General features: G+C 64.0%; 52 protein-coding genes (2 of these 52 cut by a window edge). 30 read left to right on the forward strand and 22 right to left on the reverse strand.

The features are described from left to right. The 4 genes from MKD49_RS07355 to MKD49_RS07370 all read left to right on the forward strand — a co-directional run. Positions 1-273: the end of an enoyl-CoA hydratase gene (locus MKD49_RS07355; RefSeq protein ID WP_039787174.1), read on the forward strand. 510 nt of this gene lie to the left of the window's left edge; the window shows 273 of its 783 coding nt (coding positions 511-783); its start codon lies beyond the left edge, outside the window; the stop codon is at positions 271-273. A 166-nt stretch (positions 274-439) separates the two neighbouring features. Then, on the forward strand, positions 440-1018 hold the full coding sequence (locus MKD49_RS07360) for a histidine phosphatase family protein (protein WP_252695917.1): 579 nt from the start codon (positions 440-442) through the stop codon (positions 1016-1018). A gap of 101 nt (positions 1019-1119) precedes the next feature. Continuing rightward, entirely contained in the window at positions 1120-1533 is a 414-nt protein-coding gene (locus MKD49_RS07365; RefSeq protein ID WP_121045651.1) for a GNAT family N-acetyltransferase, read from the forward strand. A gap of 28 nt (positions 1534-1561) precedes the next feature. After that, positions 1562-2044, forward strand: coding sequence for a GNAT family N-acetyltransferase (locus tag MKD49_RS07370; protein WP_252695918.1), 483 nt, complete (start codon positions 1562-1564; stop codon positions 2042-2044). 13 nt (positions 2045-2057) lie between these two features. On the opposite strand, the gene MKD49_RS07375 is transcribed toward MKD49_RS07370, so the two are convergent. The 3 genes from MKD49_RS07375 to zigA all read right to left on the reverse strand — a co-directional run bounded on the left by MKD49_RS07375 (position 2058) and on the right by zigA (position 5249). Beyond that, positions 2058-3026 (reverse strand): succinylglutamate desuccinylase/aspartoacylase family protein, encoded by a 969-nt coding sequence (locus MKD49_RS07375; protein ID WP_252695919.1) that lies wholly within the window; start codon positions 3024-3026, stop codon positions 2058-2060. 76 nt (positions 3027-3102) lie between these two features. Continuing rightward, on the reverse strand, positions 3103-4029 hold the full coding sequence (gene folE2, locus MKD49_RS07380; protein ID WP_252695920.1) for a GTP cyclohydrolase FolE2: 927 nt from the start codon (positions 4027-4029) through the stop codon (positions 3103-3105). Positions 4030-4034: 5 nt separating this feature from the next. Next, a complete protein-coding gene (zigA, locus tag MKD49_RS07385) occupies positions 4035-5249 on the reverse strand; it encodes a zinc metallochaperone GTPase ZigA (RefSeq protein ID WP_252695921.1) in 1215 nt (404 codons plus the stop codon). A 244-nt stretch (positions 5250-5493) separates the two neighbouring features. On the opposite strand from zigA, the gene MKD49_RS07390 reads away from it, so the two are divergent. Both MKD49_RS07390 and MKD49_RS07395 read left to right on the forward strand, forming a co-directional pair. Next, positions 5494-5718: a hypothetical protein gene (locus MKD49_RS07390; RefSeq protein WP_034331366.1), complete on the forward strand. Its 225-nt coding sequence runs from the start codon at positions 5494-5496 to the stop codon at positions 5716-5718. A gap of 176 nt (positions 5719-5894) precedes the next feature. Next, the gene (locus tag MKD49_RS07395; protein ID WP_134136481.1) at positions 5895-7319 is read left to right on the forward strand and encodes a PepSY domain-containing protein; all 1425 of its coding nucleotides are present in this window, start codon (positions 5895-5897) and stop codon (positions 7317-7319) included. Here the strand turns inward: MKD49_RS07395 and MKD49_RS07400 are convergent, their stop codons facing one another. The 5 genes from MKD49_RS07400 to MKD49_RS07420 all read right to left on the reverse strand — a co-directional run bounded on the left by MKD49_RS07400 (position 7320) and on the right by MKD49_RS07420 (position 11546). Further along, on the reverse strand, positions 7320-8153 hold the full coding sequence (locus MKD49_RS07400) for a metallophosphoesterase (protein WP_252695922.1): 834 nt from the start codon (positions 8151-8153) through the stop codon (positions 7320-7322). Next, complete coding sequence (locus tag MKD49_RS07405; protein ID WP_371925445.1) at positions 8153-9148, reverse strand: diacylglycerol kinase family protein; 996 nt, start codon at positions 9146-9148, stop codon at positions 8153-8155. The genes MKD49_RS07400 and MKD49_RS07405 overlap by 1 nt, the downstream gene beginning before the upstream one ends. A 39-nt stretch (positions 9149-9187) precedes the next feature. Next, positions 9188-9958 carry a phosphatase PAP2 family protein gene (locus tag MKD49_RS07410; RefSeq protein WP_121045644.1) on the reverse strand — a complete coding sequence of 257 codons (771 nt, stop codon included), beginning with the start codon at positions 9956-9958 and terminating at the stop codon, positions 9188-9190. Between the two features lie 60 nt (positions 9959-10018). Next, a complete protein-coding gene (gene fnr, locus MKD49_RS07415) occupies positions 10019-10786 on the reverse strand; it encodes a fumarate/nitrate reduction transcriptional regulator Fnr (protein ID WP_121045643.1) in 768 nt (255 codons plus the stop codon). A gap of 229 nt (positions 10787-11015) precedes the next feature. Then, positions 11016-11546 carry an isochorismatase family protein gene (locus MKD49_RS07420; protein WP_209581767.1) on the reverse strand — a complete coding sequence of 177 codons (531 nt, stop codon included), beginning with the start codon at positions 11544-11546 and terminating at the stop codon, positions 11016-11018. A gap of 108 nt (positions 11547-11654) precedes the next feature. On the opposite strand from MKD49_RS07420, the gene MKD49_RS07425 reads away from it, so the two are divergent. Further along, positions 11655-12896, forward strand: coding sequence for an MFS transporter (locus MKD49_RS07425; protein ID WP_204726482.1), 1242 nt, complete (start codon positions 11655-11657; stop codon positions 12894-12896). Between the two features lie 18 nt (positions 12897-12914). After that, positions 12915-13919, forward strand: coding sequence for a GlxA family transcriptional regulator (locus MKD49_RS07430; protein WP_252695924.1), 1005 nt, complete (start codon positions 12915-12917; stop codon positions 13917-13919). 1 nt (position 13920) lies between these two features. Here MKD49_RS07430 and MKD49_RS07435 read toward each other — a convergent pair whose 3' ends face one another. From MKD49_RS07435 to MKD49_RS07445, 3 genes are all read right to left on the reverse strand, one after another. Next, entirely contained in the window at positions 13921-15225 is a 1305-nt protein-coding gene (locus MKD49_RS07435; protein ID WP_252695925.1) for a HipA domain-containing protein, read from the reverse strand. Next, complete coding sequence (locus MKD49_RS07440; protein WP_121045638.1) at positions 15225-15521, reverse strand: helix-turn-helix transcriptional regulator; 297 nt, start codon at positions 15519-15521, stop codon at positions 15225-15227. Before MKD49_RS07440 ends, MKD49_RS07435 begins: the two co-directional genes overlap by 1 nt. A 179-nt stretch (positions 15522-15700) precedes the next feature. Further along, on the reverse strand, positions 15701-16636 hold the full coding sequence (locus MKD49_RS07445) for a LysR family transcriptional regulator (RefSeq protein ID WP_121045637.1): 936 nt from the start codon (positions 16634-16636) through the stop codon (positions 15701-15703). A gap of 255 nt (positions 16637-16891) precedes the next feature. Here MKD49_RS07445 and MKD49_RS07450 point away from each other — a divergent pair, with 255 nt between their 5' ends. The 3 genes from MKD49_RS07450 (at position 16892) to MKD49_RS07460 (ending at position 19176) form a co-directional block, all read left to right on the forward strand. Beyond that, positions 16892-17287: a DoxX family protein gene (locus MKD49_RS07450; protein WP_121045636.1), complete on the forward strand. Its 396-nt coding sequence runs from the start codon at positions 16892-16894 to the stop codon at positions 17285-17287. A gap of 84 nt (positions 17288-17371) precedes the next feature. After that, a complete protein-coding gene (locus MKD49_RS07455) occupies positions 17372-18232 on the forward strand; it encodes a pirin family protein (RefSeq protein ID WP_134136477.1) in 861 nt (286 codons plus the stop codon). 65 nt (positions 18233-18297) lie between these two features. Next, entirely contained in the window at positions 18298-19176 is an 879-nt protein-coding gene (locus MKD49_RS07460; protein WP_252695926.1) for a pirin family protein, read from the forward strand. Positions 19177-19271: 95 nt separating this feature from the next. Here the strand turns inward: MKD49_RS07460 and MKD49_RS07465 are convergent, their stop codons facing one another. Continuing rightward, positions 19272-19559 carry a hypothetical protein gene (locus MKD49_RS07465; RefSeq protein ID WP_034335895.1) on the reverse strand — a complete coding sequence of 96 codons (288 nt, stop codon included), beginning with the start codon at positions 19557-19559 and terminating at the stop codon, positions 19272-19274. Positions 19560-19775: 216 nt separating this feature from the next. On the opposite strand from MKD49_RS07465, the gene MKD49_RS07470 reads away from it, so the two are divergent. Together MKD49_RS07470 and MKD49_RS07475 are read left to right on the forward strand one after the other, a co-directional pair. Further along, the gene (locus MKD49_RS07470; RefSeq protein ID WP_252695927.1) at positions 19776-20948 is read left to right on the forward strand and encodes a class I SAM-dependent methyltransferase; all 1173 of its coding nucleotides are present in this window, start codon (positions 19776-19778) and stop codon (positions 20946-20948) included. Positions 20949-20980: 32 nt separating this feature from the next. Then, the gene (locus MKD49_RS07475) at positions 20981-21421 is read left to right on the forward strand and encodes a hypothetical protein (RefSeq protein ID WP_034335881.1); all 441 of its coding nucleotides are present in this window, start codon (positions 20981-20983) and stop codon (positions 21419-21421) included. Between the two features lie 23 nt (positions 21422-21444). Here the strand turns inward: MKD49_RS07475 and MKD49_RS07480 are convergent, their stop codons facing one another. Together MKD49_RS07480 and MKD49_RS07485 are read right to left on the reverse strand one after the other, a co-directional pair. After that, a complete protein-coding gene (locus MKD49_RS07480; protein ID WP_121045628.1) occupies positions 21445-22842 on the reverse strand; it encodes a sensor histidine kinase in 1398 nt (465 codons plus the stop codon). Continuing rightward, positions 22842-23555, reverse strand: a complete 714-nt coding sequence (locus tag MKD49_RS07485) for a response regulator transcription factor (RefSeq protein WP_134136473.1) — start codon at positions 23553-23555, stop codon at positions 22842-22844. The genes MKD49_RS07480 and MKD49_RS07485 overlap by 1 nt, the downstream gene beginning before the upstream one ends. Positions 23556-23735: 180 nt before the next feature. Here MKD49_RS07485 and MKD49_RS07490 point away from each other — a divergent pair, with 180 nt between their 5' ends. From MKD49_RS07490 to MKD49_RS07505, 4 genes are all read left to right on the forward strand, one after another. Continuing rightward, the gene (locus MKD49_RS07490) at positions 23736-24527 is read left to right on the forward strand and encodes an ABC transporter ATP-binding protein (protein WP_134136471.1); all 792 of its coding nucleotides are present in this window, start codon (positions 23736-23738) and stop codon (positions 24525-24527) included. Positions 24528-24547: 20 nt separating this feature from the next. Beyond that, the gene (locus tag MKD49_RS07495) at positions 24548-25417 is read left to right on the forward strand and encodes an ABC transporter permease (RefSeq protein ID WP_034335868.1); all 870 of its coding nucleotides are present in this window, start codon (positions 24548-24550) and stop codon (positions 25415-25417) included. A gap of 107 nt (positions 25418-25524) precedes the next feature. Further along, complete coding sequence (locus MKD49_RS07500) at positions 25525-26541, forward strand: ABC transporter substrate-binding protein (RefSeq protein ID WP_252695928.1); 1017 nt, start codon at positions 25525-25527, stop codon at positions 26539-26541. A 74-nt stretch (positions 26542-26615) separates the two neighbouring features. Next, complete coding sequence (locus MKD49_RS07505; RefSeq protein WP_252695929.1) at positions 26616-27056, forward strand: YkgJ family cysteine cluster protein; 441 nt, start codon at positions 26616-26618, stop codon at positions 27054-27056. Positions 27057-27059: 3 nt separating this feature from the next. On the opposite strand, the gene MKD49_RS07510 is transcribed toward MKD49_RS07505, so the two are convergent. From MKD49_RS07510 to MKD49_RS07520, 3 genes are all read right to left on the reverse strand, one after another. Continuing rightward, entirely contained in the window at positions 27060-28928 is a 1869-nt protein-coding gene (locus MKD49_RS07510; RefSeq protein WP_252695930.1) for a peptide transporter, read from the reverse strand. A gap of 114 nt (positions 28929-29042) precedes the next feature. Continuing rightward, positions 29043-30110: an alpha/beta fold hydrolase gene (locus tag MKD49_RS07515; protein WP_252695931.1), complete on the reverse strand. Its 1068-nt coding sequence runs from the start codon at positions 30108-30110 to the stop codon at positions 29043-29045. Between the two features lie 117 nt (positions 30111-30227). Beyond that, a complete protein-coding gene (locus MKD49_RS07520; protein ID WP_252695932.1) occupies positions 30228-31238 on the reverse strand; it encodes a helix-turn-helix domain-containing protein in 1011 nt (336 codons plus the stop codon). 199 nt (positions 31239-31437) lie between these two features. Here MKD49_RS07520 and eat point away from each other — a divergent pair, with 199 nt between their 5' ends. The 4 genes from eat (at position 31438) to eutC (ending at position 36542) form a co-directional block, all read left to right on the forward strand. Next, complete coding sequence (gene eat, locus MKD49_RS07525; protein WP_209581808.1) at positions 31438-32820, forward strand: ethanolamine permease; 1383 nt, start codon at positions 31438-31440, stop codon at positions 32818-32820. Positions 32821-32875: 55 nt separating this feature from the next. Beyond that, positions 32876-34198, forward strand: a complete 1323-nt coding sequence (locus MKD49_RS07530) for an HAD family hydrolase (protein ID WP_121045619.1) — start codon at positions 32876-32878, stop codon at positions 34196-34198. A gap of 68 nt (positions 34199-34266) precedes the next feature. After that, positions 34267-35673 (forward strand): ethanolamine ammonia-lyase subunit EutB, encoded by a 1407-nt coding sequence (locus MKD49_RS07535; RefSeq protein ID WP_252695933.1) that lies wholly within the window; start codon positions 34267-34269, stop codon positions 35671-35673. Then, on the forward strand, positions 35670-36542 hold the full coding sequence (eutC, locus tag MKD49_RS07540; RefSeq protein ID WP_252695934.1) for an ethanolamine ammonia-lyase subunit EutC: 873 nt from the start codon (positions 35670-35672) through the stop codon (positions 36540-36542). The genes MKD49_RS07535 and eutC overlap by 4 nt, the downstream gene beginning before the upstream one ends. 130 nt (positions 36543-36672) lie before the next feature. On the opposite strand, the gene MKD49_RS07545 is transcribed toward eutC, so the two are convergent. Next, positions 36673-38901: an NADP-dependent isocitrate dehydrogenase gene (locus tag MKD49_RS07545; protein ID WP_252695935.1), complete on the reverse strand. Its 2229-nt coding sequence runs from the start codon at positions 38899-38901 to the stop codon at positions 36673-36675. Positions 38902-39267: 366 nt separating this feature from the next. Between MKD49_RS07545 and MKD49_RS07550 the strand changes: the two genes are divergently transcribed. Together MKD49_RS07550 and MKD49_RS07555 are read left to right on the forward strand one after the other, a co-directional pair. Further along, positions 39268-39552 (forward strand): DUF1778 domain-containing protein, encoded by a 285-nt coding sequence (locus MKD49_RS07550; RefSeq protein WP_134222527.1) that lies wholly within the window; start codon positions 39268-39270, stop codon positions 39550-39552. After that, positions 39549-40043, forward strand: a complete 495-nt coding sequence (locus MKD49_RS07555; protein WP_252695936.1) for a GNAT family N-acetyltransferase — start codon at positions 39549-39551, stop codon at positions 40041-40043. Before MKD49_RS07550 ends, MKD49_RS07555 begins: the two co-directional genes overlap by 4 nt. Positions 40044-40125: 82 nt before the next feature. On the opposite strand, the gene MKD49_RS07560 is transcribed toward MKD49_RS07555, so the two are convergent. Then, on the reverse strand, positions 40126-41412 hold the full coding sequence (locus MKD49_RS07560) for an MFS transporter (RefSeq protein ID WP_121045611.1): 1287 nt from the start codon (positions 41410-41412) through the stop codon (positions 40126-40128). 341 nt (positions 41413-41753) lie between these two features. Here MKD49_RS07560 and MKD49_RS07565 point away from each other — a divergent pair, with 341 nt between their 5' ends. Next, positions 41754-42752, forward strand: a complete 999-nt coding sequence (locus MKD49_RS07565) for a 2-hydroxyacid dehydrogenase (protein ID WP_209581828.1) — start codon at positions 41754-41756, stop codon at positions 42750-42752. Here the strand turns inward: MKD49_RS07565 and MKD49_RS07570 are convergent, their stop codons facing one another. After that, a complete protein-coding gene (locus tag MKD49_RS07570) occupies positions 42753-43109 on the reverse strand; it encodes a hypothetical protein (protein WP_039787111.1) in 357 nt (118 codons plus the stop codon). 215 nt (positions 43110-43324) lie between these two features. Then, positions 43325-44518: an NO-inducible flavohemoprotein gene (gene hmpA / locus MKD49_RS07575; RefSeq protein WP_252695937.1), complete on the reverse strand. Its 1194-nt coding sequence runs from the start codon at positions 44516-44518 to the stop codon at positions 43325-43327. Between the two features lie 172 nt (positions 44519-44690). Here hmpA and norR point away from each other — a divergent pair, with 172 nt between their 5' ends. Continuing rightward, a complete protein-coding gene (gene norR / locus MKD49_RS07580; protein WP_252695938.1) occupies positions 44691-46268 on the forward strand; it encodes a nitric oxide reductase transcriptional regulator NorR in 1578 nt (525 codons plus the stop codon). Between the two features lie 140 nt (positions 46269-46408). Here norR and MKD49_RS07585 read toward each other — a convergent pair whose 3' ends face one another. Continuing rightward, positions 46409-46591: a hypothetical protein gene (locus MKD49_RS07585; RefSeq protein ID WP_034330630.1), complete on the reverse strand. Its 183-nt coding sequence runs from the start codon at positions 46589-46591 to the stop codon at positions 46409-46411. Positions 46592-47020: 429 nt separating this feature from the next. Here MKD49_RS07585 and MKD49_RS07590 point away from each other — a divergent pair, with 429 nt between their 5' ends. From MKD49_RS07590 to treZ, 5 genes are all read left to right on the forward strand, one after another. Then, complete coding sequence (locus MKD49_RS07590) at positions 47021-47248, forward strand: dodecin (protein ID WP_034330632.1); 228 nt, start codon at positions 47021-47023, stop codon at positions 47246-47248. Between the two features lie 567 nt (positions 47249-47815). Beyond that, entirely contained in the window at positions 47816-49417 is a 1602-nt protein-coding gene (gene glgA / locus MKD49_RS07595) for a glycogen synthase GlgA (RefSeq protein WP_252695939.1), read from the forward strand. 199 nt (positions 49418-49616) lie between these two features. Next, a complete protein-coding gene (glgB, locus tag MKD49_RS07600) occupies positions 49617-52055 on the forward strand; it encodes a 1,4-alpha-glucan branching protein GlgB (RefSeq protein ID WP_252695940.1) in 2439 nt (812 codons plus the stop codon). Between the two features lie 2 nt (positions 52056-52057). Next, on the forward strand, positions 52058-54325 hold the full coding sequence (glgX, locus tag MKD49_RS07605; protein WP_252695941.1) for a glycogen debranching protein GlgX: 2268 nt from the start codon (positions 52058-52060) through the stop codon (positions 54323-54325). Beyond that, positions 54322-56151, forward strand: partial view of a malto-oligosyltrehalose trehalohydrolase gene (treZ, locus tag MKD49_RS07610; protein WP_252695942.1) — the 5' portion only. It continues 69 nt past the right edge of the window; 1830 of the gene's 1899 nt are visible here — the first part of the coding sequence; it begins with the start codon at positions 54322-54324; its stop codon lies off the right edge, out of view. Before glgX ends, treZ begins: the two co-directional genes overlap by 4 nt.

A 56151-nucleotide genomic window follows, 5' to 3' on the forward strand; every position in this document is an offset into this window, starting at 1 on the left:
GAGACCGCGCTGCGTATCGGCCTGGTGGAGGAAGTGGTCCCCAAGGGCCAAGCGCGCGAACGTGCGCTGGCGCTGGCCTTGCAGGCCGAAAAGCAGAGCCCGTCTTCTGTTGCGGCCAGCAAGCAGCTGATCCAGGGGGCGCGCCACAATCCGCTGGGCACCATTCTGCAGACCGAACGCGAACTTTTCGTCGATCTCTTCGATACCCAGGACCAGAAGGAGGGCGTCAACGCCTTCCTCGAAAAGCGCGCGCCGAGCTGGAAAAACGCCTGAACGTTTCGGCACAGGGCCTGACGTTTTCTGCACCATGAACTGTTTTTGACGCGGCAAATGCGGCGTTGAAGCGGGCGTGGTGCGATGGCCTTGGGCTAGACTGGCAGCCTTGATCCACGTGATCCACGTGATCCATTTGATCCATCCGATCCCGTCGAGGCTTTCCATGTCATCACGTATTGCCGCGTTTCTGTTCTCCCTGCTGACGTTGTCCTGCCTGCCCGTTGCGGCGGGGGCTTCCGAACTGTCGGACAAATTGTCCCAGCCCGATCATGTCCTGATCATGCGCCACGCGCGTGCGCCGGGCATTGGCGATCCTGCAGGATTCACGCTCAATGACTGTGCCACGCAACGCAATCTCAACGATGACGGCCGCGAACAGGCGCGCAAGATCGGCAACTGGCTGCGTCAGCAAGGCGTAAGCCGCGCCATCGTCGCCAGCAGCCCCTGGTGCCGCACCAAGGAGACCGCCAGCTTGCTGGGTTTCGGTACGCCCGAGGTGCAGGATGGCCTGGCCTCCTTCTTCAACGATGCGGCCCAGGGCGAGACCGCCAACCAGCGACTGGAGCAGTACCTGCGCACGGCTTTGCCGGGCAAGGGCAGCCGGGCGCTGATCCTGGTCACGCATGACGTGAACATCGGCCGCTGGACCGGAGAAAGTGTGGCCTCGGGAGAAATGGTGCTGGTGCGGGTCGATGCCAGCGGCAAGCCCGTATCGCACAAGGTCTACGCGCGGCCCGACTGATCCGCCGGTCTTCGCGAAGCACAACGGACGCCGCAGCGCTGCATGCCCTGCGGCGTTTTGTGTTAACGTGACCGGCTTCGTCGTCACGTCCGCCTGCGCCCATGTCCATCGTCTACCGTACCGACCTTCGCCTGACCGCCGATCAGTTCATCGACATTCTTTCCCGTACTTCGCTGGGCCCGCGCCGTCCGCTCGAGGACCGCGAATGCATGGAGGCCATGGTCACCCATGCCAGCCTGACCGCGACCGCCTGGGATGGCGAATTGCTGGTCGGTGTGGCGCGCTGCGTCACCGATTTCGTCTACGCCTGCTATATGTCGGAGCTGGCCGTCGATGAGCAGTACCAGCGCCGGGGCATCGGCAAGGAATTGATCCGCGCCGCCCGCAGCCGCCTCGGTCCGCGCTGCCGCCTGCGGTTGCTGGCCGCCCCCGATGCCACCGACTACTACAGCCATATCGGTTTCGCCCACAGCCCCCGCTGCTGGGAGCTGACGCCCGGAAATGAACTTAAATAACGTTTTAAATCATTTATAAAGAATTGCCATGATCGAGATTCAAGTCTATCGCCCGGAACACGCACAGGGCGTGGTCGAGGTCATCCTGCCCATCCAGCAGGAAGAGTTCGGTATTCCCATCACGCTGGAAGGGCAGCCCGACCTGAAGGATATTGCCGGTTTCTACCAGAAGGGCCCCGGCAATTTCTGGGTGGCGGTTGATGGCGGCAAGGTGGTCGGCACCATTTCCCTGCTCGATATCGGCAACGCCCAGGTCGCGCTGCGCAAGATGTTCGTGGCGGCCAGCCATCGCGGCAAGGAGCACGGCACCGCCGCGCGCCTGCTGGAAGGGGCCATCGCCTGGGCGCGTGCGCAGGGCGTGCGCCAGATCTTCCTGGGTACCACGGACAAGTTCCTGGCGGCGCATCGCTTCTACGAGAAAAACGGTTTCCGGCTCATCGAGAAGAGCACGCTGCCGCCCGCTTTCCCGGTGATGGTGGTCGATACCCGCTTCTACGCGCTGGATTGCTGAAGCGCTTGCGGCGTCACAGCCGACGCTGGCTGTCGACCCCGAAATAGAACCATTCATTGCCCGGCAAGGCGCGCGGATTGGGGAAGACGATGTAGCCGTCGCCCGGTGCCAGTACCGCCTGGCCGTCGTGCCGATGGCCGATCACCTGGCCCTGCTGCACGCGGTCGAAGCTGGACCATTCACCGGTGAAGCGGTCCTCGGCATGTTCCATGTCGATCACGTCGACCAGGCGGATCAGCTGGATCTCCGCCACCGGCGGGTGCGGGGGCGCATCGATCATGCCGTGCAGTGCCAGCGTCTGAAGGATGGCGCGATAGGCGACTTCCGGCGCTTGCGGATCATCATGCTGGCCGCATTCAAGGGTCACGCCGTATAAGCCCTTGCTGCGCGCGTATTCGGTGGTGCCCACGCCATACTGGCGGTCCAGCAGGTCGGGCGAGACCGCATGGCCTTGCTGGCGGCGGCGTTCGACCCCGCGCACATAGGCCCCCATCCATCCTTCCACCACGCGCTGGCAGCCCAGGTGCGCGACCATGCGCGCTTCAGCGGCGGCATGCGCGAAGGGTTCGACCTCGCCGTCATTGTCTTCCGGGCCGAGCATGGCGAAGGGCATGCCGCCGGTATGGAAGGAATGCAGGTCGAGCAGGATCTCGTGTTCATCAATCCACGGACACAGCACGTTGCAGAGCTGGTCCTCGAAGTTGGCGGGGGCCGGATGCGGGCGCAGGTTGCGGTTCAAATTGCGGTCACCCTGGCGTTGATGTTTTTCATAGGCCAGCGGATTGGTCACCGGCACCAGCGTCAGCAGGCCGCGCTGCAGGCGCAGTTGCCCGCTGTCGAGTTCACGCCGCAGACGGGTGATGGCCTGGGTGCCGCAGGTTTCATTGCCGTGCACGGCACCGAGGATCAGCAGGCGCGGGCCGGGCGTGAAGGCCGCATATTGCAGCCTGCGCAGGGAAGAAGGAAGGGAATCGGACGTCATCGGGTGGCATGCACAGGAAGCAGAAAAGGCAACGATACCCCGGTTCGGGCGGCGCTGCCAGTCGCCGCCGCCGGGATCAGCGCAGCAGCTCCTGCCAGCCGGGTGTCACGGCAGTCGCCACGGCGTCGTGCGCATGCAGGCTTTCGAAGTGCGACACGCGGACGGAGCAGGCAGCAAAGCGCGCTTCCAGTGCTTGCCGCAGTCGGCGCGCAGCATCTTCCACATACATCAGGTTGGCCCCATTGGCCAGCGCAAAGGCCTGCTCATCCGCGCGCCGCACGGCTGTCTGCACGGCCGTGCCCAGTGCGGCTTCGGCGGTATCGATCAATTCCAGCAGCGGAAACTGTGCGGCATCGCCGCTGACTGCGATATTCAGTTCGGCTTCACTACGCTGGCTGTGCGGCGTGGCCAGACTGGCGTGGCGCGCGAGCCAGCCCAGCGCGGCATCGCGGCCGATGGCCTGCTGCTGCGCGAAGTCGGCGGCAAAGACTTCCTGCAAAGCCTGACGCGAGAGTGCCGCCGAGCAGGGGCAGGTGGAGGAATAGGCGATGCGCACCTGCAAGCGGAGCGCCAGCGTGGTATCGCGCAATTGCGCCGTCAGCGTGACCGGATAGCTCTTCCATCCAGCCAGCTCCGGCGTGACCAGCGCGGCCCGCTGCTGCAGCAAGGCGAAGTCCAGCCGCAGCAAGGCGGCGCGCGACTGGCAATCGGCGTGGCTCTCGCGCATCTGGCGCAGCAGTTCATGCACAGCGGCCGGCGTCAGGCGCGATCGAGCGGCGAAGGCGTCCAGCAGCAGGTACAAGCGCGACATGTGGATGCCCTTGGCCTGCGGATCGGGCAGGTCCACCGCCACTTCGGCGCTGGCCGGTAGGGGCGTGCCGTCGGCCAGCCGCAGCGGCAGGGCGATGCCGCACATGCCTACCCATTGCAGGGGCAGCGCGATGCTGGCGGGTTCATCGCGGGCGACGTCGGGCAGGGAATTGCGCTTGCTGATGAGGGTCATGCAGATCACTCCCAGCCGGGGAAGGGATCGGCCATGCGCGCCCAGCCCATCGGACCTTGCGCCATCTCGGCATCGCTCAGCAGGCAGGCTTCCAGCCTGGCCGTCAATGCGGCCTGATCCATGTCCATGCCGATGAGCACCAGTTCCTGGCGGGCATCGCCGACGTTGTCATCCCATTGTTCGAGGATGAAGTCGATGGACTCCTGATCATGCGGCCACTTCTCGCGCGGCACGGCGGCCCACCATTTGCCGGCCAGCCCGTGGCGGCAGACGGCACCGGCCTGCGACCATGAACCCGCATGGGCCGGGCGGGTGGCGAGCCAGAAGAAACCCTTGGAGCGCACCACGCCCGGCCATTCGCTGTTGACCAGATCGTGGAAGCGCTGCGGATGCATGGGCCGGCGCGCGCGCCAGGCGAAGCTGGTGATGCCGTACTGTTCGGTCTCCGGGACGTGCTCGCCACGCAGTTCCTGCAGCCAGCCGGGGGCCTGGCTGGCTTGTTCGAAATCGAACAGGCCGGTGTTGAGGACCTGGTCCAGCGCGACCTTTCCAAACTCCGATGTGACGATGCGCGCACGCGGATTGAGCTTGTGCAGGATGGCGTGCAGGCGCTCCAGATCAAGCGGCGAGACCAGGTCCAGCTTGTTGAGCACGATCACGTCGCAGAACTCGATCTGCTCGATCAGCAGGTCGACCACGGTACGGCTGTCTTCCTCGCCCATGGATTCGCCGCGTTCCTGCAGGCTGTCCTGGGAGCTGTAGTCCTTGAGGAAATTGAAGGCGTCCACCACCGTGACCATGGTGTCCAGCCGCGCCACATCGGCCAGGCTGGCCCCCTCTTCATCGGTAAAAGTAAACGTCTCGGCCACCGGCAACGGTTCGGAAATGCCGGTCGATTCGATCACCAGCTGGTCGAAACGGCGCTCGCGGGCCAGCTTGCGCACTTCCATCAACAGGTCTTCGCGCAGGGTGCAGCAGATGCAGCCATTGCTCATTTCCACCAGTTTTTCTTCCGTGCGCGACAGGTCCGCACCGCCATCACGCACCAGCGCGGCATCGATGTTGACTTCCGACATGTCATTGACGATCACCGCTACGCGCCGGCCTTCGCGGTTGTGCAGGATGTGGTTGAGCAGGGTGGTCTTGCCGGCACCGAGGAAACCGGAGAGCACCGTCACGGGAAGCCGGCGGTCGCCGGGCTGGCGTTGGAGGGAGGTCATGGCGAGTGTGAAATCAGCGTAAGAGTGGAGGAGCAATCGATGCCATCAGCGAAACTGATGACAGATTTTTCGAGATAAATGCAACTGAGTTGCGAATATCTCATAAATGCAACCATGTTGCAAATAGTGGGTGCGGTGTCCACGCTTGTCACGCTTCTGAAAGAGGGGTTGCCAGTAGCCGTCCACGGGTAGGAAAGTCCGGCTTGTGCTAGCATGGCGCCTCGCAACAAGGAGGTTTCATCACATGTCCCAGATCTTCCCGTACAAGGGAAACGCCGTCATCCCGGAGATCAAGAAGCTCGACAACGGCAAATTCATGGCTTGCTTCGTGATTCACGAAGGCAAGGATGGCAGCGGCAAGCTGCGCTACCAGCGCAAGGCGCCCACCAATGAGTTCGATACCGAAGACGAGGCGATCGCCTACATCCTCGATTTTTCGGGCGACTGGATCGACGAAAATCCCATGTGACCCTGCCGTGCGCCGTTACCACGGTGCCGCAGGTCACAGGCAGGAAGAGCCGCACGGAGATTGATCCGTCGGCTCTTTTTCATTGGGGCTGCGACAAATTGCCACATTCGCAGGGACCGTCGTACGGCCTACAATCGCGAGCCTGTTCCCGTTTTCGGCGCTCCCCGCCCGCCTTCATGACCACCTCCTTCCAGCCCGCCGGCGATGGCACCGCCAACGCCGCCAGCGCGACCGCTCGTACTGGCGATGCCCATCGCTCCGCCTTGCATGCGGTGCTGCTGCGCCTGCATTTCTACATCGGCCTGTTCGTCGGCCCCTTCATCCTGGTGGCGGCGCTGACCGGTACGCTGTACGTGCTCACCCCGCAGATCGAATCGCATCTCTACGCCTCGCAGCTTTACAACCAGAGCCGGGGCGAGGCCCGGCCGCTGGCCGAACAGGTGAAGGCCGCGCAGGCCTTCCTGGGGCCGCAGGCGCGCCTGTTCGCGGTGCGCCCGGCCAAGGCGCAGGGATGGAATACTCGCGTGATGTTCACCCAGCCCGGCCTGGGCGACTCGGAAAGCCGGGCCATCTTCGTCGATCCGGTCAGCCTGCAGGTCAAGGGCGACCTGATCGTCTATGGCACCAGCGGCGTGCTGCCTTTGCGCACTACGCTGGATTACCTGCACCGCAACCTGATGCTGGGCGACTTCGGCCGCAACTACAGCGAGCTGGCCGCTTCATGGCTGTGGCTGGGTGCGTTGGGCGGAGTGTGGCTGTGGTGGCGAGGTCGCCAGCGCCGCGCTGGCAGTACGGTGCGCGCGCCGCGTCCCATGAACGCGCGCCGGCTGCATGCCCTCGTAGGGCTGTGGATCGTGTTGGGGCTGGTGTTTTTCTCGGCTACCGGCCTGACCTGGTCACGCTGGGCCGGTGAGCGCGTGAGCCAGATGCGCACGCAGCTGGGCTGGATCACGCCCTCGGTCTCGACGCAATTGCAGGCCGGTGCCCCGGCCATGTCCATGGGCGAACACGCCGATCACATGGGCGCACATGGCATGCAGATGCCCATGCCGGAGGCCAGCGATCCGGCCCGTTTCGACATGGTGCAGCAGATCGCCCGCGCGGGTGGCATCGACTCCTCCGAGATCGAAATCCGCCCACCGCGCTCGGCCCAGCAGGCTTGGGTGGTGCGGGAGGTGGATCGCTCCTGGCCGACCCAGGTCGATACGGTGGCTATCGATGCCGACCGCATGGTCATTACCAGCCGGGCCGATTTCGCTGATTTTCCATTGATCGCCAAGCTGATCCGCTGGGGTGTGGATGCGCACATGGGGGTGCTGTTCGGCGTGGCGAACCAGATCCTGATGGCCCTCTTCGGCGTGGCCCTGACCGGGCTCATCGTGCTGGGCTACGTGATGTGGTGGCGGCGCCGCCCGGCGGCGGGTGCCAGCCTGGCTCCGTTGACGCAGGCGGTGATGCGCCTGGCGCCCCTGCAACGCCTGACGCTGGCTGTGCTGGCCCTGCTGCTGGGCTGGAGCCTGCCGTTGATGGGGGCCAGTTTGTTGCTGTTCCTGCTGGTGGATGTGATCCGTTATTCCCGCGCACGCCGCGCGACGGTCTGATCATTCACTGAGCAGGCCATCGGCGATCTGCTCGAACCACTCGCTGCCGCGTTGCACGAAGGTCTGCGACGCGGCCAGCGCAAAACTCTTCACATCGGGCTTCCAGCCCAGCCGATGCACCACGATCTGGTGTGCTTCCACCTGCAAGACGTTGAAGGAATTGCTTTCGCCGCGCCCACGGGTGGAGGTGGCCGTACCCGCCTGCACCACCAGCGCCGAATAGCCGGGAATGTGATAGCGCCCGGCGCTGCTCACGGCCGAACTGGTATGCACGTGACCTGCCAGCAGCAGGTCGGCGCCGCACAGCGCGAAGGCACGCATGGCCGGTACCGCCTGGCCGACCAAGCCGTGATGCTGCGGGCCGGGCGGCAGGTCGAAGGGATGATGGGTGACGATGATCTTGACCAGGTGATCGCCCACGCCAGCCAGTTCGCGCCGCGCGTGTTCGATCTGTCTGTCGTTCACGCGGCCATCCTGGATGGTCAGGGAACGTGCGGTATTGATGCCGACCACGGCGATTTCCTCGTCCACGTAGCGCGGCTGCAGATCGGCCGTGATGTGGCGCTTGTACTTGCGCAGCGGCTGCAGCAGGCGCGCCGCCACGTTGAAGAGCGGAACGTCATGATTGCCCGGCACCACCAGCTGGGGCTGCGGCAGCGCATTGAGAAACTCCCTGGCCTGCTTGAACTGGATGCTGCGCGCGCGTTGGGTAAGGTCGCCCGAAACGACGACCAGGTCCGGCTTGAGCTCGTGGATCTGGGCGATCAACGGTTCGAGGATCTCCGGATCGGTGCGCCCGAAATGCAGGTCCGACAGATGAATGAGCGTACGCATCAGTTCTCCCCCAGCAGTTTGTCGAGCAGGCCGGGTTCGCGGGGGGCGGCCGCTTGCGGGGCGGCGAGCTGCGGCACGATCACGGTCAAGGAGGCCTGACGGATGCGGTAGTGCAACGGTGTCTGCATCAGGTTGACTTCGCCATCGGTGGCCACGCGCATGCGTTTCTTGTGCGTCTCGATATGGATCTCGCTGCAGGTCAGTACATCGAAGTCATGCGCTTCACGCAGGCGGCCGAACAGTGCATGCAGGGCCAGTCGCAGCAGGCCCAGGCGGCCGGTGCGGTGGCACACGTACAGACTCAGCTGGCCGTCGGTGAGGGTGGAGCGCTTGCCGATGTCCAGGCCGCTCATGAGGTACTCGTTGTTGCCGATGAAGACGAAGGGCGTGCGCCGCCAGTGTTCCTTGCCGTCGATGGACAGCCGCACGCGCAGGAAGGGATAGCGCCGCAGCGCGCCCATGGCGGCCCAGGTGAAGGCCAGCCATTTGCCACGGCCCAGGCGAGCCTGCTGCTTTTCACGTTCGCGCACGATGTCGGGATAGAGACCCAGGCTGGAATTGTTGATGAAGGGCGCGCCATTGACCTCACCGCTGTCGACCCGCAGCTTGCGCCCGGTGGCGATGTTGGCGATGGCCTCGTCCAGCGTCAGCGGGATGTTGAGGTCTTTGGCAAAGTGATTCAGCGTGCCCAGCGGCAACACGCCCAGCGCGCTCTCGCAGTGTGGATCGGCCAGCAGGGTCGAGGCCACGGCATTGACGCTGCCATCGCCGCCGCCCACGGCGACCACCGCGATCTTGTTGCGCACGGCATCGCGGGCAGCCTCCAGCATGTCTTCGCCGCTGCGCGCCAGATGCACCACGGCGTGCAGGCCGTGACGGGCGAACTCTTCGGTGATGTGCGCGGCCAGTTCCTCGGCGTGGCCGCCACCGGCACGGGCGTTGATGGCGGCCACCACGTCGGGGCGGCCCTGGCTGGCGGGCAATTCCTGGGTCATGTCTTGTTCTGTCATCCGCAGGCGAGTAGGAAGGTGGTTTCAGAGCCCGTTGGAGCGCGGCTGCGCGTAATAGTGCCGCTGCCAGGTGAAAACCACGGTCGTCCACAGCGCGAACCAGGCCGTGCCCAGCAGCATCGCACCCAGTACGTCGCTCAGGAAATGCGCGCCCAGGTAGACCCGGCTGAAAGCGGTCAGCGCCACCAGCAGCAGGGCGGCGCCGATGACGGCGGCCTGCACGCCGCGCTCGCCGGTCTTCAGGCGCGCACCGATGGCGGCCGTCACGCCCGGCTGGTTGAGCAGGTAGGCGGCCAGCATGGCGTAGAGCAGGGTGGCGCCGATGGTGTGTCCGCTGGGGAAGCTGTAGCTGTGCAGTACCAGGATGGGATCCTCAAAGCTGGGACGCAGGCGCGCGAAGATGTGCTTGAGCGTGAAATTGCACAGCATGCCGCCGGGCAGCACCAGCAGCAGGTCGGTGACCCAGGCCCAGCGCTGCTTGCGGACCATGTGCCACAGCAGCAGTGCGCCCATGGCCAGCACGCCGATGGTGCCATGCAGATGCGTATAGCCGAGGACCAGTTCGGTCAGGGGCGAGAAGGCATGCTGGTTGAACCAGTCCGCCAGTTGCTGATCCAGTCGCGTGAGCGCACCCTTGCTGCTGACTTCGTAGGCGATCAGCGCGAACAGCATCACCGTGGCCAGCGCGGCCATCAGGCCCGTGGTGAGCGGCAGTCCGAGATGGTGGTCGCGCGCCATGCGGGCGCGCAGGAAACGCTGGAGGGAGGGAGAGGGAGAAGAGTGTCGTTCTGTCATCCGGCCATTCTAACCTCAGCCCCCCGTGCCCCGGCAAGGGGCTGGAGGGTGCCGGTATGGTCAGGCGCAGGGGTCGTTGCCCAGCGCGATGGCACGCAGGGCAGGCAGGTCGCACAGTTCGACGTCGCGATGGTTGACTTCGATGACGCCGGTTTTCTTGAAATTGGTCAGCAGTCGGCTCACGGATTCCACGGCCAGGCCCAGGTAGTTGCCGATTTCCTCGCGCGTCATGCGCAGCTGGAAACGGGTCGAGGAATAGCCACGGCTGGCGTAGCGCGAGGACAGGTTGAGCATGAAGGCCGCCATCTTCTGCTGCGCGGTCATGCTGCCCAGGGTCAGCATGACGCGTTGCTCGCGCGAAATCTCCAGGCTCATCATGCGATGGAACTGGCGCAGCAGCGTGGGCATGTCGCGGAACAATTCTTCCAGGCGCGTAAACGGAATCTCGCAGACTTCGCTGTCTTCCAGTGCCACGGCTTCGCACAGATGGTGCCCGGCGCCGATGGCATCCATGCCCAGCAATTCGCCGGCCATCTGGAAACCGGTGATCTGCTGGCCGCCATTGGTATTGCCCTGGAAGGTCTTGAAATGGCCCAGGCGGATGGCGTAGAGCATGTCGAACTTGTCGTTGAGGCGGTACAGGCTTTCATCGCGCTTGACCTTGCGGCGGCGGTTGATGACCTGTTCCAGCCGCTGCATGTCGCCCTGGTCCAGCCCCATCGGCAGGCACAGCTGGTGCATGCTGCAGGCCGAGCAGCTGGCGCGCAGGGCGTGCAGGGTGAGCGGAGGCGGCGAATGAATGGGCGTGTGAGCAGGTAAGCTGGACATAAGCGTTGGGTTTTCCTCTATGTTGTGGCGGCGTCGGCTGGCCAGGTCTTGGCGTGATGATTTGTGATGCGCCACATTGTCATGCAGCTGCGCAGCTATTTTTCCCGTACTTTTACCACAGTTCTTGCCTGCAAAACGCATACGCAGGGGGAGCAATCAAAACTTTCATCGGAGCAAGGGAAAACTTGCTTTTCGGTTACGTCACCCTGTTTGCGCTTGGCGGGCCCGGTTATTTCACCAGTTTCAGGACCGCCCGGAACTGCGGATGCGCGCTGTGCCGCAGCCATTCGTAGGCGACCATCTCCAGTGTGACCGGGATGGCACCGGCGGCGCGCATGCGCTCGAAGGCGGCGTCGCGGTCCAGCGGACGGCGCGAGCCGCAGGCCTCCAGCAGGGGCAGCACCGTGTAGCCCTGTTGCAGCAGGGAAAGCGCAGTCTGCAGCACGCAGATGTGGGCTTCGCAACCGGCGACGATGAGCTGCCGTACGGCCGGTGGTATGACCGGCAGCAGGCCGTCCGCGCAGGCATCGAAATGCTGCTTGGAGAGCGTCTTGTCGCACAGGCGGGCAATATCCGGATGGTTGTGGCCGAGCTTGTCCGGCATTTGTTCGGTGGCGATGACCGGCACCCCGAGCAGGCCGGCAATGGCGGCCATGCGCACGGTCTGCGCCAGCACGGCCTGGCCCTCGTGGATGGCGGGCAAGAGTTTTTCCTGGGGATCGATCACCAGCAGGGCGGATTGATGAGCCTGGATCAGCATGGAAGTCCTGTCATGTGGGCTTGGCAGAAATTGAAGGTCTTGTGTCATTGACGCCAAGCGGGTGGGAATCCGACAATTTTTCCATCATTGACCCTTCGGAGCAAATCCATGCGCGCCTCCTTGTCCGCCGATTCCCATGGCGGTAGCCGCAATGCCGCCATCCTGGCTTTGTGCCAGGGCCTGTTCACCTGCGCCATCTCGATCGACCTGACCCTGACCGCGCTGACCGGCTGGCAACTCGCTCCGGACAAGGCGCTGGCAACCTTGCCGTTCGCCCTCATCACGGTGGCCGGTGCCGTGGTGACCTGGTTTGCGGCGTTCTTGATCCAGCGCCTGGGTCGCCGCTGGTCCTTCGTGCTGGGAGCGGCCAGTTGCTGTGTCGGCGGGCTGATCTCGGTGTGGTCGGTCTGGCATGGGCAGTTCTGGTTCTTCTGCGTCGGCACGGCGCTGGTCGGTGTATTTCAGGCGTTTGCGCAGTATTACCGGCTGGCTGCCGCCGATGCGGTCGCCGAAGCGGCCAAGAGCCGTGCCATTTCCACCGTGCTGGCCGGGGGCGTCATCGCGGCCCTGGTCGGCCCGGCCCTGGCGGCCTGGAGCAAGGATTGGTTCCCGACGGCATTGTTTGCCGGGGCCTATCTGGTGGTGGCGCTCATGGGGCTGTTGTCGGTGCTGGTACTGGTGCTGTTCTATCGGGATCAGGCCGAACCGGCGGCCGTTGCGCAGTCGCAATCTGACCTCGCCCCCGCGCGCCCGCTATCGGCCATTGCACGTACGCCGGTCTTCATGGCCTCGGTTGCCAACAACGTGGCCGGCTCCATGGTGATGATGTTCATCATGACGGCCGCACCCCTGGCGGCGGTGGCCTGCCATCACGGCATCGATGATGGTGCGGCCATCATCCAGTGGCACCTGATGGGCATGTACGCTCCCTCCTTCTTTGCCGGACGCCTGATCCAGCGCTTCGGCCTGGGACCGGTGCTGCTGGCAGGGCTGGGCATGAACCTCGGCTGCGCCGTCATCGCCATGCTCTCGACCACGCTGCCCGCTTTCTACGTTGCCTTGCTGCTGCTGGGCGTGGGCTGGAATTTCATGTTCGTCGGTGGCACTACCTTGCTGGCACAGTCCTATACCCCATCGGAACGCGCCAAGACCCAGGGGCTGGCCGAGTTGATGCGCTATGCCGCGACGGCGCTGGCCACGCTGGGTGCCGGTCCCTTGCTGGCCCGCTTCGGCTGGGAAACGCTCAATGCGGCCATCCTGCCGGTGCTGCTGGTGTCGGCGCTGGTCACGCTGCGCTGGATGTGGGCCCAGCGTACTGCGCGCACGGCGCTGGTGACGGGCCTGCGCTAACATCGGAGCATGATTCCAATGAACCCCGTCCTTTCCGCGCAGGCCGCACAGGCCCCGCGCAATGTGGTGCTGCTGGCTTATGGCGGCATGAACCTGCTGGATCTTGCCGGCCCGATGCAGGTGCTGGCGACCACCAACCGCCTGCAAGGCCGTGAAGTCTATCGCCTGCATGTGGCCTCGGCAGAGGGCGGCGCGGTGACCACCAGCGCCGGCCTGCCGGTGTTGACGCAAGCGCTGTCTGCGCTGGACGCGCTGCTGCGCGCTGAGGAACTGCACACCTTGATTTCGCCCGGCGGCAGCGTGGGGGACAGCTTCCGCATCGATCCCGCCCTGGTCGCGTGGATCCGCGCGGCCGCGCCGCTGGCCCGGCGCGTCTGTTCGGTCTGCACCGGTGCTTTCCATCTGGCGGAGGCGGGCGTGCTGGACGGCTTGCGGGTGACGACGCACTGGGATTCGGCCGAAGATTTGCAGCAGCGTTATCCCGCACTGGACGTGGATGGCGAGCCCATCTACATCCGCCAGGGCCGCATCTGGACCTCGGCGGGTGTCACCGCCGGTATCGACCTGACACTGGCGCTGGTGGAACAGGATCTGGGGCACGCCGCTGCGATTGCGACGGCCCGCCAGCTGGTGATGTTCATCAAGCGTCCGGGCGGACAATCGCAATTCAGCACGCCGCTGGCTTCACAGGCCACCGGGGCGGGCCGGTTTGCCGAGCTGCATGCCTGGATCGCCGGCAATCTGGAAGCGGATCTGCGGGTGGAGAACCTGGCCCGCCAGGCCAACATGAGTCCGCGTACCTTCGCGCGGCTGTATGTGGCCGAGACCGGCCGCACGCCGGCGCGCACGGTCGAGCTGATGCGGCTGGAGGCGGCGCGCCGGGCGCTGGAAGAAACCCGGCTGCCGCTCAAGCGCATTGCCAGCCAGTCCGGCTACGGGGAAGAACAGAACCTGCGGCGGGTCTTCCTGCGCCAGCTGGGGGTGAGCCCGGGGCAATACCGCGAGCGCTTCGCGGCCCAGTGATCTACTGCCCCACACCGCGCAGGAAACGTTCCTGGTGGTGTCGGACTCCCTCGCGGATGCGCTCCCAGGTGCGTGCAGGGAAGTCGTCCGGCAGTTCGCCTTCGGCCACCGCCAGGGCATGCTCGGCGCCTTGCACCAGCGCCAGCATCGCCTGCCACACTGGTTCACCGCCGTGCTGCAAGGCCAGCTGCCGCCAGTGGCGGGCTTCGATGGTATGGAAGTGGCGATGCGGATTGCGTCCGCGCAGCAGCATGGCAGGACCGGCCTGCCGGGCGCGGAACTGGTTCGGCCCTTTGCCGAAGTAGGGCCACATCGACAGCACGTCGTACAGCGGCGTCATCTCGTAACGGCCGCCCGCATGCAGGTGCAGCGAGAAATTCTTGGCATGGCCGTCGGTGGCCGCCAGCAGGAAGAAGGCCAGTTGCGCCAGCAGGAAATACGTCTTGTCGCCGCCCTGGCTGCTGGCATTGAGCAGGCCCAGGCACTGGTTCAGGCCGGGACCGCCCTGGCTTTCATACTTCATCGTCGGTGGCAGGCCGAAGGCCTGGCAGAAATCCTCCTGCGGCAGGCGGGCGATCCAGCCCTCCTTCATCCTGAGGCGGTCGAAACGCTCCACCGCCAGCACCGTATGACGCCCGAAATGTTCCACCCGCGCCGGGGCCACCGGCAGACCCATCGCTGCCAGGATGCGGGAGCACAGCCATTCGTTGTAGACCGAGTCGCCCGCATCGACCCGCTGCATCACGCCGCCGATCAGGCCCAGCGGCAGCTTGATGATGTGGGTGGTCGGCGTGGCACCGAGAGGACGGCACCACTTGCCGCGATGCCAGGTCAGAGCGGTCTTTTCCTGTGCACCTGCGATCGAGATGCGCAGCGCATCTTCCTGGGCGCTGGCCGGGGGGGAAGACAAGGGCAGGGCATACAGCAGTTGTTCGAGCATCGCCTCATCCAGACGCTCGCAGTGGATGCTGCGCCAGCCTTGCGGTTCCTGGTCCGGTGGCAGCAGTTGCAGCGCGCCGACGCAGTCGCGTCCCAGGGCCTGCAAGAGGTCGAAGACTTCGGTGGAGGGCAGGCGATAGCGTTGCCGCAGCCGTTCGCGAATATCGGCGTTGTCCGGGAGCAGGTTGTCGAAATAGTTGCGCACGCTGTCGCCGCGCAGCTCGCCCGAGGCGGTCAGCGGCAGGGACAGCGACAATGGACGGAAATGCGACGAGCGCACCCACGTGGGCGCGTAGCGGAAGCGATGCACCTGGCGTTCCACGCTCCAGGTACCGACCAGCTCACCGTTCATCCAGGCATGCAGCATTACCAGGAGCCCTGTTTGCGTGAGGGGATGTAGACAGCTCCATCTTCCCCGACCGCATGGACCGGCTTGTCTGCCGCGTGAACATGCAGCTTGAGACCGGCCCCCAGTGTCGACAGGAGCAACAGCATCTGCTCCACGCTCACGGCACCCGGATTGGCTTCGATCTCGGCAATGCGCGCCTGGCTGATGCCGATGCGCTCGCCCAGTTGCGCCTGGGTCATGTGCCGCTGCTTGCGCAAGGCACGCAGATGCTCGCGCAACTGGATGGAGAGGCTGATGGGAAAATCGTTGGCCATGGAGCTTTCTTCAAGACAAGGAATGCAGCCGCAACGGTGCGCATGGCGGATGGCCAGGCTGCGCGGCTGTTGAGGAAAATATAGGGCAAAAACGATAAAATTACAATATAAGAAATGTCTTGTATTTAGTATTTATCGTTTAAATACGATAAACCAACATTATCAGCTTTGGCTTGTAATCATGGCTGTGTCGGGTCGTCTGGCGACAGCGCCGTCAATGCAGTCAATGCTGCCAGCGAATCCAGCCACCACGACAGGGCCGGGCCAGCCGGATGGTCCGGTTTGTAAACACACTGGATCGGCAGTTCCGCTCCTTGCGGCGGATGGTGGATGGTGCTGATGCTGACCAGCCGGCCGCGGTCCAGGTCATTCTTGACCACGTGCAGCGGCATGTTGCCCCAGCCCATGCCGGCACGCAGCAGGGCGTGCTTGGTGCCGAGATCACTCATGCGCCAGGTCAGCCGCGAGTGCACCGAGAAATCCTGACGCGCAGTGAGTTCGCTGCGGTCGGACAGCACCAGCTGGGTTTGCTGCTGCAGGAGCTTTTCGGAAATCCTTCCCTTTACCTTGGCCAGCGGATGGTCCGGTGATACCACCGCCACCAGTTGCACGCTGGGCAGCGTGATGCGCAGCAGGTTGGGCGGCGTGGTCGGCAGTGTCCCCAGGATGCCCAGCATGGAGCGTCCGTCAATGACGCGCTCGGCCACCGCCCCCAGTGCTTCCACCTCCAGTCGTACGGTCACCGCCGGGAAGGCCACGCGAAAGCGCTGCAGGAGGTCCACCAGACAATCGGTAGGAAAGAACACATCCACCGCCAGCGAGACTTCCAGCTCCTGCCCGCGCGCATAGGAATTGGCCCGCACCTGCAGCGAATCCACGTGATCCAGCACCTGGCGGGCATCAGCCAGCAGGGCCACGCCGGGACTGGTCAGCTGTGGCCGGTAGCCGCTGCGGTCGAACAGCAGCACGCCCAGCTGGTCTTCCAGCGTGGCGATGGCATAGCTGACGGCCGACTGCGCCCGCGACAGCTTGCGCGCGGCGGCCAGGAAGCTGCCGCTGTCGGCCACCTGCACGAAAACCCGCAACTGATCCAGCGACAGACGCTCAATATTCATAAGGCCCTCAAGCTACGATGAAATAAGAAAGTGCCAACTATATCTAAAATTTAGATCATGATTATAAAAAGATAATCAGTTTTAGCCGAAGGCGAACTTGCCTATTCTGTCGTCACTGGCTGCAGCGAATGCCTCACCGGGCAGACCACAGCGCGAGAGCCGGTCAGAGATTGGCGTCAGGCAACAACAAGATTCAAGGCAACACGGCATCACAATTCAAACATCGTCGTTCACCCAACATCAGAGAGGCTTACCATGATTACCAACTTCACCACTTTCCGTATTGGCCGCGTCCTGCTGGCTTCCTTGTTCGTCATTTCGGGCATTTTCAAGATCGTCGGCTTTGCCGGCACGGTCGGCTACTTCGGCAGCCTGGGCCTGCCGGTACCGACCCTGGCCGTGCTGGTCACCATCCTGGTCGAAGTCGGCGGCGGCTTGCTGCTGATGACCGGCCGCGGCGTGCGTCCGGTGTCGCTGGTGATTGCGCTCTTCACCGTCGGCGCAACCCTGTCGGCCCATCATTTCTGGACGCTCGAAGGCGCTGCCGCCCAAGGCCAGATGATTCACTTCCTCAAGAACGTGGCCCTGATCGGTGCACTGTTGCTGGTGTCCTCGATCGACCCGCAAGCCCAGCCGGAAGAAAGCCGTTGAGCCTGATGGCCGCCCGTTCCAACCATCGACCATGATTCACCGGCCCGCGCCCACGACGTGCGGGCCTCTTCAGGAGAGACAAGCATGAGCACCCCCTACACCCGTCAAATCGAACGCCTGGTCAACGGCATCCCTACCCAGGATGGCGCCGGCGTGAGCCTCACCCGCGTGCTGACCCACGACCTGCAGCGCCGCCTGGACCCGTTCCTGATGCTGGATGCCTTCCACTCGGACGAGCCCAGCGATTACCTGGCCGGTTTCCCCGACCACCCGCACCGCGGCTTCGAAACCGTGACCTACATGCTGGCCGGCCGCATGCGCCACCGCGACAATGCCGGTAACGAAGGCTTGCTGGAACCGGGCGGCATGCAATGGATGACGGCCGGCCGTGGCCTGGTGCACTCGGAGTTGCCGGAACAGGAAAACGGCCTCATGAGCGGCTTCCAGCTGTGGGTGAACCTGGCGGGCAAGGACAAGATGACCGATCCCGGCTACCAGGATATCCCCTCGGCAGGTATCCCCGAGACCGAGCCGCAAGCGGGCGTGAAGGTCCGCGTCTTGGCCGGGACCGCCTTTGGCGTGGCTGGCGCCATCAGCCGCGAGACCACCGAGCCGCTGTATCTGGACCTGAAGCTGGAATCCGGCGTGACGCTGGATCTGCCGATCCCGGCCACGCACAATGCTTTCCTCTACGTCTATGAAGGCAAGCTGGCCGTGGGTGCGGCAGGCAGCGAGACCCGTGCCGCCGAGGCTGGTCGCATGGCCGTGCTGTCCAACGTGGCGGGTGCCGCCGGTGTGACGGTGCGGGCCGAGCAGGCCAGCCGCTTCCTGCTGATTGCCGGCAAGCCCTTGAATGAACCGATTGCCCAGTGGGGCCCGTTCGTGATGAATACCCGCGAACAGGTGGAAGCCGCCATCGACGATTTCCGCGCCGGTCGTTTCTGAACCCTTGATTCATCCGAACCCCAGCGGCGGGCAGCCAAGTGCGCCCGCCGCCACAGGAGAGCACCATGAGCAACATTCTTCACCAGATCCACGGCCTGACTCGCGACATCGGTTTTCCGGTGCGGCGACTGCTGCCGGCGGCGGCTGCACGCACGGTCGGTCCCTTCGTCTTTTTCGATCATATGGGGCCGGTGGAATTCGATGCCGGCACCACCGAAGGCGATGTCCGTCCGCATCCCCACATCGGCCTGGCCACCGTGACTTACCTGTTTTCGGGGGCCATGATGCATCGGGACAGCCTGGGCGTGGTCCAGCGTATCACCCCGGGGGCGGTCAACTGGATGGCTTCGGGACGCGGCATCGTCCACTCGGAGCGTATCCCCGACGATATCCGCGAGCAGAAAGTGCCTGTGCATGGCCTCCAGATGTGGGTGGCCCTGCCGGCCGAGCAGGAAGACAGCGACCCGCTGTTCCGTCATTACGCCTCGGAAGACATGCCTGAGGCGCAAATCGGCGGTGCGCGTCTGCACGTGCTGGCGGGGTCGGCTTTCGGCGTGAGCTCGCCGGTGGCCACGGCCAGCCCGACGCTGTATGTGGCGGGCAGCACCACGCAAGGGGCCGAGCTGGAGATTGCCGCCGACGTACAGGAACGCGCGGTCTACGTGGTCCGTGGTGACGTGACGCTGGACGGCGAGCGCATGGAGCCGGGTACCCTGGCCATTCTGGCACCGGGTGCGGCAGTGGCGCTCAAGGCCGTGGGAGAAACGGTGTTCATGATCCTGGGCGGCGCACCGCTGGATGGTCCGCGCTTCGTGTGGTGGAATTTCGTGGCGACCTCGCGCGAGAAGATCGAAGCGGCCAAGCTGGCGTGGAATAGCCGTGACAAGAACGTGTTCCCGGATATTCCCGGTGAGACTGAATGGATTCCGCTGCCGGCGCATTGATCAGCGCCTGAAGCTCGACAACCAAAAACCGCCTGCGGCATTGCTGCGACAGGCGGTTTTTTATCGGCCGTTGCAGCCGTTCATGCGCAGGCCAATCAGATCAGCCCGATGATGCGCCCCATCTCGGTGATGTAGGGGCTGTCTTTGAGCACCTGGTTTTCCAGGCTGTCGGCGGCGCGGCGCAGGGAGTGCCAGGTATCGCCGACTTGGCCCGCATGCGGCTGCGGTTCGCTCAGGTGCTGGCGCAGACGGGCGATGTCTTCGCGCAGCTGGTCGGCTTCGGTGCTGCCAGCGGGCAGTTTCTGCAATTCCGCCTCGAATTGGCCGACCATGTCCAGCAGGCGCTGGTGGTCAAACGCTGGGGTTTGCATGGGCTCGCTCATGGATTCTCCTTCGGTGATGGACCGGCTCCATCATAGGCGCATCGCGCCCGGGCCGGCAAAAAAAGGCGCCGGGGTTTGCCCGGCATCAAGTTCTTCTGTTTGGGTACGGTTGCCAGGCACAAGTTCCGGCAGCGCCGAGTACAGGCCATGCTTTGTTACACTGGCGGCTGTTTTTGCGCGGCGCTTCCTGTGCCGCGCTCGCTGATCCCCTGATTCATGACCTCACACGACGACATTCCCGCTTTCATCACCTGGACCACCGGTGCCACTTCACAGCAACTGCGCTGGCATTCCGAGGCCGGCAATCCGCCCCCCAAGCGCGTCGTCGAGGCGGACGACCAGATGGCCGCCGATGCCGCCTACAAGCTGGCCTGTGAGGGTACCGGCCTGCTCTGGCGCGGCGACTTCCAGAATGCACGCCAGCTGCTGCAAGCCCTGGGCCGACGTGTGGACCGCGCCCGCGAGCGCGCCCAGGCCAAGAGCAAATTCAAAGCGGCCACCGCCGAGAGCCCGGCGCAAGCCTTCCATCATCATCGCCAGATGCAGGCGCAGCGCGCGCGCATTCTGGGCATGCTGCTCATTCCGGTCGATCCGGGCTTCGTGGTGCCGCTGCGCCGAGCGCCCGACGTGCAGGCCGCCTGCCGCGAAGCCTATGCGCCGACGCTGCAGGGCACATCCTTTGCGGTCTCGCTGCGCGAGCTGCAGGGCCTGATCGGTGCGCATGAGTGGCGCAAGAAGGGCGTCGAGATCGGCGCACTGGATAGCCGCATCCATCCGTGGTATGGCGTCTTCTCGCCGGTGCGTGGCGAGTACGTGGACCTGGTGGCCAAGGCCCCGCTGCCCTCGACCGAACTGGCCTTCGATATCGGCGTGGGCAGCGGCGTGCTCTCGGCCGTGCTGGCCCGGCGCGGCGTGCGCAAGATCATCGCCACCGACATGGACCCGCGCGCGCTGGCCTGCGCACGCGAGAACCTGCAAGGGCTGGGGGTCTTGCCGCAGGTCGAATTGCAGGAGGCCGACCTGTTCCCCTCAGGCCGCGCACCGCTGATCGTCTGCAATCCGCCCTGGCTGCCGGCGCGTCCCAGTTCACCGATTGAACACGCGGTCTACGATCCGGACAGCCGCATGCTGCTGGGCTTCCTGAAGGGACTGTCCGATCACCTGACCCCGCAGGGCGAAGGCTGGCTGATTCTCTCCGACTTCGCTGAACACCTGGGTTTGCGCGCACCCGGCATGCTGGCCGAGGCGATTGCCCAGGCGGGTCTGGAAGTGGTGGCACGGCACGACATCAAGCCGCGCCATGGCAAGGCAATTGATCGCGATGATCCGCTGCATGCCGCGCGCAGCAAGGAAACCACCAGCCTGTATCGCCTGCGCGCCCGCGCCTGAACCGACCCGATACCAGCAAGGAGAGACCGCCCATGAACATGATCCGATGCCTGCCGCTGCTGTTGGGCGTGCTGCTCCTGCCGGCCACGGCCCAGGTCACCACCCGCGATCTGGGTGGCCATTACGGTCCGCAGCAGGGGGTGCCCGTTCCGGTACCGGTCCCTGTCCCGGTGCCGGATGCGCTGAATCGCAACCCGCAGCTGAGCGAACCCATCACCACCTCCGGCAACAGCTGCGCCTGCCAGGTAGCCGAGACCAGTGGCAGCGCTTGCATGATCTTCCTGCGCACCAATGCGGCTGACTGGATTGCCCGCAATGCGCCGCAGACGCCGTTGCGCTCGTCGGCCAGCGGACGTTACTACGATGCCTCCTTCGCGCTCGCGGCCAGCGCCTGCGCGGCACGCAAGGTGACACCCGGCAGTGTGAAGGTACATTGGCTGGATCGCCGCAATGCGATCCTGGAATGGAAATAGGGCGCTGATTCGCGCTCAGCGCCTCAGGCCGGCTCCTGCCAGGCCGGGAAATCCAGCAGGACCGCAAAATGCCCGTCGGGCAGGTAAGCAAAGCGCATCTCGCCCGCATGCGCGCGCATGACTTCTTCCACGATGGACAAGCCCAGGCTCGCCCCCATGCGGTTCTCTCCGCGCGGGGCGAAGGGCTTGCGCAATCTCTCCCAATCCTCGGCCGCAATCCCTGGTCCGTCATCGATGAAGCTGAGGCGATGGCGCTGGCCATCGCTGTCCAGCCGCACGTGCAACAGCCCCGGCGCGCCGTATTGCAGGGCGTTGTCGAGGATGTTCTTGATGGCCTCGCCCAGCGCAATCGGATCGCCCTGGATCAAACAGGGCAGGGGCGGCACATCCAGCGCCAGGTCGTGCGGCGTGCGCGCGCGATTGGACAGCACTTCCGTCATCTGCGAGCGCACCAGGTCGGCCAGATCGATGCGTTCCTGCAGGCGGCTGTCATTGCGATGCTGGACCATGGCGTGATTGATGAGCTGGTTCACCAGCGCGCCCAGGTGGCGCGTGCGCTCGCGCAGCAGCGCCAAGTGGCGTTGGCGCTTCTCCTCGCTGGGCTCGGTGGCCAGCAGTTCCATCTGCGCCACCAGGGCGGTGACGGGCGTACGCAATTGATGCGCGGCATCGCCGATCACGCGGCGCATGGTGGCGCGGTGGACCACCAGCCTCTCCATGAAGGCATTGATGGCCGACACCAGCGCATGCGTCTCGGCAGGCACGGTTAACGACAGGGGTGAAAGATCGTTCAGGTCCCGTTCACGGATGGCCGCCTCGATGCGCTTGAGCGGTGCCAGTGCCTGGTACAGGGTGAACATCGCTGCCAAAATCGTCAGGGCGCTCATGGCCACGATCACCACCAGCGCCTTGCCGCCCAGGCTTTGCGCAAAGGACATGCGCGCGTTGTTGGTCTGTGCCAGCACGATCACGGCCCAAGGATGGGCGCTGTCGACCGGCATGCGCCGCCCGATGATGGCCATGCGCACCGGCGTGCCCAGATAATCGCCGTCGCGCAACAGCGGGCCTTGTTCCAGCTCGTTCCAGGGAATCTCCGGACGGAATTCGGCATCGCCTGCGATCACCCGGCCACGCGGATCGAAGACCGCATAGATCGCATGGTCCCCGGTGCCCAGCATCGACAGCGCCGCCAGCGGCACATCGACATTGACCTCGCCATGGTCGTACCAGGTGTTTTCGGCGATCTGCAAGGCACTGCCGGCCAGGATGCGGTCATAGGCCTGGCGCGCGGCCAGCTGGGTCGAGATCCAGATGGCGATGAGCAGCACGGCGGCGCTCACCAGCAGCACCGCGCCTACGCGCACCACCAGCCGCGTGTAGAGCGAGCGTCCGGCGACGACGTGCGGCGAACGGCCCAGCATCAGTGCAGGGCAGCGGCAGGAGTGGACGCGGAAGCTTCACCGGCCGCCGGGGCGTGCAACACCAGCTGATAACCGAGGCCGCGCAGGGTGCGGATTTCGAAGGCGGCAGCGGCCAGTTTCTTGCGCAGGCGCGCCACGTATTGCTCGACCGTGTTGGCGTTGGGCGTGTCGTCGACCGTGAAGAGGCGATCCATCAACTCATCCTTGTTGAAGATGCGCCCCGGCCTTGCCGCAATGATTTCCAGCAGCGTCACCTCGCGCCGGGTCAGCTCGATGGGCTGGCCGTCCAGCGTGGCGGTGCGGCTCTTGCGGTCGATGCACAGGTTGGCACAGTGCAGCAGGTTGGTCGATTCGCCGCCGCTCCGGCGCAGGAGCACGCGGATGCGCGCCTCCAGTTCGCGGAAGTCGAAGGGCTTGACCAGGTAATCGTCCGCGCCCAGGTCGAGTGCGCGCACGCGCTCTTCGATTTCGCCGCAGGCGGTGAGCATGAGCACCGGCGTGTGCTGGCCGCGCGCGCGCAATTGCTCCAGCAGGGCGAAGCCATCGGTCTGCGGCAGCATCACGTCCAGGATCAGCAGGTCGAAGGCCTCGCCCAGGCGGCGCGCGGCGTGGCCGCCGTGGCTTTCCCATTCGACGGTGTGGCCGATGCGGGCCAGGTGGGAAACGATGGCCTCGGCCACGTCAGCAGTGTCTTCGACCAGCAGGATGCGCATGGGATCTCCAGTGTTGTTTTTCGATGCCGCAGCTGTTGGACGCTGCTTGGGCAGGTCGTCATTGTATGTCCGAACCACTCACGAAAAGAAGACGTCAGGATTTAGTCAGATTCGTTACAGCTTGGCGGCCTAGCATCCGTTCCAACATCAATAATTCTTATAAATCATTTGGAGACTGGCATGAGCGACCCTGCCCAAGCTGCGGCTATCCTCGACCCATCGCGTCCGCTGTTGGAAATCGACCGCGTCACCCTGCAATACAAGACCACCGATTCACTGGTCACCGCTACCCAGAACGTCAGTTTCAACGTCCATCCGGGCGACCGCTACATCCTGCTGGGCCCCTCTGGCTGCGGCAAGTCCACGCTGCTGAAGGCCATCGGCGGCTACCTGCAGCCGACCTCGGGGGCGATCCGTCTCAAGGGGCGGGAAGTGCATGAGCCCGGTCCGGACCGCATGATGGTGTTCCAGGAATTCGACCAGCTGCTGCCCTGGAAGACGGTGCGCCAGAACGTGGAGTTCGCGCTGCACGCCAGTGGCCGCCTGCAAGGGAAGGCCGCCGCCGAGCGCGCCGAGTACTACATCGGCAAGGTCGGCCTGGCCAAGTTCATCGACAGCTATCCGCACATGCTCTCCGGCGGCATGAAACAGCGCGTCTCGATTGCCCGTGGCATGGCCATGGAGCCGGATGTGCTGTTGATGGACGAACCCTTCGCCGCGCTGGATGCACTGACCCGCCGCAAGATGCAGGATGAACTGCTGCGCCTTTGGGACGACACCCAGTTCACGGTGCTCTTCGTGACGCACTCGATCGAAGAAGCGATCCGCGTGGGCACCCGCATCCTGCTGCTGACACCGCACCCGGGCCAGGTCCGCGCCGAACTCAACAGCATCGATCCCGGCCAGCTGGGCACCGCTGCCCAGGCCGAACTGGAAACCCGCATCAACGACATGCTGTTCGCCCATCACTGAGCCGCGCCGGAGACTTCATCATGCAAACCAATCTGCCCTTCGTCCGCCCGGAAATCCTGGTGGACCCCAATCCCCATGCCACTGCCGAAGTGCAGCGGCCGCTGTCGGCCTTCGAGTCCCTGTACCGCATGGGCTGGCTGCGCAAGACCGTGATCCTGCTGGTGCTGGCCCTGATCTGGGAAGTCTACGGCCGCTGGCTGGACAATGCCTTGCTCTTCCCCAGCTTCAGCGAGACGGTGCAAGCCTTCCTCTCCGGCATCGGCAGCGGCGTGCTGCTGCAGCGCGCGGCGGTATCGATGCAGACGCTGCTGGTCGGCTATGGCCTGGGCATCCTGCTGGCCGGGCTGCTGACGACGGTGGCCATCAGCTCGCGCATCGGCAATGACCTGCTGGAGACGCTGACCTCGATGTTCAATCCGCTGCCGGCCATTGCGCTGCTGCCGCTGGCGCTGATCTGGTTCGGTCTCGGTACCGGCAGCATCATCTTCGTGCTGGTGCACTCGGTGCTGTGGGCGGTGGCGCTCAATACCCATGGCGGCTTCCGGGCGGTGTCCAACACGCTGCGCATGGTCGGCCAGAACTATGGATTGCGCCGCTTCTCGCTGGTGAAATCGATCCTGATCCCGGCCGCTTTCCCCAGCATCCTGACCGGCCTCAAGGTGGGCTGGGCCTTCGCCTGGCGTACGCTGATCGCGGCCGAGCTGGTCTTTGGCGTGTCCTCGGGTGCGGGCGGCCTGGGCTGGTACATCTTCGAAAACCGCAACCAGCTGGAAACGGCCAATGTCTTCTCGGGCCTGTTCTTCGTGATCATCATCGGCCTCGTGGTGGAGAACCTGATCTTCGCCCAGATCGAGAAGCGCACCATCCGCCGCTGGGGCATGCAGCACTGAGCTGCCGGGCTGCGGACCTTGCCTCCATACAAGGTCCGCGCAAGCCGTACATCAACACGCAACGATCCATACAAGACCGATAAACTGACGACCTTCAGGAGACAAGCATGCAACGACGTACCTTCACCAGCCTCATGATCGCCAGCGCCCTGGCGCTGTCCGCCGTATCCGGCACGGCCCGCGCCGAAGCGCAGGAAGTGCGCATCTCGCACGGCTATGGCCTGCTGTACCTGCCGCTGATGGTGATCCGCGACCAGAACCTGGTGGAAAAGCACGCCAAGGCCATGGGCCTGGGCGAGGTCAAGACCAAGTGGGTGCTGCTCGACGGCGGCAACGTCATCAATGACGCCATGCTGGCCGGCAACCTCGACATCGCCGGCACCGGCGCACCGGGCTTCGTGACGCTGTGGTCCAAGGCGCATGGCATTCCGCGTTCGGAAGTGGTGGGACTGGGCGCACTGTCGACTTCGCCGCTCTGGCTCAACACCAACAACCCCAACGTCAAGTCGCTGAAAGACTTTACGCCCAAGGACAAGATCGCCATTCCCGGCATCAAGACTTCGCTGTCGGCGGTGCTGTTGCAGATGGCGGCCGCCAAGACCTTCGGCATCGAGAACTACGCGAAGCTGGATCCGCTGACGGTGAGCCTGTCGCACCCGGAAGCGATGGCTTCGCTGGTCTCGGGCAAGACCGAGATCACGGCGCACTTCACCTCGCCGCCATTCTCCTATCAGGAAGCCAAGGCGCCGGGCATCACCCGTGTGTTGAATTCCACCGACGTGCTGGGCCACATCACCATTGACGTGGTCTTTGCACTGAAGTCCTTCACCGACAAGAATCCCAAACTGACCCAGGCTTTCATGGCCGCGCAGGAAGAGGCCAATGCCTACATCGCCAAGAACCGCAAGGGCGCAGCCGAGATCTTCCTGCGCGTTTCCAAGCTGAAGCTGCCGCAGGAAGAAGTGGAGCAGATGCTGGCGGACCCGGGTACCGAGTTCACGAGCACCCCGGTGGACATCATGCAATATGTGATCTTCATGGGCAAAGCCGGCACCATCAAGACCAAGCCGGCGGTGTGGCATGAGATGTTCGTGCCGGCCTTCAAGGAACGCAAAGGCAGCTGAGCGTAAGGAGGCACAGCCTGCGTGACAGGCTGTGCCTGTCGTATCATGGCGGTTTTGTCTCTCCTGTCGTTTCCATGCGTGAGAATACCGCCGTCCACTGGATCGTCGATGAAGACCGTCTCTTCACCGACATGGCCGATTCACCCGACAATCCTTGCACTGCCTGTGGTGGCTGCTGCGCGCATTTCCGGGTGTCGTTCTATTGCGGCGAACTCAGCGATGGATTGGGCGGGGTGGTGCCGGTGGAACTCACCAGCAAGGTCAACGACACGCTGGCCTGCATGAAAGGCACGGAAAACGGCCATGGCCGCTGCATCGCGCTGGTCGGGGAGCTGGGCAAGCCGGGCGTGGGATGCCGCATCTACCCGCAGCGGCCCAGCACCTGCCGTGAATTCTCTCCCTGGGAGCCCGACGGGCAACCCAATCCCGCCTGCCAGCAACGACGCGCAGCCCTGGACCTGCCCGCGCTGGCTGCCTTGCCGCCGCAGCAGGCGGCACCCCTCGCCACCGCCTGAGGCTCAGTCGCCCGCTGCCTCGCCGCACAGTGCGGCCAGCGCATCGCCCAGCGATTCGGGCCGTCCCTCGAACAGTCGTTGCAGCGCTTGCGGATCGGCCAGCAACGCATACAGCGCACTGCGCGCAGCATAGTCGGTCGCCATGCGGACTGCCGCCAGGATGTAGTCGTCCAGCGTGGCGGCAATGGTCCAGTCGGGCAGTCCAATACGGCGGAACAACCCCTCATCGATGTGTTCGAAAACCTCCGGCCCGGTCTTGCAGACGCCCGGCAGTCCTACCGTGAATGCATCGATGATGCCATTCGTATTGCCGAAGGGCAGGGGCGACAGGAACATGTCGCACTGGTTGAAGAGCGACAAATACTGCTGGTAAGGCTGGTGCGGATAGACCTGCGCGTTTGGAACGTAGCGCAGGATCAGCCGTTGCAGCTGCGGATAGAGCAGCCCTTGTGCCTGCCCCACCAGGAAATGCAGCCGCACCTCCCGCGCCGCGCCGTCCGGCACTTGCGCCGACAATTCCACGATGCGCTGGCAGGCCATCAGGAAGCGCGGATTCAGTTTCATGGTGGTGGCGGCCACGGCCACGTTCACCACTGGCTGATTGCGCCGCTGCAATTGCGGCACGATGAAGGGCACGGCCGAGGGGCGGTAGGGTTGTCCGTCGGCAGGCAGGCGCAGCAGTTGCTCGCTGAAGCAGGCCGGGTCGCCGATGAAATCCTCTTCCACGCTGATGTAGTCGATGCGCGGCGAGCAGGTGGTCGCAGGATGCCCGAGCGCCGCCACCTGCAAGGGCGCCACGCGCAGATTGGCGGCGAACATGGTGATGGGGAACATGCCCACGCTGGGCATGTAGAACACCCGCGGCCGGCGCGCCGTGGCAATCTCGCGCAGCGTCTGCAGGCTGGCCATCAGATTGCCCGGCTGCGCCAGCGTGATGAATTCATCGAAGACGGCACGGCCCAGTTCGTCGGTATTGGCCGCGTAGCCCAGGGCCACCACGTGGAAATGACGGCGCGCCGCTTCCAGGGTCTTGGAGTGGGTGCGATAGATCGAATGCCCGCCCGAAAACCATTCCAGCAAGACCAGCATCACCGGCTTGCCATTGACGCGTGCATCGCCGGTCTGCGAGAGGTCGTCCAGCCCTTCGGCATCCAGCTTCCTGCGCAGCAGCTGGTTGATTGCGCCCTTGATGCGATGGCGCTGCGGCAGGTCGGCGTAGCTGCAGTGCATGTAGACATCATGCAGGACGGCCACTGGCAGGCCGTCCAGCGATTCCAGCTCGGGCAGCCGGTCAGGCAGCCACTGCAGCAGCGCTTCACGCTTGGAGTGCGCTGCCGGCGTGCCGAGAAAACGCGGTGACATCAGCGCCAGGAAGAGGGCGGCGGCCAGCGGCTTGTTTTGCGCCCACAGGGCTTCCACATCCAGTGCCAACTCCGACTCGGGCGAATACAGCAGACAGAATTTCACCAGGTCCAGCGGCTTGACCTCAAACACCTGGGCCTGTGGCCCGCCGAAATTGAGCGAGCGCAGGATGTGGTCGGCATTGATGAAGTGGCTGGCACCGAAGAGGGCCGCCAGCCAGCGCTGGAAGTGGATCAGTTGACCGAAGCCGTTGGGGCTCAGGTGAAAGCCGGGGTCCGACAGCAGGGCCGAGATGGCACCGGTGATGCGGGTCAGCGTGTGCTGTTCCAGTTCTGCCTGGGTTACGGCCGGGGAGACCTGCAGCGAAAACTTGCCGGCCAGTTGGCCATACTGGCGGTCGATCAGTTGCAGCAGGCGCACCAGTTCCCGTGCCGCAGGTTCCTGCTGGCGCGCGTAACAGAGGTACTCGAAGTTTTCCAGGGAGAAAATGTCGTCTTGGCTGGCCGTCATTGTGTTCTCGTTGTCGGGCTTGGGCTGCCGGCATTGTGCCGTCTCTCCGGGTTCTCTGCCAGTGCTTCAGGGCCTGTTCCCATGCAATCTGCGAGATGCGTTGCCCCCGGAAGCCTAGTGCTGAGCCGGAGGCTCCTGCGCGGGCTGTGCAAAGATCAGGCCCGGCGCCAGCGGAGAACGATACAAGCGCGGCGCCCCGTGGCCCGCGTCCGGAATTACCTGCTGCGGATGGTGTATCGGGATCTGCCATTGCCCGGCCAGAAACTGTTCATAGTCCCGGTACGCCAGTTGCCGCGCCAGCCGCGTCGGTCCCTGCAGCGCTGCGCCGCAGGAGCGGTCGAGGAAGCGATGCTGCGGATCGACATCGCGCCCACCCACCAGATAGCGCACGTCACGAGCCGCATAGCGCGCCCATAGCTGGCGCGCCTCCAGATGCTGCTGCACCAGGTAAGCGGGAGGCTCGACGAGACCGTAACGGTAGTGGTCGTAATGCGGGCAGGACGCCGCTGCCGGTACCGCGAATGCGCCTGCCTGCGGACGTTCCGGGCTCACGTAGAGATAGGACGAAGGACTGGAAATGATGTAGCGCACCTGAATCCCGGCGGATTGCAAGGTCTCCGCGACCGGATTGAGCAAGGCGTAGCGCTGCATCAGCTGGGCCCCGGCGGAATGGCCGATCAGGACGATCTCGCGCAGGTCGGGAAAGCGCCGGGGCTCTGCCAGCCAGCGCACCAGGTCATCCAGTGCCGCGAAGCTGCTGATCCCCGTGACGCCTCGAATGGAGGCTGCTCCTTGCATCCAGCCGTTGCCGGCCCAGATCGGCATCCCCGGCAAGAGACCGGCATCCTTGCGGGCCATGAAGTTGGGTGCCAGCAGCAGTGTATTGCCTGAAGTCAACGCTGCCTGCTGCAGCAGGTGTTGACCGAGGGCAAAGTAGTCAACCGCATTGCGCTTGACCCCGTGCACGATGATGACGGCGCGTTCCACATGGCTGGGGAGATCGTTCAGATCGGCGTTGGCATAGACCGCCATGGTGTAGGGCGTGCTGCCCAGCGAGAGCGCCTGACGTGCCTGGCTGGTGGCGGCCGGGGTGGACGATGAGGACTGGGCTGCAGCTGGCAACGCCCACAAGGCGGCGATGAGCAGGGCAGAAAATCGGACTAAACGGGCTAAGCGGACCATCGGCGTGCCATAGGTTCAAGTGCAGGCTTGCATGCGAATGCATATGTGCAGAATATACCTCGTTGCGGCATGGCCGGTCGTGCATGCCTCTCGTTTTATCGTACCGGCGGGTGGCGATCAGTGCCGGGTCCGTGCCTGCAGCATGGCCGACGGCGTCTGTCCGAACAGCTTCTTGTAATCGCAGGAGAACTGGCTGAAATTGGCAAAGCCCCAGGCGGCAGCGATGTCGCCGATGCTGCCCACGGCCTGGCTGCCATCACCTTCGCACAGGGCGCGGCGCACGCCGTTCAGGCGCAGCGACCGCAGATAGCTCATGGGACTGATGCCCAGTACATCCTCAAAGCAGTATTGCAGCGTACGGCGGCTGACATGGACCGCTTCACACAGCATGGGCACGGTCACCGGACTGTCCTGATGCGCCATGGCGAACTCGCGCGCATCGTTGACGATGCGGCGGCGGCGCAGGAAGCTGGCCCCCGCTTCAGCCTCGATCTCGCCTTCATCGAGCATCGCCAGCATCGCCACCAGCACCGCTTCCTGGCGCAGCTGCAGGGCGGCGTGCGCTTGCGCACCGCTGGCCTGTCCGGCCAGGGTCAGCAGGGCAGCGATCTGCTGGCGGCACTCCTCCAGCCCCTGGTGATCGACTTTCAGCAACTCTGCCTGGCCCAGACGTTTCCAGTCCAGCGCGGCCATGCAGCTCAGGCGTGCCGCGCTGGACTGCAGGGCATCGCGCTGGACCACGATGCCATAGATCTCGTGTGCATCCGGCGTGACCAGTTCGAATTCGCAGGCACCGGGCCGCGTCATCACCACATCCTCGCCGACTTGGCGGCCGTTGATGCGCATGCCACTGGTGCGCACCTCGATGCCGAACCAGAAGGCGTCCGGCCACACCTGGCAGGACTGCCGTACCGCGCGGCTGCTGGCCTCGCGGAAGATCTGCAGGCCGCTGCTCTGCCATTCCTGCAGCACGCCTTCGAAAGCGCCGCAGGTGATCTGGTCGTAGCGTTGCTCCCAATCGGTCAGGTTGTGCGCATGCTCATCCACGTCGCGCGCGATGGCGGTGCGCAATGCCCGCTGGCTGTGCGTGGCAGGTGTGTCAGCTTGGGACAGTGCGAGAGTGGGCATGGACAGGCTCCTTGATCGACGGGGCGGCGGGCAAGCCGCGCAGTTTTGCCGAATTTCGATAACGCCGCTGAAATCGCCGTTGCTATATTGCGTCGGCAGGGCAGCGCATTGCGCGAAATCAAGCAAGCGCCATGCCCGCCCGTCCTTTCACAGGGGCCGCCATGCAGCGGCTCCGCCTTCGCGCCAAAGGGAGAATCCGATGAATGCAAGCTCTTCAGGGCAGGGGCATACGCTCAAGCCCGTCCTGTCCACCCTGCAGCTCTGGGCCATTGCGGTCGGGCTGGTGATTTCCGGCGAATACTTCGGCTGGAGCTATGGCTGGGCCAGTGCCGGGACGCTGGGCTTCACCGTCACGGCGCTGTTCATCGCGGCCATGTATGCCACCTTCATCTTCAGCTTCACTGAACTCACCACCTCGATTCCCCATGCGGGCGGGCCGTTTGCCTACAGCAAGCGCGCCTTCGGGCCGGTCGGCGGCTATCTGGCCGGGGCCGCCACGCTGATTGAATTCGTCTTTGCGCCACCGGCCATCGCACTGGCCATCGGCGCCTACCTGAATGTGCAGTTCCCCAATATCGATCCCAAGCTGGCGGCACTGGGGGCGTATCTCGTGTTCATGACGCTCAACATCGTCGGCGTGCAGATCGCGGCGACCTTTGAATTGTTCGTCACGCTGCTGGCGATCTTCGAGCTGCTGGTGTTCATGGGCGTGGTGGCACCGGGCTTCTCGCTGGCCAATTTCACCAAGGGCGGCTGGGCCGGCAGTGATGGCTTCAGCATGGCGGCAGTGCCTGGCATGTTCGCGGCGATTCCGTTTGCGATCTGGTTCTTCCTGGCCATCGAAGGCGTGGCCATGGCGGCCGAAGAGGCCAAGGATCCCAAGCGGTCCATTCCCATCGCCTACATCACCGGCATCCTCACGCTGGTGGTGCTGGCCATTGGGGTGATGCTCTTTGCTGGCGGTGCGGGCGACTGGACCAAGCTGGCCAACATCAACGACCCGCTGCCGCAGGCCATGAAGCTGATCGTCGGCGACAACAGCAACTGGCTGCACATGCTGGTGTGGCTGGGCCTGTTCGGGCTGGTGGCGTCCTTCCACGGCATCATCCTGGGCTACTCGCGCCAGATCTTTGCGCTGGCCCGCGAAGGCTACCTGCCGGCGTATTTTGCCCGTGTCCATCCGCGTTTCAAGACGCCGCACCGCGCCATCCTGGCCGGCGGGGTGGTCGGGATCGCCGCCATCTACAGCGATGAACTCATCAAGATCGGCGGCCAGACGCTCACGGCCAACATCGTCACCATGTCGGTATTCGGCGCCATCCTGATGTACATCCTGTCGATGCTCTCGCTGTTCCGCCTGCGCCGCGCCGAGGCCGGCCTGGAGCGGCCTTTCCGGGCACCGCTGTATCCATACTTCCCGGCCTTCGCGCTCTTCGGTGCACTGGTGTGCATGGCCACCATGATCTATTACAACCCGCTGATCTTCGGCATCTTCATCGCCTTGCTGGCACTGGGCTATGCCTGGTTCCTGGCGACGGCACGCCAGCGTGCGGAAGGGGCGGCGGCGGTTGCAGAATTCTGAACGATATAAAACTTTTATACCGATAACTCCATACCGATCATTCGACAGGGCCATCATGAACAACAATCACAAACCGACGACCGACACCGCCGCACCCGCTCTCAAGCGCCGTGGCTTCCTGGGCGGCCTGCTGGCGGCTGCGGCCGGTGGCGCACTGGCCACCATCGCCACGCCCGGCCAGGCGGCCGCCCGCGCTGAAGTCGCGCTGGACCGTGCCAAATGGGCGGCCCGCAATCACGAGATGGTGGCGCAGATGATCGCCGAGCATGGCAAGCTGTCATCCGGTTACCAGAGCGGCAAGCGGCCCTATGCCGTGTTCGACTGGGACAACACCAGCATCATGAATGACTGCGAAGAAGCGCTGTTGATGTACCAGATCAATACGCTGTCTTTCAAGCTGACACCAAACGAGTTCGCGGCCATCACCCGTCAGAATGTGCCGCCGGGTCCGTTCAGCAAGGACTTCAAGAATGCGGCAGGCAACATCGTGGATCTGGAAGCGATCTGCGCTGACCTCGATGCGGATTATGCGTTCCTGTACGCCAACTACAAGGGCATGGCCGGCAGCAAGAGCCTGGAAGAAATCACCGCCACGCCGGAGTTCCAGGACTTCCGTACCAAGCTCTACTACCTCTATGAAGCCGTCAACGATACGCATGGCGTGGCCGTCGGTTATCCGTGGGTGATCTATTTCTTCGCCAACATGAGCGTGGCCGAAGTGAGCGCGCTGGCCGAAGCCTCCAACGATGCTGCGCTGGGCGCGGCGCTGACCAAGGTCAAGTACACCAGCCCGGCCGATCGTGCGGGCAAGGCGGGCGTGGTGAGCGTGTCGCACTTCCATGGCATCCGCCTGTGCACCGAAATCGCCACCTTGATGGACAGCCTGCGCCGCAATGGCATCGACGTCTATGTCTGTACCGCCTCGCTGGAAGATGTGGTGGCCGTGTTTGCGACGCACCCCAAGTATGGCTACCACGTTACCCGTGAAAACGTCATCGGCCTGCGCCTGGAGCGCAACGGGCAGAGCTTCCGCAATGCCTATCTGAAGGAGTGGCCGCTGACCTGGGGGCCGGGCAAGACGGTCGCCATCAAGCAGGTGCTGGTGGCGCAAAAGGGGTATGGTCCGCTGTTCGTGGCGGGCGACAGCGATGGCGATTACGATATGCTGCGCGACTTCCCCGAGACCCGTTATGGCCTCATCGTCAATCGCATGAAGAACGGCAAGATCGGTGAGCTGTCCAAACTCGCGGCGGACCAGATCAGTGCCGCCAAGCCGCGCTTCCTGCTGCAGGGACGCCAGGAGTCGACCGGCAACTGGCTGCCGGCCGAAACCAGCATCAAATACGGCAAGACCGCACCGCAACTGCTGACCAGCTGATCGGACAGCAGCGGGGCATGACGCACCGCTGCCTCAGCGGGCAGCGGTGACCAAGGAGGAGCATCATCATGGCCGAACACCGTTTCCGGCACAGTGTGGGTAGCGCCAGCTACGTGTTTCGTGATCTCAAGGAAGTGATGGCAAAGGCCAGCCCGGCGCGTTCCGGCGATCTGCTGGCCGGTGTGGCGGCGGGCAGCGCCGAGGAGCGCGCCATTGCCCAGATGGCGCTGGCGAACCTGCCGCTGAAGACTTTTCTCGACGAGCCGCTGATCCCTTACGAAGAGGATGAAGTTACCCGGCTGATCCTCGACAGTCACGACCGTGCCGCCTTTGCGCCGATCGCGCACCTGACGGTGGGCGATTTCCGCAACTGGCTGCTGGCCGATGACACCGACAGCACGGTACTGGCCGCCGTGGCGCCCGGTGTCACGCCGGAGATGGCAGCGGCCGTCTCCAAGATCATGCGCAACCAGGACCTGATCCTGGTAGCCAAGAAGTGCCGCGTGGTCACCGCCTTTCGCAATACCATCGGCTTGCCCGGGCGCTTGTCCACCCGCCTGCAGCCCAATCACCCCACGGATGACGCCAGCGGCATCGCCGCCAGCATGCTCGATGGCCTGATGTATGGCAATGGCGATGCGGTCATCGGCATCAATCCCGCTACCGACAACGTCCCGCAGGTGGTCAAGCTGGTCGGCATGATGGCCGATGTGATCGCGCGTTACGAGATCCCGACGCAATCCTGCGTGCTCACCCACGTCACCAACACGATTGCCGCCATCGAGCGCGGTGCGCCGGTGGATCTGGTGTTCCAGTCGATTGCCGGGACCGAGGCGGCCAATCGCGGCTTCGGCATCGACCTGGCCATCCTGGGCGAGGCGCGTGAGGCTGCGCTGTCGCTCAAGCGCGGCACGGTCGGCGACAACGTGATGTATTTCGAAACCGGGCAGGGCAGTGCGCTGTCAGCCAATGCGCATCACGGCATCGACCAGCAGACCTGCGAGGCGCGCGCGTATGCCGTGGCCCGCGCCTTCAAGCCGCTGCTGGTCAATACGGTGGTGGGCTTCATCGGGCCGGAATACCTGTATGACGGCAAGCAGATCATCCGCGCCGGACTGGAAGACCATTTCTGCGCCAAGCTGCTGGGCCTGCCCATGGGCTGCGACGTGTGCTACACCAACCATGCCGAAGCGGACCAGAACGACATGGATGTGCTGCTGACCTTGCTGGGCGTCGCCGGCTGTACCTTCGTCATGGGCATCCCCGGTTCGGATGACATCATGTTGAATTACCAGACCACTTCCTTCCACGATGCGCTGTATGCGCGGCGGGTACTGGGTTCGCGGCCGGCGCCGGAGTTCGAGGCGTGGCTGCACAGGATGCAGATCTTCAATGCGGGTGGCCAGGAGCAGCCATTCCGCCTGCATGCCGACATGCCCCCCGGTTTTCGCGAGACCTTGTTGCGCCTTCAATGACCATGGACGACAAAGAAGCCATTTCACCGCAAGGTGCAGAAAACGTCAGCCCCGGTGCAGAAAGCGTCACGGCCAATCCGTGGGAGGCATTGCGCCGTTTCACTGCTGCGCGCATCGCCCTGGGACGCAGTGGCGTAAGCCTGCCGACCGCGCCGCAACTGGCTTTCCAGCTGGCGCATGCGCAGGCGCGCGATGCCGTGCATCTGCCGCTGGATGTGGCTGCGCTCAAGGAACAATTGCAGCAGCAAGGACTCTGCGCAGCCGAAGAGGTGATCGATGTGCAAAGCGCGGCAGCAGACCGGCTGGTCTACCTGCAGCGGCCGGACTTCGGGCGCAGGCTGTCGGAAACATCGCGCCAGCAATTGCTTGAGCGTTTTGGCACCGCGCCGCAACGGCGCTTCGATGTGGGCTTCGTGATCGCCGATGGCTTGTCGGCGCTGGCCATCGTGCGCAATGCCGCGCCTTTCCTGGCGGAGGTGATGCAGCGTATTGCGCCGGAAGGATGGTCGATGGCACCGCCCGTGATCGTGCAGCAGGGACGGGTGGCGGTGGCCGATGAAATCGGCGAATTGCTGGGCGTGAAGCTGGTGGTGATCCTGATCGGCGAACGTCCGGGGCTGAGTTCACCGGACAGCATGGGTCTCTATCTGACCTGGATGCCCTCGCGCGGACTCACCGACGCCAGCCGCAATTGCATCTCCAATGTGCGGCCGGAAGGTTTGCCCTATCCGGAAGCCGCCTACAAGCTGCATTACCTGATGGCGCAGGCGCACCGGCGTGCCCTGTCAGGCGTGGCCCTGAAGGATGAGACGGCCAGCGAGGGTGAGGAACTGGATGTGCGACGCAACTTTTTGCTCGGCGGGGAATGAGCCGGCTTATCTGAAAATCTGAAAGGGAAGCGTTATCGGGAAAAAGGAAAAGGCCGCGAACTTTCATTCACGGCCTTTCCTTTTTTGCGCGGGGAGGGCGATGCATCCCCCTCCCTGAAGCATCGACGCTTTACACCGATTCCAGCGCCTGGTTCAGCGTGGCGCTCGGACGCATCACGGCGAAGGTCTTCTCACGATCCGGCAGGTAGTAGCCGCCGATGTCGACTTCCTTGCCCTGCACCGAGTTCAGCTCTTCGACGATCTTCTGCTCGTTCTCGGACAGTGCCTTGGCCAGCGGGGCGAACTGCTTGGCCAGTTCGGCATCGTCCTTCTGGGCGGCCAGTTCCTGGGCCCAGTACAGGGCCAGGTAGAAGTGGCTGCCACGGTTGTCCAGCTCGCCGGTCTTGGGCGAAGGCGACTTGTTGTTGTCCAGCAGCTTGCCGGTGGCAGCGTCCAGGGTCTTGGCCAGGATCTTGGCGCGGGCGTTGCCGGTCTTGATGCCCACGTCTTCGATGGAGACGGCCAGGGCCAGGAATTCACCCAGCGAATCCCAGCGCAGGTGGTTTTCACCGACCAGCTGTTGCACGTGCTTGGGGGCCGAGCCGCCGGCACCGGTTTCGAACATGCCGCCACCGGCCATCAGCGGGACGATCGACAGCATCTTGGCCGAGGTGCCCAGTTCCATGATGGGGAACAGGTCGGTCAGGTAGTCGCGCAGGATGTTGCCGGTCACCGAGATGGTGTCCAGGCCGCGGATGACGCGTTCCAGGGTGTAACGCATGGCGCGCACTTGCGACATGATCTGGATGTCGGCACCGGTCAGGTCGTGATCCTTCAGGTAGGTGTTGACCTTCTTGATCAGTTCGGCCTCGTGCGGACGGTACGGGTCCAGCCAGAACACGGCCGGCATGCCGGACAGGCGGGCACGGGTCACGGCCAGCTTGACCCAGTCACGCACGGCGGCGTCCTTGACCTGGCACATGCGCCAGATGTCGCCTTCTTCCACGTTCTGCTCCAGCAGCACCTGGCCATCCAGGGTGACGATGCGCGCCACGCCGGCTTGGGCGATTTCGAAGGTCTTGTCGTGCGAACCGTATTCTTCGGCCTTCTGGGCCATCAGGCCGACGTTGGGCACGGTGCCCATGGTGGTCGGGTCGAAGGCGCCGTTGGTCTTGCAGAAGTTGATGATTTCCTGATAGATGCGGGCGAAGGTCGATTCCGGCAGCAGGGCCTTGGTGTCTTCGGTCTTGCCAGCGGCGTTCCACATCTTGCCGCCAGCACGGATCATGGCCGGCATGGAGGCATCAACGATCACGTCGTTGGGGGCGTGCAGGTTGGTGATGCCCTTGGCGGAGTCCACCATGGCCAGGCGCGGACGCTTGGCTTCATCGGCCTTCAGGTCGGCCAGCACTTCGGCCTTCTTGTCTTCGGGCAGGGTGTTGATCTTTTCGTAGACGCCGGACATGCCGTTGTTCGGGTTCACGCCGATCTCGGCGAACAGCTTGGCGTGCTTGGTGAAGGTGTCCTTGTAGTAGGTACGCACGGCGTGACCGAAGACGATCGGGTGCGAAACCTTCATCATGGTGGCCTTGACGTGCACCGACAGCAGCAGGTCGGTGTCGAAGGCGTCCTGCATCTGCTCCTCGTAGTAGGCACACAGGGCCTGCTTGCTCATGAACATGCTGTCGATGATTTCACCGGCTTGCAGCGAGATCTTCGGTTTCAGGACGATGGTTTCGCCGGACTTGGTGACCAGGTCCATCTTGACGTCCACGGCCTTGTCCAGGGTCAGGCTCTTTTCGCCGGCGTAGAAGTCGCCGCCGTGCATGTGCGCCACGTGGGTACGCGAGGCCATGGACCACTTGGCCATCGAGTGCGGGTGCTTGCGGGCGTAGTTCTTGACGGCGTTGGGCGCGCGGCGGTCGGAGTTGCCTTCGCGCAGGACCGGGTTCACGGCGCTGCCGGTGACCTTGGCGTAGCGCTTCTGCAAGGCCTTTTCTTCTTCGGTGCTCGGGTTTTCCGGATAGTCCGGCAGCTTGTAGCCGCGCGCTTGCAGTTCGCGGATGGCCGCTTGCAGCTGCAGGATCGAGGCGCTGATGTTGGGCAGCTTGATGATGTTGGCGTCGGGGCTCTGGGTCAGTGCGCCCAGTGCGGCCAGGTTGTCGGGGACTTTCTGTTCATCGGTGAGGTACTCAGGGAATTCAGCCAGGATACGCGCAGCCACCGAGATATCGCTTTCGACGACGTCGATGCCGGCCGCGGCGGTGAACTTCTTGACGATGGGCAAGAGCGAGTGGGTCGCCAGATAGGGTGCCTCGTCGGTCAGCGTATAGATGATGGTCGGGTTGCCAGTAGTCACGATGATGTCCTTGCGTTGGTGTGTTGATGTGCTTTGGTGCGATCCCCGCAGCGCCGGATGGACCGCCCTGGCTCTGTCGGCCTGGGCTGGTGCCACCTCCTTGTCGGCTGTGCTGCGTGGAAATTCGTCTCCCGGGGCGGCATGGCTGGCGTACTGCTGCCAGAAGGCCGCGGCAAAAAACAGCGGTAGTTTACTCCTAAGCGAGGCGAAATGCTTCAACTCTTATATAAGACTTGAAGAAATTTTTGCTTTTCGAAGGATTGCTGCTCCGTTCTCAATCCCTTGGCATGACTCTGCTATTGTCGTGGATCCACTTTTTGTGGATGTCCGGCAAAATGCCGTACAATTCATTTCATGGGAAAACGCATGACACCAGCTGTCGCCACTGCTCGACTGGAAGCCCGGATCAGCCCGGAGCTTCAGCAATTGCTCAAACGTGCCGCCGAGATTGAAGGACGGACCTTGACCGACTTTGTCGTTGCTGCCGTCCAGGAAGCGGCGCAGAAAGCGGTCGAGCAGGCCGAAGTCATCCGTTTGTCCTTGCAGGACCAACAGCGCTTTGCCGAGGCGCTTCTGGCTCCGCCACCACCATCGGCAGCACTGCAGCGCGCCATGGCGCGCCATGACAAACTCCTGCGCAGCGAAGAATGACGCGCCCGCCGTTCCTCGTGACGGCTTTAGAACCCGCCCTTCACGATCGCAGCCGCTTCGACAGCGGCACACCCGCATTGAACCGCTATTTGCGCGAACAGGTGACCCAGGATATCCGGCGCCGCGTGGCCGCCTGCTTTGTCGCAGTGGACGACGATCAGCGGGTGGCCGCCTATTACACGCTGGCCAGCGCCAGCGTGCCGCTGGTGGGCCTGTCCGATGAGATGCGCCGCAAGCTGCCTCGCTATGGCGCCATTCCTGCCATCCGTCTCGGTCGTCTTGCGGTCGACCGGGAATTCAAGGGCCGGGGCCTCGGTGGTGCTTTGCTGGTCAATGCATTGCGCCGGGCCGTCGCGGCGGAGATTCCGGGCGCGGTCTTGGTGGTCGACGCCAAGGATCCGAAGGCGTCAGCCTTTTACCGCCACCATGGTTTCATCGCCCTGCAGGATGCACCGCTCACGCTGTTCTTGCCCCTCGCGTCAGTGCGTTAAGCAAGCGGCATTTTCTCCGGCAGGCCATAAAAAAGGGCCGCAACTCTGCGGCCCATCCCAATAGCTAGTACAAGAACCTGTCTCAGGCCGTCACTGCCTGCCGTGCCGCCTTGTTGCGATACAGGATCAGGGTGGCGATCAGCCCGCACACTGCAGCCGTGCTCATCCAGAGGCCAGGCGCTGCCTTGTCGTGGGTCATTTCGATCAGGCCAGTCGCAATGGCCGGCGTGAAGCCGCCGAAGACGGCGGTAGCCAGGCTGTAGGCCAGCGAGAAGCCCGCAGTACGGACGTCAGCCGGCATCACCTCGGTCAGAGCCACCACCATCGCGCCGTTGTAGCTGGCGTACAGGAAGGACAGCCACAGTTCCACCATCAGCATCTTGGCGAAGCTGGCGTCATGCACCAGCCAGTTCACGGCCGGGTAGGCAGTCAGGATGGTCAGGACGGTGAAGGTCACCAGGATCGGGCGACGGCCGATGCGGTCTGACAGCGCGCCCATGATGGGCAGCCAGATGAAGTTGGACAGGCCCACGCACAAGGTCACGATCAGGCTCGCTTCGGTGGAGAGCTTCAGCACGTTCTTGCCGAAGGTCGGGGTGTAGACCGTGATCAGGTAGAACGACACGGTGGTCATCGACACCAGCATCATGCCGGCAATGACCAGCTTCCAGTTCTCGATCATGGAACGGAAGATCTGGCCGGTGCTCGGACGATGCTTGCGGCGCATGAACTCTTCGGTTTCCTGCAGCGAGCGGCGGATCACGAACAGCACCGGCACGATCAGGCAGCCGATGAAGAACGGCACGCGCCAGCCCCAGTCACCGACCTGGGCCGGGGTGAGCGTCGTCGAGAGCATGTAGCCGATGGCCGCTGCCACGATGATGGCCACCTGCTGGCTGGCCGACTGCCAGCTCACATAGAAACCCTTGTTGCCGGGCGTGGCCATTTCGGCCAGGTAGACCGACACGCCGCCCAGTTCCACACCGGCCGAGAAGCCTTGCAGCAGGCGGCCGACCAGCACCAGCATCGGAGCCAGCACGCCGATGGTGGCGTAGGAGGGGACGAAGGCGATGAGCATCGTGCCCAGGGCCATCAGCGCCAGGGTCACGATCAGGCCTTGGCGGCGGCCGACGCGGTCGACATAGGCGCCCAGGATGATGGCGCCCAGCGGACGCATCAGGAAGCCGGCACCGAAGGTCATGAAGGTCAGCATCAGCGAGGCGAACTCGTTGTCGCTGGGGAAGAAGGCCTTCGAGATGTGGGTTGCGTAGAAACCGAACAGGAAGAAATCGAACATTTCCATGAAGTTGCCGCTGGTCACGCGCAGCACGGTGGAAAACTTCGATTGCGAAGAAGTGGATGTCGTCATGATATGTGCCTCGTTATCTGTTGGGCGGACCGTGTTGATTCCGGTCTTGCGCCTGTCTCGTACTGCCATGCGGCAGCTTGTGTCAGGATCTTTTTTTGTGGGGACAGCTATTGCGCCGCCGATTCTATGCCCGAAAGTGATCCATGGGACCCACTTGCGGCGCTGCGCAAGCAAATATCGGTTTTTTCGATAGCTGGATGAAAGCTTCAGCGCGCATTTCCATCGCAAAAAGCTGTTCGCACGGCAAGCTGCGGTGGGTCAAGGCGATCCGAAGTGAATTATGGTGCAATGCGGCATTGCACATGACTTCACGCAACCCAGCTCATCCATGAAAGGTTCCTATGAAAACCGCCGTCTTCAGCGCCCGCCGCTACGACCAGACCCTGCTCACGCGCGCCAATACCGCGTCCGGCGCTGCGCATGAACTGGTGTTCCTGCAAGACCGTCTCGATCTCGATACGGCACAGCTGGCCAGCGGCTGCCAGGCCGTGGCGGCCTTCGTCAACGATGACCTGGGTGCTGCCGTGCTGGAACGCCTGGCCGCTCTGGGCGTGCGTTTCGTCACCACACGCTCCACCGGCTTCAATCACATCGATACCCAAGCCGCACGGCGGTTGGGTATCACGGTGGCGCGCGTGGCCGATTATTCACCTTACTCGGTGGCCGAGTTCGCCGTGGGCCTGCTGCTGGCGGTGAACCGAAAAATCGCGCGCGCCAGCATGCGCACCCGCGAAGGCAATTTCGAGCTGGAAGGATTGATGGGCTTCGACCTGCACGGCAAGACCGTGGGCGTAATCGGTACCGGCAAGATCGGCGCGCTGTTCGCCCGCATCATGGCCGGATTCGGCTGCACCGTGCTGGGCAGCGACGTGCATCACAATCCGGACTTCGAGGCTCTGGGCGGACGCTACGTGCGCCGCGAGGAGCTCTTCGCCGCCAGTGACGTGATTTCGCTGCATTGTCCGCTCACTGAAGCCACGCGCTATCTGGTCAATGCCGAGACCTTGGCCCTCGCCAAGCCCGGCTGCATCCTGGTCAACACCAGCCGCGGCGGGCTGGTCGATACCGAAGCCGCGATTGCCGCCTTGAAGAGCGGCCAGTTGCGCGGCCTGGCCATCGATGTCTATGAACAGGAGGCCAGCCTGTTCTTCCAGGACCTGTCCTCGACCATCATCACCGATGACGTGATCCAGCGCCTGGTCTCCTTCCCCAATGTCATCGTCACCGGTCACCAGGCCTTCTTCACCGAGGAAGCCATCGGCCAGATCATGCAGACCACCATCGCCAACCTGAATGATTTCGCCGCGGGCAAGCAACTGGGCGAGCGTCTGGTGGCCTGATCAGCTCGCATGGCGGCCGGTGTCGAACAGCGAGCCCAGCTGCTCGCCGATGCGCGGACGCAGGTGTTCATGCACGCGCTGGATGATGTGTTCGGCATCGTCGGCGCCATAGGTCTGCGCCAGCTGGCGATGCATGTCGAAATGCAGGTAGAGCAGTCCGCGCAGACTCTGGAAAGCAGTCGGATGGGCCTGGCCGCAGACCTGCTCGTTGTTGTCCATGACCTGGTTCAGTACGCCCGGATCGAAGAGGCGTACCTGGCAGATCACGGCGCAGCGGACGATCTCCAGGTCCAGTGCTTCCAGTTCCTGGGTCAGTTCATCGGGAGTGTGGCGCTCGGCGCTCAGCTTTTCGCTCATGGCGGTCTTTCGGAGGAGGAGGGGAGTCCTCAGGATAGCATTTGCTGCAGCGCGGAAAACTTGTCGAAGATCAATCTTTCAGGGATTGCCAGCGCGAGGCAGGTAAATTTTGCCAAGAGCTTCACGCTGCTGCAGCATGGCGCTCAGACGGAACAAAAGGGCGATGGCGGATTGCCCGCCATCGCCCCTTCAGCGCGCCTTTCGGCCAGACAGGATCACTCCAGCGCGGCAGCCGGACCGAAGAATTCATATCGGCTCTGAGCCGCCGGTACACCGAGCGCGCCCAGCGCACGCTTGATGGCTTTCATGAACGGCTTGGGGCCGACGAAGTAGGCGTCCACGTCCCGCGTTTGCGGTAGCCATTGCTGCAGCAGAGCCGCATCGATGAAGCCGGTGGCGTAGGGGGCCGGATCGCCTGCGCGCGCCCGTTCATAGCAGAAATGCGCCTGCAGTTGCGGGTGTTGCGCCGCCAGTTCTTCCACCTGACGGCGGAAAGCATGCACGCCGCCATGGCGCGCCGCATGGATGAAATGTACCGGGCGACCGGTCGGCAGCGCCGCTGCCAGCATGGTCATCATCGGCGTAATGCCCACGCCGCCGCTGATGAGCACCAGCGGCTTGTCACTGGCCGTGAGCGTGAAGTCGCCGGCCGGCGGGAACAGTTCCACCACCGCGCCCACATGGATCTCGTCGTGCAGATGGCGCGAGACCTTGCCCTCGGCTTCACGCTTGACGCTGATGCGGTATTGCAGCGGCTGCCCCTGCTGGCGCAGCGGGGCCGACAGCGAATACTGGCGGCGCTGTTCCAGTCCGTCCACCACCATGCGCAGGCCGATGTACTGGCCCGGCTCAAAGTCCAGCAGCGCGCCGCCATCCTGGGGCATGAAGTAGAAGGAGGTGATCTCCTCGCTCTCGGCCACCTTGCGCGTGATCACGAAATTGCGCGCACCGCGCCAGCCGCCGGGCGCGGCGGCCTTGGCGTCATATTGCTGGCGTTCGGCGCCGATGAGGATGTCGGCCAGCTGGCCATAGGCGGCCGCCCAGGCATCGATGACGGCATCGGTGGCGATCTCCGCGCCCAGCACTTCACGGATGGCACGCAGCAGGCAGTCGCCGACCATCGGGTAGTGCTCGGGCTGCACCTGCACGGCGACGTGCTTGTTGATGATCTGCGCGGCCAGCGGGCCCATTTCTTCCAGGCGATCGATATGCCGCGCGTACATCAGTACGCCATTGGCCAGCGCACGCGGCTGGTCGCCGCTGGCCTGGTGGGCGCGATTGAAGAGGGGATGAACCTGTGGGTAGTCGCGCATGAGCATCTTGTAGAAGTGCGTGGTCAGCGCCTCGCCGCCCGATTCGAGCAGGGGGACGGTGGATTTGACGATGGCGAGTTGGGCATCGGTAAGCATGCGGGACCTTTCTGTTGGAAGCGGTGGAGGAAGTGCCGGAATGTCCGGGACCCTCTTGCTATTACAAAAGGCGTGCCACTTTCGAATGCCAATAAAATCAGGAACTTGCGAGCAGTTGGTGTATTTATGACCTGTGTCATAATGACCAATCAATCTTCCTTTGGAAGTCAATATGACCTCAAAAGTCCTGCTCGACGCCTTGCTCCCGCTGGTAGCCGACCTGTCGCGCCAGATTGATGACCGCGAGCGCTATCGCTGCCTGCTGCAGACCTTGCGCACGCTGTTCCCCTGCGATGCTGCAGCCTTGCTGCGACTGGAGGGCGAGCTGCTGGTGCCGCTGGCCATCGACGGACTTTCCAGCGATACCTTGGGCCGCCGTTTCCGCATCGCAGACCATCCGCGCTTCGGCGTGCTGCTGGCCAATCTCGGGCCGACACGCTTTCCTGCCGATTCAAGCCTGCCCGATCCCTATGACGGTCTGGTCGATGGCTTGAATGACGCCCATTCCGGCGCGCTGGAAGTGCACGATTGCATGGGCTGTGCGCTCTCGGTCAATGGCCGCCCGTGGGGCTTGGTCACGCTGGATGCGTTGGGTGCAGGGCGCTTCGATGGCGTCGACATGGCCTCGCTGCAGGCTTTTGCGGCGCTGGCGGCTGCCACCGTTCATGTGGCCGAACGCATCGACGACCTGGCCGCCGCTGGCGAACAGGCACGCCAGCGCGCCGAAGCCTATCGGCTGGGGCTGGAGGAGAGCCAGGGCAAGCGCGAACTGATCGGCCAGAGTCCGGCGCAGCAACAGCTGCTGGACGAGATCCGCATGGCCGCCCCCAGCGACATGACGGTGCTGGTCACCGGCGAAACCGGTACCGGCAAGGAACTGGTGGCCCACGCCCTGCATGCAGCCTCGCCCCGTGCGCACAAGCCCATGATCAGCCTGAACTGCGCAGCCTTGCCCGATACGCTGGTCGAAAGTGAATTGTTCGGCCACGTGCGCGGGGCTTTCTCGGGAGCGGTTGCAGACCGTCGCGGCAAGTTCGAGATGGCCGATGGCGGTACCCTGTTTCTGGATGAGGTCGGGGAGCTGCCGCTGGCGGTGCAGGCCAAGCTGCTGCGGGTGCTGCAGAGCGGGCAGCTGCAGCGGGTCGGTTCAGATCGCGAGCACCGCGTGGACGTGCGCCTGATCGCTGCCACCAACCGGGACCTGGCCGAGGAAGTGAAGCGCGGCCATTTCCGCGCTGATTTCTATCACCGCTTGTCGGTGTTCCCGATCCGCGTGCCGCCGCTGCGCGAGCGCGGGCGCGATGTGCTGCTGCTGGCCGGATATTTCCTGGAGCAGAACCGGGCGCGGCTGGGCTTGTCCAGTCTGCGCCTGGCAGCCGATGCCCAGCGCGCACTGCTGGACTACGCCTGGCCCGGCAACATCCGCGAACTGGAACACCTGATCGGGCGCAGCGCCCTGCGCGCCCTGGCATCGCAGCCAAAACGACCCGCCATCCTGACGCTGGATGCGGCGGCGCTGGAGTTGGGGCATTCCGCCCGCCCGCTAGCCTCGCCTGACACTGCGGCCAGCGCACAAGCTGAACCCGCGCAGCCGGGCGAAGGCCTGCGTGCAGCCGTCGAGCGCTTCGAGCGCAAGCTGGTCAGTGAGTGTCTCGAACGCCATGGCGGCAACCTGGCCGCGACGGCGCGGGAGCTGGGGGTGGACCGGGCCAACCTGAACCGGCTGGCCAGGCGTCTCGGACTGCGTTGAGCCGAGGGGAGGGTGGTTTACGGTCGATATGAAGAAAAAGAAAAGAAAACGGCCGAAATCCGTCAGGGCAGGCTGCCCATCATGATTCCGGCCGTGGCGGCGTGAAGCCCGGTGTCAAAAAGCCAGAGCGGAGAACAGCCTCAGGCGTCTTGACGCTCCACATCCAGTTCTGCCAGCTGGCCGCGAATGCGGATGGCCGTCAGGTTGCGGGCGGCAGCGGCATCGTCGTTGACGTGTTGCAGGTCTTCGGGCGGTGCGCTGATGACCTTCACGGGTGCGCCTGCGGGTGCAGTGACGGTAACGCCGGGGTTGAGTTGCGACATGATGATCTCCAAGGGATGAAAATCTCGTGCAGGCCCGCCGGAACGAATCAGGGCGGGCAGGGCCGCCATCGATCATGCGTAGCGTCGCTACGCATATGAACGTTTTGGCAAGCCAGATGATGCAATATTAGCCGGTTTGGTTGCGGTGCAACAGGTATTGAGCGGCTTAAATTTTTGTAGGAAGACACGCACTGTTGAAGACCGGCAATCCTTGTTTTCCGGCAATGGGAGGGCGGCTCCGGGCAAATTTGCTGCGGAGCAAAAAACGAGTTGATCTGATCGGTCGTCTGTCGTGCGCGGGATGGCTTTCCCGCCTGCTGTCCTACGCAAGCTGCTGGCGTTGGCCGATGCCGTCCGCGCAATGGGCCGGCTAGCCTATGGATTCGCCTCATCGTCCGATGAGCCCATCCCCATCAGGAAGGAGTCCCCATGACCGAACGCAAGCAAGACAATTCCAACACCTACAAGATCATCGAAGTCGTCGGCAGCTCGCCCAACGGCACGGATGAAGCGATCCGCAATGCCCTTGCCGACGTGGCCAAGACTGTCAAGAACGTGGACTGGTTCGAGGTCACGCAATGCCGTGGCCATGTGGAAAATGGCAGCATCGGCCATTTCCAGGTGGGCTTGAAGATCGGTTTCCGCGTCGAATCCTGAGCGTGTTCAAGGCCGATGCCATGGATGAGGGATACAGGCAGACAATGCGCATCGCCACCGGATAGCGATGTTCAATTTGCGCCTGCGGCATCGGCTCGCTAAGCTGAAAACTCTTCGCACCCGGCGCCCTGAACCCTCGATCCAGGGCGTTTCAATGACGGCACCTCGCGCCGCTATTTCCCGTAAATCATTTAGCCATTCAGATAGCTCATCTGGCAGTGCAGCGTGGCGAGCCCTTCCGTGATGGAAGAGCGCAAGCCGGCTGTGCGATGCCGGCTTGTTGCTTTATGGTGATCGTCGATGCATTGAGGCGTGGGCATTTTCGCCGCGCTGCAACAGTAGGATTCATCCTACGCCATCTCAGGCCGCTGTCCGATAGTGAGCGGATCTGCCGATCCGTATAACGTAATCATCGGCGCTCAAAAGACTGTCCAGTCCAACACAACAACAAGGACGTGTTTTCGCCCCGGCCCCCGGATCAAGCCACGGCCAGGACGAAGACCTATGCGATGCGACGAGCCAAGGGTGCTTTCCATCTCAGGTGCTTTCACACATTAGGGGTCCATCTTGCAAGCTCGAGTTCTGTTAGTCAGCTCAGAGGCCGTACCGCTCGTCAAGACCGGTGGCCTGGCCGACGTGATTACCGCGCTGGCCGTATCGCTGCGCAAAGTCGGCATCGATGCCAGCATCCTCATGCCCGCCTATCCGGAGGCGGTCCGCAATCTCGGCGACACGGTGCAGATCGGCCTGAAGCACGGCCTGCCCGGCGGTGCCGGCCGGATTCTGCGCGGCACCATCCCCGGTACCGACGTGCCGGCGCTGCTGCTGGATACGGCGCGTTTCCGCCAGCGCGGTGCCAATCCTTACGTCGATACCGACGGCGTCGAGTTCAGCGACAACGCGCTGTGCTTCGCCGATCTGTCGCACGCCGCTGTGGCCATCTGCGCCGGTGAAACCAGCCTGCCGGTGCCGCACGTGGTGCATGCCAACGACTGGCACGCCGGTCTGATTCCCTGCCTGTTGAAGCTGCGCGGGCTGGATCACATCGGCACCATGCTGACCATTCACAATCTGGCTTTCCAGGGCAATTTCGCGCTGGAGTCGGCCGAGCAGATCGGCATTCCCCAACATCTGCTGACCGGCGACGGCGTCGAATACTGGGGCAAGCTGTCCTTCCTCAAGGCCGGCATTCGTTTCTCCGATTGCGTCTCCACCGTCAGCAAGAACTACGCGGAAGAGATCATGACCCCGCGCTTCGGCTGCGGCATGGACGGCATTCTTTCCTTCCGCAAGCTGGATCTGCGCGCCATTCCCAATGCCATCGATGCCGAGCTGTGGAATCCCGCCGATGATCCGCTCATCGCCCGCAACTTCAGCATCGGCAACATGAAGGGCAAGGCTGCCTGCAAGCGCGACCTGCAAAAGCTCTTCGGTTTGCCAGTGGATCCCTTCGCACCTGTCATGGGCCTGGGTTCGCGCATCTCGCATCAGAAGATGGCCGATGTCGTCATCGAAGCGCTGCCCGGCATCATGGAGCGCCATCCGCGCCTGCAGGTGGTGATCCTGGGTTGTGGTGATCACGACTACGAAGCCGCCTTCCTCGATCTGGCCGAGCGTTATCGCGGCCGCATCGCGGTCCACATCGGCTATGACGAGCGCCGCGCGCACGCCCTGCATGCGGGCAGCGACATGTTGCTGCACCCGACCCGCTTTGAACCTTTCGGCCTTACTCCCCTGTATGCCATGCGCTACGGTGCCATCCCCATCGGCTCGCGCGTCGGTGGCCTGGTCGACACCGTGTGCGATGCCGATCGCGATCCACAGCGCGCCACCGGCGTCCTGTTCGAAGGCGAGAGCGCCGCCCACATGCAGCACGCCGTGGCCCGTGCCTTCGCACTGTACAACGACACCGAGCGCTGGCAGAGCGTGCAGCGCAATGCCATGAGCATCGACTGCGATTGGGCCGGCCCGACCCGCGCCTACATCGACGCCTATGCGCACGTGGCCGACATGGCGGTGCGCCCGTTGTTCGCACCGCGTCCATTGTCGGTGGATCGTCCTGCTGCCCAGGCGCACGCCCAGCCGGAGCGCATGGTCAGTCCGGCGGCCGCCATCGCTGCGGCACTGGCCGGCGTGGTCGGCGTACCGGCCGCCGTGGCGGCTGCCTGAACGACGAGGCGCCGGGGCGATTGCGCCGGCGTTGCGCCCCTTGTGATTCTGTTTTGATCCTTACCCGATCCGCATGGACCGGGCAGGGAGAGTGTTTGCCGGCGCGCCGCCCTCAGCGCGCCGGTTTTTGATTCAGCTGTTTTGATTCCGCTGTTTTGCGATGTTTCGATCAACCCCGATAACAACAACAGGAGTGTGCATGTCCGGCATGTCTGTCACGGCATATAGGGCGTCCACGACGCCCCAGGAAGAGACTTCCGACGCCAGCTCGGCCGCGCCCGGTTCCGCTTCGGCGCAGCCGCCGTCTTCTTCTCATTCCTCTCATCCCCCTGAATTCCCGGAACAAACCGCCTTGTCCCTTTCCCTTGAAGAGCAGGGCCTGCTCGAAGCCTTGCTGGCCGGCCGCCTGACACAGCCCTTCGGCCTGCTCGGCCCGCGCTATGCCAGCCAGTCCAGTGGCGTTTCTGCCATCCGCGCCTTCCATCCCGGCGCGGCAGCGGTGCGTGTGCGCTGCCGTCACAGCGGTGTGCTGCTGGGCGAATTGCAGCAGTTCGAGCTGCATGGCCAGCCCAGCGGTTTCTTCAGTGGTGTGGCCACCGGTCTCGACCAGCGTCGCCATCAAGTGCCTTATGTGCTTGAAGTGGACTGGTTGATCCCGGACGGCAGCTGCAGCGTACAAAGCACGGAAGACCCCTATGCCTTCGGCCTCCTGCTCGGCGAGCTCGACCTGCACCTGTTGCGCGAAGGCCGGCATCGCCAGCTGGCTGATTGCCTGGGCGCACGTCCGATGGACATCGACGGCGTGCCCGGCACGCGTTTCGCGGTGTGGGCACCGAATGCCGAGCGCGTCTCGGTAGTCGGCGACTTCAACCAGTGGGACGGCCGCCGCCACGTCATGCGCCTGCGCCACGAATCCGGCGTGTGGGAACTGTTCATCCCGCGCATCGGCCCCGGCGATGTCTACAAGTACGAAATCCTGGGCCGCGATGGTGCCTTGCTGCCGCTCAAGGCCGACCCCGTCGCGCGCGCTACCGAGCCCCCGCCGGCCACCGCCTCGGTCGTGGCGGATGCCCGTCCTTACCTGTGGCAGGACCAGCAGTGGATGGCCGAGCGCGCGCAGCGCCAGTCGCTGTCGGCACCGATGTCCATCTATGAGCTGCATCCTGCGTCGTGGCGGCGTATCCCCGAACAGGCGCACCGCAACCTCAGTTGGGATGAGCTGGCCGATGAGCTGATCCCCTATGTGGTCGGCATGGGCTTCACCCATATCGAACTGATGCCGGTGATGGAACACCCCTTCGGCGGTTCCTGGGGCTACCAGCCCATCAGCATGTTTGCCCCCAGTGCCCGCTTCGGCAAACCGGAGCGCTTTGCGGCCTTCGTCGACCGTTGCCACCAGGCCGGTATCGGCGTGTTGCTGGATTGGGTGCCGGCGCATTTCCCCAGCGACCAGCATGGCCTGGCGCAATTCGACGGCACCGCGCTGTACGAGCACGCCGATCCGCGCGAAGGTTTCCATCAGGACTGGAATACGCTGATCTTCAACCTCGGCCGCAATGAAGTGCGCGGCTTCCTGATCGCCAGCGCCCTTGAATGGATCGAACACTTCCACGTTGACGGCCTGCGTGTGGATGCGGTCGCCTCGATGCTGTATCGCGACTACAGCCGCAAGTCCGGCGAATGGGTGCCCAACATCCACGGCGGCCGCGAGAACCTGGAGGCCGTGGCCTTCCTGCGCGAACTCAATACCGTGGTGGCACAGCGCTGCCCTGGCGTGCTGATGATCGCCGAGGAATCGACCTCCTGGCCCGGCGTGACCTCCGAGGTCAGCAACGAGGCCGACCATCACGGCCTGGGTTTCAGCTACAAGTGGAACATGGGCTGGATGAACGACACCCTGCGCTACATGCAGCATGACCCGCTGTTCCGTCGCTATCACCATCACGACATGACATTCGGTTTGCTATATGGATTCTCGGAAAACTTCATCTTGCCGATATCGCACGATGAGGTGGTCCATGGCAAGCGCGCGCTGCTCAACAAGATGCCCGGCGACGAATGGCGCCGCTTCGCCAACGTCCGTGCGTATTACGGATTCATGTGGACGCATCCCGGCAAGAAGCTGCTGTTCATGGGCAGCGAGTTCGGCCAGCCTGACGAGTTCGACCATGACAAGTCCCCCTACTGGCACCTGCTCAACGAACACGGCGACCATCCTGCCGGCCATCGCCAGTTGCGCCAGCTGGTCAGCGACCTGAACCATCTGTATCGCAGCGAGCCCGCCTTGCACCAGCGCGACTGCCGCGCCGACGGTTTCTCCTGGGCGGTGGGCGACGACAGCGTCAACAGCGTGCTGGCGTATTTCCGCTATGCCGATGAGGGGCCGCCAGTGCTGATCGTGGTCAACCTGACCCCGGTACCGCGCACCCATTACCGTATCGGCGTGCCACCGATCGCGCCCGGCCATCATGGCATCTGGCGCGAAGTGCTCAATACCGATGCCGCCGTCTATGGCGGCAGCAACAGCGGCAACATGGGCCAGGTGCAAGTGCAGGAGTTCGGCTGGCATGGCCACCCGACTTCCATCGAACTGAACCTGCCCCCGCTGTCCACCCTGATCCTGCGTAGAGAGTCCTGATAATGAGCGTCGCCTTTCCTGATCGCCTGATGCCAGGCTTGCCTTACCCCCTCGGTGCCACTTCCGATGGCCTGGGGGTCAATTTTGCGGTGTTCTCGGCCAATGCCACCCGCATGGACCTCTGCCTGTTCGACCCCTCCGGCAAGCGTGAACTCAAGCGCATCACGCTGCCCGAATGTACCGATGAAGTGTGGCACGGCTACCTGCCCGGTGCCGCGCCCGGCCTGGTCTATGGTTTCCGTGCCCACGGTCCTTACGAGCCGACCAAGGGCCATCGCTTCAATCCCAACAAGCTGCTGCTGGATCCTTACGCCAAGCGCCTGGTCGGCCAGGTGCGCTGGACCGATGCGCTCTACGGCTATCGCCTGCACTCGGCACGTGCCGACCTGTCCTTCGATCGTCGCGACAGTGCCGCCGCCATGCCCAAGGCCATGGTCACCGATGATGCCTTCGTGTGGGAACACGATCGCCTGCCGCAGGTGCCGTGGAACAAGACGGTGATCTACGAGGCCCACGTCAAGGGCATTTCCAAGATGCGCGAGGATCTGCTGCCGCATGAGCGCGGCACCTTCGCCGCCTTGTCCGATCCGGCCTTCATCGATCACCTGCTGCGCCTGGGTGTCACCACCCTGGAGCTGATGCCGGTGCACGCCTTCCTGCAGGACAGCTTCCTGATCGAACGCGGCCTCTCCAATTACTGGGGCTACAGCACGCTGTCGTATTTCGCACCGGAGCCGTCCTACATGTCCATGGGCGATCCCAACGAATTGCGCATGGCAGTGCGCCGCCTGCACAGCGCCGGCATCGAGGTGATTCTCGACGTGGTGTACAACCACACCAGCTGCGGCAGCGAACTCGGGCCCACGCTGTCTTTCCGTGGCCTCGACAATGCCAGCTACTTCCGTCTGCTGCCGGGGCAGGAGCGCTATCACATCAACGATACCGGCTGCGGTAATACGCTCAATCTGTCGCATCCGCGTGTATTGCAGATGGTGATGGATTCGCTGCGCTACTGGGCGCAGTCCTTCCATATCGACGGCTTCCGTTTCGATCTGGGTTCCACCTTGGGACGCGAGCCGCATGGCTTCGATCCGGGTTCGGGTTTCTTCGACGCACTGCTGCAGGACCCGGTCCTGTCCAAACTCAAGCTGATCTCCGAACCATGGGATATCGGCCCCGGCGGCTACCAGCTCGGCAATCATCCGGCGCGCTTCGGCGAGTGGAATGACAAATTCCGCGACGACATGCGCAAGTTCTGGAAGGGTGATGAAGCCATGCGCGGCGGCTTTGCCCAGCGCATGTTGGGCTCGGCCGAACTGTTCGAGCACAATCGCCGCAAGCCCTGGGCGACGGTCAACTTCATCGCTTCGCACGATGGTTTCACGCTGCGCGATCTGGTCAGCTACAACGGCAAGCACAACGAGGCCAATGGCGAGAACAACAACGACGGCCACAACGACAACGCCAGCTACAACTGGGGCGCTGAAGGCGAGACCGATGATCCCGCCATCCAGGCCACCCGCGCCTGTGTGCAGCGCTCCATGCTGGCCTCCACGCTGCTGGCGCAGGGCACGCCGATGCTGCTGGCCGGTGACGAATTCAATCGCAGCCAGGGCGGCAACAACAATGCCTATTGCCAGGACAACGACATTTCCTGGATCAACTGGGAACAGGCCCGCTCGCCAGAGGGTGCCGCGCTGACCGCCTTCGTCGGCCGCGTGACGGCGATCCGGCGCGACTTCGACGTGCTGCGAGCGAGTTACTTCCTGCATGGCAACCAGATGGTGGCCGATGGCTTGCCGGATGTGGCCTGGTTCGATGAATCGGCGCAACCGGTCACCAGCGAAGACTGGAACAACCCGGTGGCGCGCGCCATTACCCTGCAACTGGCGGGCAAGCGGCTGGAGCCGCACAAGCAGCTCAGTTCACGCCTGCATGACGGCGTCGGTGCCGCTGCAGACGGGCCGGGGGAGGCTCAGGAAGTGCCGCCCGATGTGCTGATGATCTTCGTCAATGCCGGTCACGAGCCGATCGAATTCAGCTTCCCGCGTACCGAGGGCGAGTACTTCCTGCTGCTCGACTGCGCCCAGCCGACCGGCATGCCGGAAGGCGAGGGCGGCCAGGTCAAGGTCGACGGCAGCGCCTCCGTGCAGGTCCAGGCGCACACTCTGCAGGTGTTTGCCAACCGGCCCTTGCATTTGTCTTCGGCCATCTATCCGCTGGCCGCCAATGAATGGATCAAACGCAACGAATGGGGAGAACGCGCATGAGTGCTCGCTTTTCCGTGAAGCTGCCGTGCGGCGCGCAGGTCACCGCGCCCGGCCAGGTGCGCTTCCGCGTCTGGGCACCCGGTGCCGACGCGGTCGCGGTGGACATCACCGGCCGTGGCCGCCTGCCGATGCGCGCCGAGGATGCGGCCTCCCCGGCGTGGTACGTGCTCGAGACCGAGTGTGATCCGGGGACCCTGTATCGCTATGTGTTCCAGACCCGCGAGCAGGGCGAAGTGAGCGCACCGGACCCGGCCTCGCGCGGCCAGGCCGGCGATGTCTTCGATCCCAGCGTAGTGGTCGATCCGGAAGCCTTCCTCTGGCAGCACACGAACTGGCAGGGGCGTCCGTGGGAAGAGACCGTGCTGTACGAATTGCATCCGGGCGCAATGGGCGGCTTTGCCGGCATCCAGCAGCGCCTGGCAGAACTGGCCGAGCTGGGCATTACCGCCATCGAACTGATGCCGGTGGCCGAATTCCCCGGGGCCCACAACTGGGGCTACGACGGCGTGCTGCCGTTCGCGCCCGATGCCAGCTATGGCACGCCGGACCAGCTCAAGGCGCTGATCGATACTGCGCATGGACTGGGCATGATGGTCTTCCTCGACGTGGTCTACAACCACTTCGGGCCGGATGGCAACTACCTGCACAGCTATGCGCCGGATTTCTTCCGCCATGACATGAATACCCTGTGGGGTGCGACCATCGATTTCCGCCGGCCGGAAGTGGCGGACTTCTTTACCCAGAACGCGCTGTACTGGCTGCAGGAATATCGTTTCGATGGCCTGCGCCTGGATGCCGTGCACGCCATCTGCGAGCCCGACTGGCTGGTGGCGCTGGGCCAGCGCGTCCGCGCCGAGATCGGCAATGAACGCCATGTGCATCTGGTGCTGGAGCATGACGGCAACGCCGCGCATCTGCTGGGCTATGCCGCTGCCGTCGAGGCCGAGGCGGAAGTGGCCGAGATCGGCCAGGTGCGCGAGCGCTCCAGCCATGTCTACGACGCGCAGTGGAATGATGATGCCCATCACGTCCTGCACGTGCTGCTGACCGGCGAGGACAGCGGCTACTACAGCGCTTACGCCGAGGCCCCTGCCGAGAAACTGGCGCGCTGCCTGCAACAGGGCTTCGTCTATCAGGGCGAGGTCTCGCCGTATTCCGGTGAGCCGCGTGGCGAGCCCAGTGTGGACCTGCCGCCCACGGCCTTCGTCAATTTCCTGCAGAACCACGACCAGATCGGCAATCGCGCCTTCGGTGAGCGCCTGACCGTGCTGGCCCATCCGCTGGCCTTGCACGCCGCACAGGCCCTGATCCTGCTGGCACCGCAGGTGCCGATGCTGTTCATGGGCGAGGAATTCTGCGCGGTGCAGCCTTTCCTGTATTTCACCAGCCATCGCGACGAAGAACTGGTGAAGGCAGTACGGGACGGGCGTCGACGTGAGTTCGCGCGCTTCCCGCAATTTGCCGATCCCAAGCTGCTGGAGCAAATTCCGGATCCCAACAGTTTTGCCACCTTCGTGTCCTCCATTCCGGAGCCCGGTCCGGCACCCGGTTCGGCGGCTTGCCTGCGGCGCGTCGCCGAACTGCTGCACATCCGCAAGCTGCACATCGTGCCTTACCTGCGTGGAGCCAAGTCGCTGGAGGCGCGCGCCATCGGTCCCAAGGCCGTGCACGCGCGCTGGCAACTGGCCAATGGCAGCGTCCTCAACATCACGGTCAATCTCGACGAAGCGCCGCTGCAGGAAGCCTTGGACGATCTGGCCCGGCCGGCCGGCGCCGACGCGCTCTTCGACAGTGGCGGCGCACTGGAGGCGCTGGCCGCCGGCAGC

This window comes from Herbaspirillum sp. WGmk3, assembly GCF_023952535.1.
GTDB lineage: Bacteria > Pseudomonadota > Gammaproteobacteria > Burkholderiales > Burkholderiaceae_D > Herbaspirillum > Herbaspirillum huttiense.

Bases quoted from the DNA above. Each gene is read 5' to 3' on its own strand.
- MKD49_RS07585 (WP_034330630.1), bottom strand. From the start codon at position 46,591: ATGTCGCAACTCAACCCCGGCGTTACCGTCACTGCACCCGCAGGCGCA.
- MKD49_RS07360 (WP_252695917.1), top strand. From the start codon at position 440: ATGTCATCACGTATTGCCGCGTTTCTGTTCTCCCTGCTGACGTTGTCC.
- MKD49_RS07475 (WP_034335881.1), top strand. From the start codon at position 20,981: ATGAACATGATCCGATGCCTGCCGCTGCTGTTGGGCGTGCTGCTCCTG.
- MKD49_RS07420 (WP_209581767.1), bottom strand. From the start codon at position 11,546: ATGCTGATCCAGGCTCATCAATCCGCCCTGCTGGTGATCGATCCCCAG.
- glgX (WP_252695941.1), top strand. From the start codon at position 52,058: ATGAGCGTCGCCTTTCCTGATCGCCTGATGCCAGGCTTGCCTTACCCC.
- MKD49_RS07465 (WP_034335895.1), bottom strand. From the start codon at position 19,559: ATGAGCGAGCCCATGCAAACCCCAGCGTTTGACCACCAGCGCCTGCTG.
- MKD49_RS07510 (WP_252695930.1), bottom strand. From the start codon at position 28,928: ATGACGGCCAGCCAAGACGACATTTTCTCCCTGGAAAACTTCGAGTAC.
- MKD49_RS07485 (WP_134136473.1), bottom strand. From the start codon at position 23,555: ATGCGCATCCTGCTGGTCGAAGACACTGCTGACGTGGCCGAGGCCATC.
- MKD49_RS07490 (WP_134136471.1), top strand. From the start codon at position 23,736: ATGAGCGACCCTGCCCAAGCTGCGGCTATCCTCGACCCATCGCGTCCG.
- MKD49_RS07390 (WP_034331366.1), top strand. From the start codon at position 5,494: ATGTCCCAGATCTTCCCGTACAAGGGAAACGCCGTCATCCCGGAGATC.
- MKD49_RS07435 (WP_252695925.1), bottom strand. From the start codon at position 15,225: ATGCTGCATGCCTGGATGAACGGTGAGCTGGTCGGTACCTGGAGCGTG.
- MKD49_RS07565 (WP_209581828.1), top strand. From the start codon at position 41,754: ATGAAAACCGCCGTCTTCAGCGCCCGCCGCTACGACCAGACCCTGCTC.
- MKD49_RS07555 (WP_252695936.1), top strand. From the start codon at position 39,549: ATGACGCGCCCGCCGTTCCTCGTGACGGCTTTAGAACCCGCCCTTCAC.
- MKD49_RS07395 (WP_134136481.1), top strand. From the start codon at position 5,895: ATGACCACCTCCTTCCAGCCCGCCGGCGATGGCACCGCCAACGCCGCC.
- MKD49_RS07365 (WP_121045651.1), top strand. From the start codon at position 1,120: ATGTCCATCGTCTACCGTACCGACCTTCGCCTGACCGCCGATCAGTTC.
- zigA (WP_252695921.1), bottom strand. From the start codon at position 5,249: ATGACCTCCCTCCAACGCCAGCCCGGCGACCGCCGGCTTCCCGTGACG.
- MKD49_RS07500 (WP_252695928.1), top strand. From the start codon at position 25,525: ATGCAACGACGTACCTTCACCAGCCTCATGATCGCCAGCGCCCTGGCG.
- MKD49_RS07445 (WP_121045637.1), bottom strand. From the start codon at position 16,636: ATGAATATTGAGCGTCTGTCGCTGGATCAGTTGCGGGTTTTCGTGCAG.
- MKD49_RS07480 (WP_121045628.1), bottom strand. From the start codon at position 22,842: ATGCTGGGCCGTTCGCCGCACGTCGTCGCCGGACGCTCGCTCTACACG.
- MKD49_RS07425 (WP_204726482.1), top strand. From the start codon at position 11,655: ATGCGCGCCTCCTTGTCCGCCGATTCCCATGGCGGTAGCCGCAATGCC.
- eutC (WP_252695934.1), top strand. From the start codon at position 35,670: ATGACCATGGACGACAAAGAAGCCATTTCACCGCAAGGTGCAGAAAAC.
- norR (WP_252695938.1), top strand. From the start codon at position 44,691: ATGACCTCAAAAGTCCTGCTCGACGCCTTGCTCCCGCTGGTAGCCGAC.
- MKD49_RS07505 (WP_252695929.1), top strand. From the start codon at position 26,616: ATGCGTGAGAATACCGCCGTCCACTGGATCGTCGATGAAGACCGTCTC.
- MKD49_RS07410 (WP_121045644.1), bottom strand. From the start codon at position 9,958: ATGACAGAACGACACTCTTCTCCCTCTCCCTCCCTCCAGCGTTTCCTG.
- MKD49_RS07495 (WP_034335868.1), top strand. From the start codon at position 24,548: ATGCAAACCAATCTGCCCTTCGTCCGCCCGGAAATCCTGGTGGACCCC.
- MKD49_RS07535 (WP_252695933.1), top strand. From the start codon at position 34,267: ATGGCCGAACACCGTTTCCGGCACAGTGTGGGTAGCGCCAGCTACGTG.
- MKD49_RS07375 (WP_252695919.1), bottom strand. From the start codon at position 3,026: ATGACGTCCGATTCCCTTCCTTCTTCCCTGCGCAGGCTGCAATATGCG.
- MKD49_RS07455 (WP_134136477.1), top strand. From the start codon at position 17,372: ATGAGCACCCCCTACACCCGTCAAATCGAACGCCTGGTCAACGGCATC.
- eat (WP_209581808.1), top strand. From the start codon at position 31,438: ATGAATGCAAGCTCTTCAGGGCAGGGGCATACGCTCAAGCCCGTCCTG.
- folE2 (WP_252695920.1), bottom strand. From the start codon at position 4,029: ATGACCCTCATCAGCAAGCGCAATTCCCTGCCCGACGTCGCCCGCGAT.
- fnr (WP_121045643.1), bottom strand. From the start codon at position 10,786: ATGTCCAGCTTACCTGCTCACACGCCCATTCATTCGCCGCCTCCGCTC.
- glgB (WP_252695940.1), top strand. From the start codon at position 49,617: ATGTCCGGCATGTCTGTCACGGCATATAGGGCGTCCACGACGCCCCAG.
- MKD49_RS07405 (WP_371925445.1), bottom strand. From the start codon at position 9,148: ATGACCCAGGAATTGCCCGCCAGCCAGGGCCGCCCCGACGTGGTGGCC.
- MKD49_RS07550 (WP_134222527.1), top strand. From the start codon at position 39,268: ATGACACCAGCTGTCGCCACTGCTCGACTGGAAGCCCGGATCAGCCCG.
- MKD49_RS07590 (WP_034330632.1), top strand. From the start codon at position 47,021: ATGACCGAACGCAAGCAAGACAATTCCAACACCTACAAGATCATCGAA.
- hmpA (WP_252695937.1), bottom strand. From the start codon at position 44,518: ATGCTTACCGATGCCCAACTCGCCATCGTCAAATCCACCGTCCCCCTG.
- MKD49_RS07460 (WP_252695926.1), top strand. From the start codon at position 18,298: ATGAGCAACATTCTTCACCAGATCCACGGCCTGACTCGCGACATCGGT.
- MKD49_RS07370 (WP_252695918.1), top strand. From the start codon at position 1,562: ATGATCGAGATTCAAGTCTATCGCCCGGAACACGCACAGGGCGTGGTC.
- MKD49_RS07515 (WP_252695931.1), bottom strand. From the start codon at position 30,110: ATGGTCCGCTTAGCCCGTTTAGTCCGATTTTCTGCCCTGCTCATCGCC.
- MKD49_RS07440 (WP_121045638.1), bottom strand. From the start codon at position 15,521: ATGGCCAACGATTTTCCCATCAGCCTCTCCATCCAGTTGCGCGAGCAT.
- MKD49_RS07560 (WP_121045611.1), bottom strand. From the start codon at position 41,412: ATGACGACATCCACTTCTTCGCAATCGAAGTTTTCCACCGTGCTGCGC.
- MKD49_RS07470 (WP_252695927.1), top strand. From the start codon at position 19,776: ATGACCTCACACGACGACATTCCCGCTTTCATCACCTGGACCACCGGT.
- MKD49_RS07570 (WP_039787111.1), bottom strand. From the start codon at position 43,109: ATGAGCGAAAAGCTGAGCGCCGAGCGCCACACTCCCGATGAACTGACC.
- MKD49_RS07450 (WP_121045636.1), top strand. From the start codon at position 16,892: ATGATTACCAACTTCACCACTTTCCGTATTGGCCGCGTCCTGCTGGCT.
- MKD49_RS07530 (WP_121045619.1), top strand. From the start codon at position 32,876: ATGAACAACAATCACAAACCGACGACCGACACCGCCGCACCCGCTCTC.
- MKD49_RS07430 (WP_252695924.1), top strand. From the start codon at position 12,915: ATGAACCCCGTCCTTTCCGCGCAGGCCGCACAGGCCCCGCGCAATGTG.
- MKD49_RS07520 (WP_252695932.1), bottom strand. From the start codon at position 31,238: ATGCCCACTCTCGCACTGTCCCAAGCTGACACACCTGCCACGCACAGC.
- MKD49_RS07400 (WP_252695922.1), bottom strand. From the start codon at position 8,153: ATGCGTACGCTCATTCATCTGTCGGACCTGCATTTCGGGCGCACCGAT.